The sequence below is a fragment of the Caballeronia zhejiangensis genome, from assembly GCF_000698575.1.
In the GTDB taxonomy this organism is placed as follows: domain Bacteria; phylum Pseudomonadota; class Gammaproteobacteria; order Burkholderiales; family Burkholderiaceae; genus Caballeronia; species Caballeronia zhejiangensis.
In genome coordinates this window covers 54,312-98,048 of the sequence record NZ_JFHD01000026.1, presented here as the reverse complement: position 1 = coordinate 98,048, position 43,737 = coordinate 54,312, and the positions used below count along the sequence as shown (strand labels likewise).

At 64.4% G+C, this 43,737-nt stretch carries 44 protein-coding genes, 1 pseudogene and 1 riboswitch (1 of these 46 cut by a window edge); of the genes and pseudogenes, 22 read left to right on the top strand and 23 right to left on the bottom strand.

The window, feature by feature from the left end; genetic code table 11:
- Window positions 1–500 precede the first annotated feature (500 nt).
- Window positions 501–758 (bottom strand): hypothetical protein, encoded by a 258-nt coding sequence (locus tag BG60_RS38335; protein WP_034473279.1) that lies wholly within the window; start codon window positions 756–758, stop codon window positions 501–503.
- Between the two features lie 42 nt (window positions 759–800).
- Here BG60_RS38335 and flgK point away from each other — a divergent pair, with 42 nt between their 5' ends.
- The 3 genes and pseudogenes from flgK to BG60_RS40275 all read left to right on the top strand — a co-directional run.
- The gene (gene flgK, locus BG60_RS26165) at window positions 801–2,744 is read left to right on the top strand and encodes a flagellar hook-associated protein FlgK (protein ID WP_008352554.1); all 1,944 of its coding nucleotides are present in this window, start codon (window positions 801–803) and stop codon (window positions 2,742–2,744) included.
- Between the two features lie 11 nt (window positions 2,745–2,755).
- Window positions 2,756–3,991, top strand: coding sequence for a flagellar hook-associated protein FlgL (flgL, locus tag BG60_RS26160; protein WP_034473278.1), 1,236 nt, complete (start codon window positions 2,756–2,758; stop codon window positions 3,989–3,991).
- 357 nt (window positions 3,992–4,348) lie between these two features.
- Window positions 4,349–4,567 (top strand): annotated as a pseudogene (locus BG60_RS40275) (LAPAL motif-containing putative phage structural protein); the annotation flags it as partial.
- 3 nt (window positions 4,568–4,570) lie between these two features.
- Here BG60_RS40275 and fliR read toward each other — a convergent pair.
- From fliR to BG60_RS26110, 9 genes are all read right to left on the bottom strand, one after another.
- Complete coding sequence (gene fliR / locus BG60_RS26155) at window positions 4,571–5,362, bottom strand: flagellar biosynthetic protein FliR (RefSeq protein ID WP_008352560.1); 792 nt, start codon at window positions 5,360–5,362, stop codon at window positions 4,571–4,573.
- Between the two features lie 10 nt (window positions 5,363–5,372).
- Window positions 5,373–5,642, bottom strand: a complete 270-nt coding sequence (gene fliQ, locus BG60_RS26150) for a flagellar biosynthesis protein FliQ (protein ID WP_008352562.1) — start codon at window positions 5,640–5,642, stop codon at window positions 5,373–5,375.
- 17 nt (window positions 5,643–5,659) lie between these two features.
- A complete protein-coding gene (gene fliP / locus BG60_RS26145; protein WP_034473277.1) occupies window positions 5,660–6,430 on the bottom strand; it encodes a flagellar type III secretion system pore protein FliP in 771 nt (256 codons plus the stop codon).
- 245 nt (window positions 6,431–6,675) lie between these two features.
- A complete protein-coding gene (gene fliO, locus BG60_RS26140; protein ID WP_008352567.1) occupies window positions 6,676–7,185 on the bottom strand; it encodes a flagellar biosynthetic protein FliO in 510 nt (169 codons plus the stop codon).
- Window positions 7,182–7,613 (bottom strand): flagellar motor switch protein FliN, encoded by a 432-nt coding sequence (fliN, locus tag BG60_RS26135; RefSeq protein ID WP_008352569.1) that lies wholly within the window; start codon window positions 7,611–7,613, stop codon window positions 7,182–7,184. The genes fliO and fliN overlap by 4 nt, the downstream gene beginning before the upstream one ends.
- On the bottom strand, window positions 7,606–8,604 hold the full coding sequence (gene fliM / locus BG60_RS26130; RefSeq protein WP_008352571.1) for a flagellar motor switch protein FliM: 999 nt from the start codon (window positions 8,602–8,604) through the stop codon (window positions 7,606–7,608). The genes fliN and fliM overlap by 8 nt, the downstream gene beginning before the upstream one ends.
- A gap of 24 nt (window positions 8,605–8,628) precedes the next feature.
- Window positions 8,629–9,117 (bottom strand): flagellar basal body-associated protein FliL, encoded by a 489-nt coding sequence (fliL, locus tag BG60_RS26125; RefSeq protein WP_034473275.1) that lies wholly within the window; start codon window positions 9,115–9,117, stop codon window positions 8,629–8,631.
- Between the two features lie 439 nt (window positions 9,118–9,556).
- On the bottom strand, window positions 9,557–11,437 hold the full coding sequence (locus BG60_RS40080; protein WP_338152089.1) for an AMP-binding protein: 1,881 nt from the start codon (window positions 11,435–11,437) through the stop codon (window positions 9,557–9,559).
- Window positions 11,434–11,775, bottom strand: coding sequence for a patatin-like phospholipase family protein (locus BG60_RS26110; protein WP_034473270.1), 342 nt, complete (start codon window positions 11,773–11,775; stop codon window positions 11,434–11,436). The genes BG60_RS40080 and BG60_RS26110 overlap by 4 nt, the downstream gene beginning before the upstream one ends.
- A 191-nt stretch (window positions 11,776–11,966) precedes the next feature.
- Here BG60_RS26110 and BG60_RS26105 point away from each other — a divergent pair, with 191 nt between their 5' ends.
- Complete coding sequence (locus BG60_RS26105; RefSeq protein WP_034473268.1) at window positions 11,967–12,527, top strand: hypothetical protein; 561 nt, start codon at window positions 11,967–11,969, stop codon at window positions 12,525–12,527.
- Here the strand turns inward: BG60_RS26105 and BG60_RS26100 are convergent.
- The 6 genes from BG60_RS26100 to fliF all read right to left on the bottom strand — a co-directional run bounded on the left by BG60_RS26100 (window position 12,478) and on the right by fliF (window position 19,356).
- On the bottom strand, window positions 12,478–13,839 hold the full coding sequence (locus BG60_RS26100; RefSeq protein WP_034473265.1) for a flagellar hook-length control protein FliK: 1,362 nt from the start codon (window positions 13,837–13,839) through the stop codon (window positions 12,478–12,480). The genes BG60_RS26105 and BG60_RS26100 overlap by 50 nt on opposite strands.
- Window positions 13,840–13,869: 30 nt before the next feature.
- Window positions 13,870–14,325, bottom strand: a complete 456-nt coding sequence (fliJ, locus tag BG60_RS26095) for a flagellar export protein FliJ (protein ID WP_034473263.1) — start codon at window positions 14,323–14,325, stop codon at window positions 13,870–13,872.
- A 65-nt stretch (window positions 14,326–14,390) separates the two neighbouring features.
- Window positions 14,391–15,914, bottom strand: a complete 1,524-nt coding sequence (gene fliI, locus BG60_RS26090; RefSeq protein ID WP_008352580.1) for a flagellar protein export ATPase FliI — start codon at window positions 15,912–15,914, stop codon at window positions 14,391–14,393.
- Window positions 15,908–16,582: a flagellar assembly protein FliH gene (gene fliH, locus BG60_RS26085; RefSeq protein ID WP_008352582.1), complete on the bottom strand. Its 675-nt coding sequence runs from the start codon at window positions 16,580–16,582 to the stop codon at window positions 15,908–15,910. The genes fliI and fliH overlap by 7 nt, the downstream gene beginning before the upstream one ends.
- Window positions 16,575–17,570 (bottom strand): flagellar motor switch protein FliG, encoded by a 996-nt coding sequence (gene fliG, locus BG60_RS26080; RefSeq protein ID WP_008352584.1) that lies wholly within the window; start codon window positions 17,568–17,570, stop codon window positions 16,575–16,577. Before fliG ends, fliH begins: the two co-directional genes overlap by 8 nt.
- Complete coding sequence (gene fliF / locus BG60_RS26075; protein WP_008352586.1) at window positions 17,560–19,356, bottom strand: flagellar basal-body MS-ring/collar protein FliF; 1,797 nt, start codon at window positions 19,354–19,356, stop codon at window positions 17,560–17,562. The genes fliG and fliF overlap by 11 nt, the downstream gene beginning before the upstream one ends.
- Before the next feature lie 271 nt (window positions 19,357–19,627).
- Between fliF and fliE the strand changes: the two genes are divergently transcribed.
- The 5 genes from fliE (at window position 19,628) to BG60_RS26050 (ending at window position 22,704) form a co-directional block, all read left to right on the top strand.
- Window positions 19,628–20,002, top strand: coding sequence for a flagellar hook-basal body complex protein FliE (fliE, locus tag BG60_RS26070; RefSeq protein WP_008352588.1), 375 nt, complete (start codon window positions 19,628–19,630; stop codon window positions 20,000–20,002).
- Between the two features lie 242 nt (window positions 20,003–20,244).
- Complete coding sequence (fliS, locus tag BG60_RS26065; protein WP_033536660.1) at window positions 20,245–20,664, top strand: flagellar export chaperone FliS; 420 nt, start codon at window positions 20,245–20,247, stop codon at window positions 20,662–20,664.
- Between the two features lie 29 nt (window positions 20,665–20,693).
- Window positions 20,694–21,023 carry a flagellar protein FliT gene (locus BG60_RS26060; RefSeq protein ID WP_033536661.1) on the top strand — a complete coding sequence of 110 codons (330 nt, stop codon included), beginning with the start codon at window positions 20,694–20,696 and terminating at the stop codon, window positions 21,021–21,023.
- 53 nt (window positions 21,024–21,076) lie between these two features.
- The gene (gene fliK / locus BG60_RS26055; protein ID WP_008352594.1) at window positions 21,077–22,393 is read left to right on the top strand and encodes a flagellar hook-length control protein FliK; all 1,317 of its coding nucleotides are present in this window, start codon (window positions 21,077–21,079) and stop codon (window positions 22,391–22,393) included.
- Entirely contained in the window at window positions 22,390–22,704 is a 315-nt protein-coding gene (locus tag BG60_RS26050) for an EscU/YscU/HrcU family type III secretion system export apparatus switch protein (RefSeq protein ID WP_008352596.1), read from the top strand. The genes fliK and BG60_RS26050 overlap by 4 nt, the downstream gene beginning before the upstream one ends.
- 7 nt (window positions 22,705–22,711) lie before the next feature.
- On the opposite strand, the gene BG60_RS26045 is transcribed toward BG60_RS26050, so the two are convergent.
- The gene (locus BG60_RS26045) at window positions 22,712–24,418 is read right to left on the bottom strand and encodes an isovaleryl-CoA dehydrogenase (RefSeq protein ID WP_008352599.1); all 1,707 of its coding nucleotides are present in this window, start codon (window positions 24,416–24,418) and stop codon (window positions 22,712–22,714) included.
- A 300-nt stretch (window positions 24,419–24,718) separates the two neighbouring features.
- On the opposite strand from BG60_RS26045, the gene BG60_RS26040 reads away from it, so the two are divergent.
- A complete protein-coding gene (locus BG60_RS26040) occupies window positions 24,719–26,377 on the top strand; it encodes an OmpA family protein (protein WP_034473261.1) in 1,659 nt (552 codons plus the stop codon).
- Window positions 26,378–26,456: 79 nt separating this feature from the next.
- On the opposite strand, the gene BG60_RS26035 is transcribed toward BG60_RS26040, so the two are convergent.
- Complete coding sequence (locus BG60_RS26035; RefSeq protein WP_008352602.1) at window positions 26,457–27,383, bottom strand: LysR family transcriptional regulator; 927 nt, start codon at window positions 27,381–27,383, stop codon at window positions 26,457–26,459.
- A gap of 128 nt (window positions 27,384–27,511) precedes the next feature.
- On the opposite strand from BG60_RS26035, the gene BG60_RS26030 reads away from it, so the two are divergent.
- From BG60_RS26030 to BG60_RS25980, 11 genes are all read left to right on the top strand, one after another.
- Entirely contained in the window at window positions 27,512–27,955 is a 444-nt protein-coding gene (locus tag BG60_RS26030; protein WP_034473259.1) for a CidA/LrgA family protein, read from the top strand.
- A gap of 10 nt (window positions 27,956–27,965) precedes the next feature.
- Entirely contained in the window at window positions 27,966–28,688 is a 723-nt protein-coding gene (locus tag BG60_RS26025; RefSeq protein WP_008352604.1) for an LrgB family protein, read from the top strand.
- Between the two features lie 82 nt (window positions 28,689–28,770).
- Window positions 28,771–28,906, top strand: a riboswitch (S-adenosyl-L-homocysteine riboswitch).
- 32 nt (window positions 28,907–28,938) lie between these two features.
- Window positions 28,939–30,360, top strand: coding sequence for an adenosylhomocysteinase (ahcY, locus tag BG60_RS26020; protein ID WP_008352605.1), 1,422 nt, complete (start codon window positions 28,939–28,941; stop codon window positions 30,358–30,360).
- Window positions 30,361–30,438: 78 nt separating this feature from the next.
- On the top strand, window positions 30,439–30,792 hold the full coding sequence (locus tag BG60_RS26015; RefSeq protein ID WP_008352606.1) for a phage holin family protein: 354 nt from the start codon (window positions 30,439–30,441) through the stop codon (window positions 30,790–30,792).
- A 36-nt stretch (window positions 30,793–30,828) separates the two neighbouring features.
- Window positions 30,829–31,668, top strand: a complete 840-nt coding sequence (gene metF, locus BG60_RS26010) for a methylenetetrahydrofolate reductase [NAD(P)H] (RefSeq protein ID WP_008352607.1) — start codon at window positions 30,829–30,831, stop codon at window positions 31,666–31,668.
- Between the two features lie 324 nt (window positions 31,669–31,992).
- Window positions 31,993–33,627 (top strand): ABC transporter substrate-binding protein, encoded by a 1,635-nt coding sequence (locus BG60_RS26005; protein ID WP_008352609.1) that lies wholly within the window; start codon window positions 31,993–31,995, stop codon window positions 33,625–33,627.
- Between the two features lie 125 nt (window positions 33,628–33,752).
- Window positions 33,753–34,763, top strand: coding sequence for an ABC transporter permease subunit (locus BG60_RS26000; protein WP_008352611.1), 1,011 nt, complete (start codon window positions 33,753–33,755; stop codon window positions 34,761–34,763).
- Between the two features lie 91 nt (window positions 34,764–34,854).
- Window positions 34,855–35,772 carry an ABC transporter permease subunit gene (locus BG60_RS25995; RefSeq protein WP_034473256.1) on the top strand — a complete coding sequence of 306 codons (918 nt, stop codon included), beginning with the start codon at window positions 34,855–34,857 and terminating at the stop codon, window positions 35,770–35,772.
- Window position 35,773: 1 nt separating this feature from the next.
- On the top strand, window positions 35,774–36,766 hold the full coding sequence (locus tag BG60_RS25990) for an ABC transporter ATP-binding protein (protein ID WP_008352615.1): 993 nt from the start codon (window positions 35,774–35,776) through the stop codon (window positions 36,764–36,766).
- A complete protein-coding gene (locus BG60_RS25985) occupies window positions 36,763–37,767 on the top strand; it encodes a peptide ABC transporter ATP-binding protein (RefSeq protein WP_008352617.1) in 1,005 nt (334 codons plus the stop codon). The genes BG60_RS25990 and BG60_RS25985 overlap by 4 nt, the downstream gene beginning before the upstream one ends.
- 44 nt (window positions 37,768–37,811) lie before the next feature.
- Window positions 37,812–38,903 carry a TraB/GumN family protein gene (locus tag BG60_RS25980; protein ID WP_008352620.1) on the top strand — a complete coding sequence of 364 codons (1,092 nt, stop codon included), beginning with the start codon at window positions 37,812–37,814 and terminating at the stop codon, window positions 38,901–38,903.
- Window positions 38,904–38,935: 32 nt separating this feature from the next.
- Here the strand turns inward: BG60_RS25980 and BG60_RS25975 are convergent, their stop codons facing one another.
- From BG60_RS25975 to pxpB, 5 genes are all read right to left on the bottom strand, one after another.
- On the bottom strand, window positions 38,936–39,892 hold the full coding sequence (locus tag BG60_RS25975) for a DUF979 domain-containing protein (RefSeq protein WP_008352621.1): 957 nt from the start codon (window positions 39,890–39,892) through the stop codon (window positions 38,936–38,938).
- Complete coding sequence (locus BG60_RS25970) at window positions 39,889–40,608, bottom strand: DUF969 domain-containing protein (protein WP_008352624.1); 720 nt, start codon at window positions 40,606–40,608, stop codon at window positions 39,889–39,891. Before BG60_RS25970 ends, BG60_RS25975 begins: the two co-directional genes overlap by 4 nt.
- A gap of 110 nt (window positions 40,609–40,718) precedes the next feature.
- A complete protein-coding gene (gene pxpA, locus BG60_RS25965) occupies window positions 40,719–41,468 on the bottom strand; it encodes a 5-oxoprolinase subunit PxpA (RefSeq protein ID WP_008352625.1) in 750 nt (249 codons plus the stop codon).
- Between the two features lie 72 nt (window positions 41,469–41,540).
- Window positions 41,541–42,581 carry a 5-oxoprolinase subunit C family protein gene (locus BG60_RS25960; protein WP_008352628.1) on the bottom strand — a complete coding sequence of 347 codons (1,041 nt, stop codon included), beginning with the start codon at window positions 42,579–42,581 and terminating at the stop codon, window positions 41,541–41,543.
- The gene (gene pxpB / locus BG60_RS25955; protein ID WP_008352630.1) at window positions 42,578–43,231 is read right to left on the bottom strand and encodes a 5-oxoprolinase subunit PxpB; all 654 of its coding nucleotides are present in this window, start codon (window positions 43,229–43,231) and stop codon (window positions 42,578–42,580) included. Before pxpB ends, BG60_RS25960 begins: the two co-directional genes overlap by 4 nt.
- Window positions 43,232–43,413: 182 nt before the next feature.
- On the opposite strand from pxpB, the gene BG60_RS25950 reads away from it, so the two are divergent.
- A protein-coding gene (locus tag BG60_RS25950; RefSeq protein ID WP_008352632.1) for a winged helix DNA-binding protein crosses the window boundary here: on the top strand, window positions 43,414–43,737 show its 5' portion. It continues 189 nt past the right edge of the window; 324 of the gene's 513 nt are visible here — the first part of the coding sequence; the start codon lies at window positions 43,414–43,416; its stop codon lies off the right edge, out of view.

The following is a 43,737-nucleotide window of genomic DNA, read 5'->3' as shown; positions in this document are numbered from 1 at the left end:
CCGATACGCCCGCGGTCACACGCAATTTGGGTAGTCCTCTCGTCCATCGTGGGCTGCCTAACGAGTGCCCTCATAGGCCCCATCGGGCTTGGCTCGCGCACGGTCCGCCATCACTCGCCACACAACAAACCGGTTCAGCACGAAATGGCTCCGGCCCGCTTCGCGGCCGACCGGCCAATCGGGGAAGCATGCGCTTCTTCACTAACGCCTCCATCTCACTGCAACCGCCGCACGTTGGTTTCCCTCGCATACCCGGCGGCAGCGCGTAGCGCTGTGCCGAAGCTCTTTCGTGCTGAACCAGCGCGCTCAACGTATTCGGGCGGCGGACCGTGCGCGATCCAAGTCCCGTTATTGTGATGAGGGCACTCTTTAGGCGAGTGCCATCTGCGACGAGAGAACTACCCAAATTGCGTGTGACCGCGGGCCTGAAAAGCTGCTTTCTTTGCTTACTTTCTTTGCAGCAGCAAAGAAAGTGAGTGCCGCCCCGCACAGGGGCAACGCTAATAGACCGACACGAACACGGGATCCGGCGAAACCGGAAGCAAAAGCAAAAGCAAAAGCAAAAGCGAAAAACCAAGGCCAACGAAACAAAATCGAAGAATTAGCCCCAAAAAGGCATGCTCTTCGCGCAATAGCCATTGCGCCACCTCTCCGATAATGGCCCCATCGCAAAAACCGCCCGGGCTTCGGTAAAAGCCAAAACCCAACCCGCAAACGCTCAACTTCCCCGGCAATCGGCCGATATACAAATCAGCCATGCGGCAGCGCTCGATCCAACGCCGCTTCACCAGGATTCACGCATGTCCAATAACATCTTCAGCATTGGTCTTTCCGGTTTGAACGCGGCCCAATGGGGCCTCACGACGACGGGACAGAACATCAGCAACGCCGCGACGCCGGGCTATACGCTCGAGAAAGTCCAGTACCAGGAGTCGCCCGGTCAGTTCACGGGCTCGGGCTATCTCGGCAGCGGCGTTCAGGCCGTCACCGTCACGCGCCAGTACAGCCAGTACCTGACGACGCAAGTCAACAACACGCAAGCGTCCAGCAGCGCCGCCAGCACGTATTACTCGCTGATCTCGCAGCTGAACAACCTCGTCGGCGATCCGACTTCCGGCATCTCGAAAGGCATCTCGAATTACTTCTCCGGCCTGCAGTCGGTGGCGAATTCGGCGAACAGTTCCTCCGCGCGCCAGTCGCTGATGAGCAGCGCGCAAACGCTCGCCGATCAGATCAACACGGCAGGCCAGCAATACGACCAACTGCGTCAGAGCGTCAACACGCAACTGACGAGCGCGGTCTCGCAGATCAACAGCTACTCGCAACAGATCGCCGATCTCAACAAGCAGATCAACATCGCCAGCGCGGGCGGCCAGCAGCCGAACCAGTTGCTCGATCAGCGCGATCAGCTCGTCACGAACCTGTCGTCGATGATCGGCGTGCAGGTCGTGCAGTCCGACGGCAACTACAACGTGTTCATCGGCAACGGGCAGCCGCTCGTCGTCGGAGGTACGCAGTACGGGCTGCAAGCCGTGCCGTCGCCGTCCGATCCGAGCGAGCTCACGATCGCCTACCAGAGCAGCAACGGCGCGACGCAGACGGCCGCGAACATGCAGTATCTCGACAACTCGGCGCTGACAGGCGGCACGGTCGGCGGTCTCATCGACTTCCGCACGCAGACGCTCGATCCGGCGCAGGCGCAACTCGGCGCGATCGCGACGAGCTTCGCCAATCAGTTGAACGATCAGAACGCGCTCGGTCTCGACCTCAACGGCCAGGCCGGCGGCAAGCTGTTTTCGACGAGCGATCCGACCGTCATCTCGAACGCGCGCAACAAGGGCACCGGCGTGCCGACGGCGACGATCGCCGATGGCGCACAGCCGCCGACGAACGACTTCACGGTCACGTACGACGGCAGCAAGTACACGGTGACGGACCCGGCAAGCGGCAATACACTCGGCACGATCGATCCGGCGACGGAGACGAACAAGACGATCAACGGCCTGAACATCGACGTGTCGACGCTCAGCGGCGTGCAGAAGGGCGACTCGTTCACGATCCAGCCGACGCGCGGCGCGCTCGACAACTTCAAGCTCACGACGAGCAACGGCGCGGCGATCGCGGCGGCGTCGCCCGCGGTGACGTCGGCGGCGACCACGAACACCGGCACGGCATCGATTTCGTCGGCAACGGTGACGAGCAACACGATGACGTCGGGCATCAACCTGACGTACAGCGCGTCGGCGAACGGCTTTACATCGGATGTCGATGTCACCGTCGGCACGACGACGTACACCGCGGGCACGACGATTCCGTACGACGCGAACAACGGTCTCACGGTCTCGGCGATGGGCGTTTCGGCGACCATCAGCGGCACGCCGAAGGACGGCGACGCGTTCGCGATCGCGCAGAACAAGGGCGGCACGAGCGACGGCAGCAATGCGCTCGCGATGTCGAACCTGGTGTCGGCGAAGTCGCTCAACGGCGGCACGGACACGCTGACGAGTTCGTACTCGAGCTATATCAACAACATCGGCAACCAGACGAATCAGCTCAAGGCGACGAGCACGGCGCAGACCTCGCTCCTCAACCAGGCGACGTCGGCGCAGCAATCGGTGCAGGGCGTGAACCTGAACGAAGAGGCGGCCAACCTGATTCAGTACCAGCAGCTTTATCAAGCGAACAGCAAGGTGATTCAGACCGCCGCGACGCTGTTCCAGTCGCTGCTCGGCATGTTCAACTGAGGCTAAACGCGATGCGTATTTCCAGTTCCCAGTACTTCAACCTGAACGTCGCTTCGATGAGCGACCAGCAAAGTACGCTTTCGTCGATGTATCAGCAGATCTCGTCGGGCAAGCGCCTTCTCACCGCGTCGGACGATCCGCTCGGCGCGGCGCAGGCGGTGCAGCTCACGATGAAAAGCGGCGCGCTCACGCAGTACGGCACGAATCAGACGACGGCGTTGTCCGCGCTGCAGCAGGAAGACGCGACGCTGAGCAGCGTGAGCAGCGCGCTGACGAGCGTGCAGACGCAGATCGTGCATGCGGGCGACGGTTCGCTCACCGATTCGGACCGCACGGCCATCGCGAACACGATTCAGGGTTTGCGCGATCAGCTCTTCAGCCTCGCGAACACCACGGACAGCAACGGCAACTATATTTTCTCGGGACTCAAGGGCGGCACGCAGCCGTACACGAACGACCCGTCGGGCGTCGGCGCGCAGTATTCGGGCGATTACGGCCAGCGCACGGTGCAGATCAGCGAAGGACGGACGATCCCGGTGGGTGACACGGGCGCGTCGATCTTCGGCAGCGTATTGCCGACGGAAAGCGATCCGGTGTCGAGCGCGGCCAGCACGAACACGGGCACCGGGACGATCAGCGGCGTGAGCGTCAACGATACGAGCAACGCGGCCAATGCGAGCACGTACACGATCAAGTTCTCGGTCTCGGCGACGGATGGCTCGACGACCTACTCGGTCACGTCGAACCCGGCGGATTCATCGTTGCCGACGAACGTGGCCTACACGGGCAGCACGGACATCGCGCTTGGCGGCCAGAAGGTGACGATCGACGGCACGCCCGCCGATGGCGACACGTTCTCCGTGGAGCCGGCGGCGTCGGGCAACAACGACATCTTCGCGACGCTCGACAGCCTCGTGAACGCGCTCAAGCAGCCGACGGGATCGCCGGGCGCGCAGGCGGCGCTGACCAACACGCTGACGACGATCGGCACGAAGGTGAGCAACACGTTCAACAACGTGCTGGCGGCGCAGACGGTGGTGGGCGGACGCGAGCAGCAAGTGCAGTCGACGCAGAGCGCAATGCAGACGAGTCAGACGCAGACGGCGAGTGACATCGCGAATCTGACGAGCATCGACCTCGTTTCGTCGATCAGTCAGTACGAGTTGACGCAGAGTTCGCTGCAGGCCGCGCAGATGGCGTTTTCGCAGATTCAGAAGATGTCGTTGTTTGATTACATTCAGGGTTGAAGGCGGCTTTTTTTGCTTTCTGCGTTCTCCCTTCTGCTTTCGCCGGATCCCGTATTCGCGTCGGTCTATTAACGTTGCCCCTGTGCGGGGCGGCACCTACTTTCTTTGCTGCTGCAAAGAAAGTAGGAAAAGAAGGCAGCTTTTCAAGCCCGCGGTCACACGCAATTTGGGTAGTCCTCTCGTCCTCGGTGGCACTCGCCTAAAGAGTGCCCTCATAGAACCAATCGGGCTTGGCTCGCGCACGATCCGACAAACCATTCCCTTTAACGCGCTGGTTCAGCACGAAACAGCTTCGGCACAGCGCTACGCGCTGCCGTTGGGTATGCACAGGAAGCCAACTCAGACAAGGACGGAAACAAATGGCGCGTTCACGACGGCCAATATCCTTTTTTCGCCGCATTGGACGACGAAGTATTTCTGAGCAAAGTGAATAGCGGCGAACGCTTTGGAAAAGGCGACGTCCTCGTCGTCGATCTACGCCAAATTCAATCGATCGAAGCTGGCGCGTTGAAAAACGAGTATCGAATCATCAAAGTGCATGAGCATCGGGCGCCCTTGCAGCAGGCGCTTCTTTAGCGACTAAAGCGCCCCCGCAACCCGCCCAATCTGCGCAATCCCCACATCGAAAACCCGCTGAAAAAACGGCATCAGATTCGGCACCATGAGCTGCAACAAAAGCAGCCCGACGAGCATCGTCACCGGAAACCCGACCTGAAATATCCCGATCTGCGGCGCAGCGCGATTCAAAACGCCGAGCGCCAGATTGGCGATAAGCAGCGCCGCCACGATCGGCAACGCCAGCAGCAAGCCCGTCGAAAACACGCTCGCGCCATACCCGACCAACACGCGCCATCCCTGCGCATGCGAGGCCGACGCCACCACATTCGCCTCGATCGGCACGCTCTGAAAAGTCGCCACGAGCGCGCTCATCAACTGCAGATGGCCATCGAAGACGAGAAACGCGAGCATCGCCAGCGTGTTCAGATAGCGCGACACGACCACCGCATTGCCACCCGCGCGCGGATCGTAAAGCGTCGCGAAACCGAGGCCCATCTGCTGCCCGATGAACTCGCCGGCTGCATCCACGGTCGCGAACGCGATCTGCATCACCATGCCGATCGCCGCGCCGATCAGAAACTGATTCACGATGATCCACACGCCCGCCGCCGAAAACACCGTCGCCTGCGGCATCGCGGGCAGCGTCGGCGCGACGATCAGCGAGATGAAGGCCGCAAGCGCGATCTTCACGCGCATCGGAATCGCCATGTGGCTCAGCACGGGCGCGGTGGCGATCAGCGCGAGAATTCGCACGAACGGCCACAGAAACGCCGTGAGCCAGCCGTTCAGCTGCGCATAGGTGACGGAGAACATCGAACGAAACTCAGCCCGTGATCGCAGGCGTGATCGTGAAAACGTGGCGCATGTAGTCGAGCAGCGTCGAGAGCATCCACGGACCGGCGATCACGAGCGTCACCGCCACCGCGATCAGCTTCGGAATGAACGAGAGCGTCGATTCGTTGATCTGGGTGGCCGCCTGGAACAGGCTCACCACGAGACCGACGACGAGCGCGACCAGCAACAAGGGCGCGGCGAGCAACAAGGCGACGTACATCGCCTGATGCGCCATCGTCATGACGGATTCTGGCGTCATTTCAAAGTCTCACGAAATCAGGAAACGAAGCTCTGCGCGAGCGAGCCGATCAGCAACTGCCAGCCATCGACGAGCACGAACAGCATCAGCTTGAACGGCAGCGCGATCGTCGAAGGCGAAACCATCATCATGCCCATCGACATCAGCACGCTCGCCACCACCATGTCGATGATGAGAAACGGAATGAAGATCGTGAAGCCGATCTGGAAACCCGTCTTCAATTCGCTCGTGACGAACGACGGCACGAGCAGCGAAAGCGGCACGTCTTCCGGTCCGTTCATCGGCGCGGCGTGCGAGATGCGCGCAAACAGCGCGAGATCCGATTCGCGCGTCTGCTTCAGCATGAACTGCTTGAAGGGCGCGACGCCGCGCGTCATCGCCTGATCCATCGCGATCTGGCCTTCGGAGAAGGGCTTGTACGCGTCGGTGTAAGCCTTGTCGAGAACCGGCGACATCACGAAGAACGACAGAAACAGCGCGAGGCCGACGAGCACCTGGTTCGGCGGCGTGCTCGTGGTGCCGAGCGCCTGCCGCAACAGCGACAGCACGATGATGATGCGCGTGAAGCTCGTCATCATCAGGACCATCGCGGGCAGGAACGAGAGCATCGTCAGCAGCAGCATCGTCTGCACGCTGAGCGAGTACGTCGTGCCGCCGTTCGGGCCGGGACTCGTGTTGAAGGCGGGCAGCCCCGCCGTGCTTTGCGCGAACGCCAGATACGGCGCGAGGCCGATTGCGAAGGGCAGCGCGAGCTTCACGCCGCGCACGATGTTACGACTCACCTGCATTACTTGCTCCCGCCGACGATGCTTGCGAGGGCATCGAGAATGCGCTGACCTTGATGAACGACGAACGTGATGACCATGGAATCCTGCCTCTTTCGATAGCGTGAATTCTCGGCTATCGCGGCATGGGACGATGGGGCGAAAAGAGGGGGAAACCCGCGCCAACTCGTTCTATTGCGAACGTGCGCCGTAAACGCACATCGGGCGCGGTCCTCGCGAACCGCGCCCGATGCATCGGCAAGACTGACTTATTTGCCGGGAGAAACGAACTTCTGGAGCCGCTTGTTCGCTTCGCCGGCGAGGGCGTCGCGAAAGCGCTGCCCGAAGTTGCCCGCCGGCGGCGACGATTGCGCGGGAACGCCGACGCCTTCCACTTCCGCCGAGCCTGCGGGCATCGTGTGCAACAGACGCACGTTGCCAGGACCGGCGCCGAGCACGAGCCACGTATCGCCCACTTCGACGACCGCGACGCGTTCCTTGTTGCCGAGCGATGCGCCGCCCACGACCTTCACGAGACCGCTGCGCTTGCCGCCCTGATAGCCGAACTTGCGCGCGAGCCATGCGCAGCCGAACACGAAGCCGATCACGATCACGAGTCCGAGCAGCGTCTGCAACACCGCGCCGAAACCGAGCGATGGCACCGCGGTGCCCGCGCCGACGCCCGAGGCGATCTGCGCGGCGTGGTTCACCGCGTTCATGTCGGCGGCATGGGCGAAAAGAGGCGCGGCGAAGAGCAGCGCAACGGCCAGGCGTTTCATCGATTCAACTTCCGGATGCGTTCGGACGGCGTGATGATGTCGGTCAGGCGAATGCCGAACTTGTCGTTGACGACGACCACTTCGCCCTGCGCGATGAGGCAGCCGTTCACGAGCACGTCCATCGGTTCGCCGGCGAGGCCGTCCAGTTCCACGACCGAGCCTTGCGCGAGTTGCAGCAGGTTGCGGATCGCGATCTTCGTGCGCCCGAGTTCCACCGTCATCTGCACGGGGATGTCGAGAATCATGTCGATGTCGTTGCGCGTCGACGGCGCCGCCGCCTTCGACAGCGGCTGGAACACGCCCGCGCTCGCGGCCACCGGCGCTTCGTTGCCGTTCTGCTCGGCGAGCGCGCTCGCCCAGTCGTCCAGCATCAGCTCTTCACCTTTTTCCGGCGCGCCGGGCGCGTCGTTCTGCATCAGGTCACTCATATCCACCTTCCTTCATCGTATCGCTCGCGCTGATCATCTTTTGCACGCGCAGCGCGTATTGACCATTAAACATTCCGTAGCCGCATTCCATCACCGGCACGCCGTCCACCTTCGCGACGACCTGCTCCGGAATGTCGATCGGCAGCACATCGCCTACGCGCATGTTCAGAATCTGCTCGAACGACGAGCGGATCTCGGCGAGATCCACCGTCAGTTCCACTTCCGCCGACTGCACTTGCTGCGACAGCACGCGCACCCAGCGGCGGTCCACTTCGAGCGCTTCGCCCTGAATCGGCGAGGAAAGCACGTCGCGGATCGGCTCGATCATCGAGTACGGCATGCAGATGTGCAGCGTGCCGCCCGTCGAGCCGAACTCGATCGTGAACTGCGTCACGATGACGATTTCGTTCGGCGTCGCCACGTTGGCGAACTGCGTGTGCATTTCCGAGCGCATGTATTCGAACTGCAGCGGCTTCACGCTGCGCCACGACGTCGCGTAATGCTCGAACACGAGATTCAGCAGTTTCGCGATGATGCGCTGCTCGGTTTGCGTGAACTCGCGGCCTTCGACGCGCGTATGAAAACGCCCGTCCCCGCCGAAAAGGTTATCGACCACGAAGAACACGAGATTCGGGTCGAACACGAACAGCGACGTGCCGCGCAAGGGCTTCACATGGACCAGGTTCAGATTGGTCGGGATCGGCAGATTGCGCGTGAATTCGCTGTATTTCTGCACCTTCACCGGACCGACGGAAATTTCCGCCGAGCGCCGCATGAAGTTGAAGATGCCCACGCGCATGAGACGCGCGAAGCGGTCGTTGATGATTTCGAGGCCGGGCATCCGGCCGCGGACGATGCGTTCCTGCGTCGCAATGTTGTACGGACGTACGCCGGCGGGCTTTTTCTCGTCAGCTTCCTGATCGATCTCGCCGGTGACGCCCTTGAGGAGGGCATCGACCTCCTCCTGCGACATGAACTCTTCGTGGCCCATGACTCTTTACTCGCTGATGCGGCGTTACTGAACGACGAATTCGGTGAACAGCACTTCCTCGACGCGCACCGGTTTCTCCGCCGTGCTCGCCGCGGTTTCGACCGACGCGCGCAGTTCGTTGGCAAGCTGCTTCTTGCCGTCGACGGTCGCGAGATCGTCCGGGCGCTTGCCGGAAAGCAGAAGCAGCACATGGCTGCGGACTTCCGGCATGTGCTCGGTGACGAGCAACTGGACCTTTTCGTCCTTCAGCTTGAGCGTGAGGCCGGCGCGGAGATAGTGCATGGCGCCGTCGTCCGACTGGAGATTCACCGTCAGCGATTCGAGCGGGAAAAACACGGGCGGCGGCTCCGGCGCCGGCTTGGCCGGACCATGATTCTTCCCGACGAAGAAGTACGCGCCACCGGCGCCCGCGCCGAGCAGCACGATCGCGCCGACGGCGATGATCAGGATCTTTTTGAGCTTCCCGCCTTTCGCGGGAACGATGGGTTGCTGGTTTGCGGTCGTGGTAGCCATGAAAATGCGTGCCTCTTTCGATAGGGTGAATTGTTGGCTATCGCGGTGTAAAGCGATGGGTCGAACAGAGGGGGGTTTTCTGGCTATTCCGTTCGATTGCTCCGGGCCTGCGCGGACCCGCTCTTCGATACCTATCTCGGCTTTTCGGACGGAAAACTTGAGGCCGGCGCGGGCATTGCGCCCGCGCGGGGAAAGAAAAGGGAAGGGAGAGCCCGGCGCAGTGGCGCGCCGGGGAACCGCTCAGAAGCGGAAATTCAGCGCGGCGAAAGCCGATCGAAGCCTTCCACGGCGATTCGGCCGGCGCGCTCGCGCTTCCTGCGTTTGCGGCGTTAGCGGCGGCGCGTCGTCGGCGCGGACATGGCGTGCGAGCGCCAGCATGGCCACCGCCGCAACCTCTTTCATCGAAACGAATTGCTTCACGTCTTTCTTCCTTCCGCGCTCACGCGGTTCCATCGCGCAGTTCCCTGCGCAAAACCTTTCCGATATTGCTCTTGGGCAGACTCTCGCGGAACTCGACTGCCTTGGGCCGCTTGTAGCCCGTCAGGCGCTCCTTGCAATGCGCGATCAGATCGGCCTCGGTGAGGGCCGGGTCGCGCCGCACGACGAAAATCTTCACGGACTCGCCGGAATGACGGTCGGGCACGCCGACCGCCGCCGCCTCGAACACGCCGGGATGCGCGGCGACCACGTCCTCGATCTCGTTCGGATAGACGTTGAAGCCCGAGACCAGGATCATGTCTTTCTTGCGATCGACGATCTTCAGGAAGCCGTGTTCATCCATCACGGCGATATCGCCCGACTTGAAGAAGCCGTCGGCCGTCATGACGTGCGCCGTCTCGTCCGGACGATTCCAGTAGCCCGCCATGACCTGTGGCCCGCGAATGCACAACTCGCCGGGTTCGCCGGGCGCGGCTTCGTTGCCTGCGTCATCGCGGATCGAAACTTCCGTCGACGGCAGCGGCAAGCCGATCGTGCCGCCACGCTGCGTCGAGTCCGCCGGGTTGCAAGTCACGCACGCGGTCGTCTCGGTCAGGCCGTAGCCTTCGATGATCGGCACGCCCGTCTTTTCGAGCCAGCGCTGCGCCACGGCCTGCTGCACCGGCGCACCGCCGCCGACAGCCGCGAAGAGCCGCGAGCAATCGAGCTGCGCGAAATCCGGGTGATCGAGCATCGCGTTGTAGAGCGTGTTCACCGCCGGGAACATCGTGATGCGATAGCGCCGCAGCGTCCGGATCATGCCGCCGATGTCGCGCGGATTCGGGATCAGCACGCCCAATGCGCCGGTCTGGATCGTCAGCAGTCCGCACGCCGTCAGCGCGAAGACGTGATAGAGCGGCAACGCGATGGCCGTCGTGAGTTGTCCGGACGTGGGCCGCTGCGCGCGGGCCGGTTCGAGCCACGCCTGCGTCTGCAGCATGGTTGTTGTTGTAAGAAATGCGCGCGCGGGCCACGTCGGCCTCAGAACTTCGCGCCGAACTGGAGATAGACGCTTTGAATGCCGCCCGGCGCGATCGCGTAGCCGAGATACGCCGGGCCGAGCGGTCGTCGCGCCGACGAACACGCTGAGGCTCTTCTTCAGATCGCCCATGCGAAGTGCGCTGCGCTCGAACGTTGCGTTGCCGGCTTCGGCCATCGTGCCGAGATACACGTCGTTCACCGCCGTTCCTTTCGGCGACGCCACGCGAAACTGGTACGTCTGCTGGCTGTAGAACAGGTAGTTCCCGGAGAACTGATTGACGCCATACGCCGCCAGATGTCGGAGGCCGCCGAGCGAGAACAGCAGGAAGTTGGATCCCCAGCTCTTTTCCGCCGGGTTCACGCGCGGGCGGTTCACGCCGTCTTCGTGGACGAATTCGTGCGAGACGCTCTTGAAGTAGCCGCTCGTTTCGAGGCGCGCGAGGCGTTCGTTGATTTCGTGCGCGTCGTAGGCATCGCCTTCGTTGAGATCCAGCGCCCGCCGGACATAGTCGGTCGGAATGCGCGGCGACGTCACGATGTCGATCGTGTCGATGCGCGCGGCGGTGGGCCGCGATGCGGTGCGATGCGCGGCCTGATACGCCGCGTAGTCTTCGACCGATAGCGACAGCGCGCCGGCCGCGGCCTTTTCGCCGTCATCGATCGCCTCGTGCGCGCGCGCGAAGTCGGTGAACTTGATGTCGCCGAGATCCGGGCTGATCAGGATGTCCCTCGGGCCGAGCGAGTCTTTCGCCGCCGTCACGTTCTGGCCGATCAGGATGCCGATCATCTGCTGGGCGACGTCGGCGGGCAACTTGATGTTCTCGCGCTTCCTGAGCGGCGTGCCGGTTTGCACCGCGATCACGTATCGGCGCCGAGTTCGCGCGCGACATCGACAGGCAGGTTGTCGACGATACCGCCGTCGATCCGCACGCGGCCGTCGACTTCGATCGGCGAGAAGAGGCCGGGCGCGGCCATGCTCGCGCCGACGATGAAATCGACCGGAACGCGCATGCGTTCCAGCACTTTCAGCACGCCGATATGCGAATAACCGCGCGCGCCGCCGCCGGACAAAACCAGCGCGATCCGCGGCCGGGACTTGGGCGCGGCGTCAATTACGGGCGATGACGAACCTTGGGCGAAGGCGTCGGAAAAAGGGACGTGCAGGCAGAAAGCCAGCAGCAGTGAAACGAATGCGCGCATGACAAAGCGTCGCGCATGTTGCTGCGCGGCGGCAAAGGAGACGAGTCGCGCAGATTCTAGGAGCGCCCTTCAGACCGCCATCAGAGGAATACTAAATGTTGCATTCATGCTGTGTTCTGTCTCAGGACGATGCCGAGACTTTGAGAAAAGTCCGCCAATTGGGAGAACGCTGATCGTCGTTTGAGTCGCGATTGACTGGCCTCGGCCGGTTTCCATCTGGCGAGCGCCGCGTCGATCTGGCCGCCTTCGGGCGTCGCGATGGCGGCTCTCATGCTGACGCGCCGTGCGGCTGGCCTGCGGTCATCGGCGGACTCGCCGGCGCGCAGACGCTCGTCGGCGTGCTGCATCGGAGGAGCGTGCTGCACGCGCTTTTCGCCGCGCTTCTGCTCATCGCCGCACCCGCGATCGCGCTCGGCATCGTCGTGCGTTTCACGCACGTCCCGCTGCGCGGCCTCTATCTCCTGCGCGCGCTGCTTTTTGCGGCGCTCGTCTCCAGCGTGCTCGCGTGCGGCATCGACATCACGTCGGCGTCGTCGCATGTGCTCGACTTCCCGATGAACGCGCCGCTGCGCGGCGTCGCGCATTTCGTCGGCATGTTCGTCACCACGCCGGTGGGCTTTCAACGGACGATGCCCCCCGGCATTACATCGTCGTCGCCGAGCGCCTGCGCGCCGAATGTGCGGCGTGAGGCGCTGAGAAGGATCAGGCGAACGTATCGACGAGTCCGACCGTGCGTCGCACGGGCACGTTGATACTCGCCGCAACGGAATCGTCGGCGCTCACGCCGCCCAGACCACCGATTCCGCCCGACGCACGGCCGCCGCCGCCCGATCCCGAGCGGCCGTCACCGCTTTGTTGCTGCGACTGGCGCGTGAAGCCATCGGCGACGGACGCGCTTCCGAGACTGATGCCGTTCGCTTCCATCGCTTCGCGCAGCTTCGGCATCGCGGCTTCGATCGCTTCGCGCACCTGCGCATGCTGCGACACGAACAGCGCGTGCGCGTGGTTATCGGAGACCTGCAGCGTCACCTGCAACGGCCCGAGATCTTTCGGATTCAGCGTCAATTCCGCGCTTTGCTGATCCGCCTTCGACAGAAACACGACCTTCTGACTGAACGCGTCGTCCCAGCCGGAGCCGCCAACGTGCGGTGCGATCGCGGCGCTGGTCGCCGATGCCATCGCGCCCTGCGGACTCGACACCGCCGAACCCGCCGATGCCGTCTGCATCGCGACCGCGTGCGCGGCCGCGTCGGCGGCTTGCTTGTAGGCGGCGGTCGCGGCGTCGGCGGATATCGCCGGCGCGGTTTGCGCGGATGCGAGCGCGGCTGCGTCGACAGCCTTGTCGCCGGCCTTCGCATTCGCCGTCAGCCCGGGCAGGCTCGCGCCCTTTCCGCCTTTCGCGAAGAGGCCGCCCTGATCGTCGCCTTTCTCGCCCTCGCGCGCCGTTCCGACCGAACCGTTCGCCGCGGCATTCGCGGGCTGCGTGTTGTTCATCGAGGCGAGCGCGGCGGCCAGCGCGTCCTGCGCCGACTTCGCATCGCTGCTCTTGTGCGTCGTGTCCGTCGCTTTGTTGTCGCCGGTCGATGCGGTCGTCGTGACGAGCGATGCAGCGTCGGCCGCATCGGCGAGCGCGGACTCGGTATCGTCCGAGTCGGCGTCGGCTTCGTTCGCGGCGTCCGCGCGGGCTTTCGCTTGCGCAGCGGCGGCCGCATCCGATGACGATCCCGACGCCGGCTTCGACGCGTCGGCCGTATTCGCCTTGTCCGCAGGCTTCGATGCCTCTTTCGGCGCGTCCGTCTCGTCGGGCTTCGCGGCGGCCTGAGCATCGGATGCGTCGTCGCTCTTCGATGCGTCGTCGGAAGGCTTCGGCGCGTCGTGCACGCTCGATGTGTCGGCGGACGAATCCGCGAACGCCTGAGCCGCTTGTGCGTCGGCGTTGGCGCGGTCGGTGATGCCCTGGAGCGTCTTGCCGAACGACGCGCCGGCGCTCGCCGCGCGCTGCGCCGCGGAGTTGCCCGATGACGTGGCGCCGGAAAGCGCGCCGAGAAGAGAAACGGAGGACATGCTGAGCCTCTGGAAATATCGATGAATGGGTTACGACGAAGCCCGCTCGGCGCGCATGCGCAGCACCTTGGCGGCGTGTTCGTCGGATTCGCGCTGCTCGACGCGCGCGGCCTTCTTCGCGAGGATCGCCTCGCCGCGTGCGGCCAGCACTTCATAGCTGCCGAGCTTCTGTTTCTTGAGACGCCAGTCGGGTTTCGCCGCCTCGATGCGCTGATCGGCCATCAGGAGCAGCGTGCGCTGCTGCGCGATGGCGCTGTCGAGCGTATCGACGAAAGCCTGGAAATTGCGCAGCGTCTGCGCCGTCGTGCCTTGCTGCGCCGACGCCGTGAAACGCGCGTGATACTCGTCGCGATACGTCACGAGCGCGTTCAGTTGCGTTTCGATCTCGTTGTGTTCCTGCTGAAGCTTGCCGAGCTTCTTCGTGGCGTTATCGAGTTCCTCTTCGGCGAGTTCGATGAGGGTGTTGATCGGCAGATTCTTCGACATGGCGTGGCGGTCCCGTAAGGTCTTTGTGCTTTCTTGTGACGAATGCTTCGGATACTAGTCGAAAACTATTCGAACAGTTGATTCAACATCGCGATGCTCGGCTCGAACGGCGCCTCTTCGCGAAAGCCTTGCTGCAAAAACGACTCCATGCGCGGATACAGCGCGATGGCGCGGTCGAGCAACTGGTCGCGTCCGCTCGAATACGCGCCCACGTTGATGAGATCCTTGTTGCGCTGATAGCGCGACAGCATCTGCTTGAAGAGACGCACGCGTTCGAGGTGCTTGTCGTCGATGATCGACGTCATCACGCGGCTGATCGACTGCTCGATGTCGATCGCCGGATAGTGCCCGGCTTCCGCGAGCGAGCGGTTCAGCACGATATGGCCGTCCAGAATCGCGCGCGCCGAGTCGGCGATCGGATCCTGCTGATCGTCGCCTTCGGTGAGCACGGTGTAGAACGCCGTGATCGAGCCGCCGCCTTCGGGACCATTGCCGGTGCGCTCGACGAGCGCCGGCAGCTTCGCGAACACCGACGGCGGATAGCCTTTGGTCGCGGGCGGCTCGCCGATGGCGAGCGCGATCTCGCGCTGGGCCATCGCGTAACGCGTGAGCGAATCCATCAGCATCAGGACGTGCTTGCCCTGATCGCGGAAATATTCGGCGAGCGAGGTCGTGTACGCGGCGGCCTGCATCCGCAGCACCGGCGACACGTCCGCAGGCGCGGCCACGACGACCGAGCGCGCGAGACCGTCCTCGCCCAGAATCTGCTCGATGAATTCCTTCACTTCGCGGCCACGTTCGCCGATCAGCCCGATCACGATGACTTCCGCGCTCGTGTAGCGCGCCATCGTGCCGAGCAGAACCGACTTGCCGACGCCCGAACCCGCGAACAGGCCCATGCGCTGGCCGCGTCCGACCGTCAGCAGCGAGTTGATCGCGCGCACGCCGACGTCGAGCACCTTGTGGATCGGCTCGCGATTCAGCGGATTGATGACCGGACCCGCCAGCGGCGCATCGACCTTGGCGCCGAGCGGGCCGAGCCCGTCGAGCGGACGGCCGGACGCGTCGACCACGCGGCCGAGCATTTCCCAGCCGACCGGCAGACGCTTCGCGCCCGCCATCGGATCGTTGATCGGCGCGCTTTCCAACGGATAGACGCGCGCGCCCGGCAACAGGCCGGCGACTTCGGTCGTCGGCATGAGAAAGAGCTTGTCGCCCGCGAAACCGACGACTTCGGCTTCGGCGGTCGGAATCGCGCTGCCCGGCGGCAGCTCGATGATGCATTCGGAGCCGACGCCCATCTTCAGGCCGACCGCTTCGAGCACGAGACCGGCGGCCCGCGTGAGACGTCCGCACGGACGCAGCGGCTTCGCGATCGCATTGCGCGAGCGCAGCGCGTCGAGCTTGTCGCGCCACGTGTCGATGTGCGGATTGCCCGCGATACCGGCCAGTTCGGCGATGGTGCGCGCGGCGAGTTCGTCGGGCGATTCGTCTTCCGCGCGCTCTTCGGCGAGCGGGCCGAACGACGCGCGCGCGAGTTCCTGTTCGAGTTCGCTCAGACCATCCTGCGTGATCCGTTGATTTACCACGGCTTGCTTCTCCCCAACGCGGCCACCACGCGCTCCCAGCGCGACACGTTGGTCGCATCGATTTCACCGGTTGCGGCGTGCGCCTTGCAGCCGCCGCGCTCGACTTCCGGATCGGGCCGCACGGTCCAGCCGGCGGCTTCGAGTTCGTCCTTGAGATACGCATCGACGATAGCCATGTCGGCCGGATTGACGATGAGCGTCGGCGCGCCGCACAGCTCCGGCTCGGACGCGATGACTTCGCGCGCCACGGCGACGAGCGCCGTCGGATCGAGTGCGAGATGCTGGCGCACGACCTGCTGCGCGATATCGACCGCGAGTTCCGCGAGCGATTCCGCGATGGCCGCATCGGCGGCTTGCAGGGCGGTCTTGAACGCATCGGCGATCTCGGCGAGACGCGCGGCCTGCGCGAGCGCTTCCTTGCGGCCGTCCTCGAAACCCTTCGCCTGACCTTGCTCGTAACCCGCCTGATACCCAAGCGCCTGCCCCGCGACGTGCCCCTTCGCGAGACCTTGCTGATACGCGTCGTCCTCGACGCGGCGCAGGTGCGCTTCGAGCGCGGCCTGTTCCGCCGCGCTGTTGTCGACCTTGATCTCGACGGGATCGAACGACGCCATTTCCCAGCGCTGATACGCCGAGACCGGAGCCTTTTGCGCGCGGGTGTTAGACATATGCGTCCTCGGCCTTGCCGCCTAACTGGATCTGACCGTTTTCCGCGAGATTGCGGACGATCTGCAGAATCTTGCGCTGCTGCTGCTCGACTTCCGACACGCGCACCGGACCGCGCGAATCGAGGTCTTCGGCGAGCAGTTCGGCCGCGCGCTGCGACATGTTCGACAGGAACTTCTGGCGCAGCGCCGGCTGCGCGCCCTTGAGCGACACGATCAGCGTTTCCGATTCCACTTCCTTCAGCAGAAGCTGGATCGCGCGGTCTTCCAGATCGAGCAGGTTCTCGAACACGAACATCTGGTCGATGATCTTCTGCGCGAGCTCGGCGTCGTATTCGCGCACGTTCGCGATGACGCCTTCTTCGTGATTGCTCGACATGAAGTTGAGAATCTCGGCCGCCGTGCGGATGCCGCCCATCGGCGCGCGCTTCAGGTTGTCGCTGCCGGAGAGCAGCGTCGTCAGCACGTCGTCGAGTTCGCGCAGCGCGGCGGGCTGGATGCCGTCGAGCGTCGCGATGCGCAGGAGCACGTCGTTGCGCAGGCGGTCGGACAACAGCGACACGATTTCCGACGCCTGATCGCGGTCCAGGTGAACGAGGATCGTCGCGATGATCTGCGGATGCTCGTTCTTGATGAGTTCCGCGACCGCGCCCGAGTCCATCCACTTCAGGCCTTCGATGCCGCTCGTATCGCTGCCCTGCAGGATACGGTCGATCAGCGCGCCGGCCTTGGTTTCGCCGAGCGCCTTCGTCAGCACGGAGCGGATGTACTCGCTCGAATCCAGCGAAAGCGCCGTGTGCTGCTCGGCTTCGCTCACGAATTCGGTCAGCACGTTGTCGAGCTGCTCGCGCGTCACGTTTTTCAGGGCCGCCATCGTCGCGCCGATCTTCTGCACCTCGCGCGGGGCGAGATACTTGAAAACTTCGGCGGCTTCTTCCTCGCCGATCGACATCAGGAGGAGAGCGGCTTTATTCAGGCCTTCAGCGTTCATCGGACACCCAGTTCTTTACGACCGTCGCAACGATTCTCGGATCCTGACGCGCGACCATGCGCGCGTAGTCGAGATTGCGGTCGAATTTGGCTTTCTTGCTTTCATGACCGAGGAGACTCACCTCGGCATCCTTGTCTTCGTCTTCCAGCTTCGCCGTGCCGCCGCCGTCGAGCGACGGGCCGTCGAGCAGCGAGAGTTCGTCCGGTACGGCGAGCGTCGGCGCGGCTTCGGGCGGCGGCGGGAAGGCGCGCTTCATCGCCGGCTTCACCATGCTGAAGTACAGGAACAGACCGACGATGCCGATGCCCAGATACTTCGCCGCCTGAATGCCCATGCCGATCGATTCCGGCGTCTTCCACCACGGCACGTCGGGCGTCGCGTTCAGATCGGCGGAGAACGCGCTGTTCACGACGTTCACCGAGTCGCCGCGCTTGTCGTCGAAGCCCATCGCGTCCTTCACGAGCTGCTGGACCTGCGCGAGCTTGTCGGCGGCAAGCGGCGTCATCGTGACGTTGCCCTTCGCATCGACCTTCTTCTCGTAGTTCACGACCACCGCCACCGACAGACGCTTGATGCCGCCCGTCGCCTGCTCGTAGTGACGCACGGTGCGATCGACTTCGTAGTTCGTCGTCGTGTCCTTGCGCTGATTCTGCGGACCCGTTTTCGCCGATGCGCCCGCCGCGCCCGATGCCGCTGCGTCGACCGGCGCGGATGCCGGCTGCGGCGGCTGGTTCGACAGCGCGCCCGGCACGCCGCCGATGCTGCTGCCGCCGGATTCGCTCGACTCGCTCGACTGCTGGCTGCGGATCGCCGTGTTCTGCGGGTTGCCGTTCGGGCCGTAGCTTTCGGCGGTTTGCTCGAGCTTCGAGAAGTCGATGTCGGCGCTGACCTGCGAACGCGCGTTACCGGCGCCGAAGAGCGGCGCGAGGATCGCGTCGATGCGCTTTTGCGTGTTGTGCTCGATCTGCTGCACGTACTTCAGTTGCGATGCGTCGAGGCCGTTCGCGGCGTTCTGGCTCGTCAGCAGGTTGCCGTCCTGATCGACGATGTTCACGTTCTTGACCGGCATGTCCGCGACGCCGGACGCCACCATGTGCGTGATCGCCACCACCTGGCCTTCGTCGAGCACGCGGCCGGGGTACAGATTGACCATCACGGAGGCGGTCGGCAGTTCCTTGTCGCGCACGAAGACGGAAGGCTTCGGAATCGCCAGATGCACGCGCGCCGACTTCACCGACGAAATCGAGCCGATCGTGCGCTCCAGCTCGCCTTCCAGCGCGCGCTGATAGTTGACCTGCTCGGCGAACTGGCTGATGCCGAACTTCTGGTTGTCCATCAGCTCGAAGCCGACCGAGCCGGCCTTCGGCAAGCCCTGGCTCGCGAGACGCAGACGCGTTTCGTGCACCTGCTCGGCCGGCACGAGAATGGCGCCGCCGCCGTCGGAGAGCTTGTACGGAATGTTGCCCTGCTGGAGCGCGGCAACGATTGCGCCGCCGTCCCGGTCGGACAGATTGGAAAAGAGCACGCGATAGTCCGGCTGGCGCGACCACATGACGAGGCCCGCGACCACCATCACCAGAATCGCGACGGCCACGATGAGCGGCACGCGCGGATTCGAGCGGAACTGGTTGAGCATCGGCATGCGCTGCGCGAAGCCGCCGAAGTCGGCTCCCGCGCCGCCCGCGAGGCTCGCGCCGGCGGTGGCCGTTCCGGCTGCGCCCGGCTGTGCGCCCGCCAGGCCCATTCTGGCGTCGGGCGTGATGAGTGAGTTGTTGGGCGTTTCCATTTAGCGTCGAAGCTCCGAATCCTGAGGTTCCCCTCCGCCGCTTCCCGCTTCCATGTAAGCGGCGGTGGAGGACTTTTCACGATGGGGATTATCCGCAGAAGATTGCAAGTCGATTCGGCGAATAGAGCGGGGTTTTCCCCGTTCTTCCCGCGCTTTGAAAAACCGCCGGCTGCTAATCTTTTTCGTACTCGGCGAACCTCCGCAAATGCGGGCCGGGCATCGGGTCTCCGCCACGAACGGCACCCGTTATTTCCTGTCATCCGGAGTCAACATGAACTTTCCGATCAATCCGCTTTCCTCGGCTATGTCGGCCATTCAGTCGATGGCGTCGCAAGCCGCCGGCGGCACCGGCGCCGCAAACGCCGCGTCCGTCGCGTCGGGCGCCGTCATGGGGCAGAGCGGGACATCGGGCGCGGCGAGCGCCGGCAGCTTCGCCGACGCGCTGAAATCGTCCATCGACAAGATCAGCGACAACCAGAACAAGGCACTCGGCGAGGCGCACGCATTCGAAATCGGCGCGCCGAACGTGTCGCTCAACGACGTGATGGTCGACATGCAGAAGGCGAACGTCGGCCTGCAGTTCGGCCTGCAGGTGCGCAACAAGCTCGTGTCGGCCTACAACGACATCATGCAGATCTCCGTCTGACGGTCTTCACACGATCCGTCCCTCGATCCTCGCGATTGCTCTAGAGCCTTGAGTCCTAAAGCTTTGCCGCGTTTTTCCGATAACCCCGGTAACGGCACGGCGAACGATGGTTCGCCCGCTTGAGGCGGGCGGCACGCTCGTCTCTCACCGGTTTTACCGGACCCACACGGATCAGGACGAGCGGCACGGCGTCCGCTTGAAGCCCGCGCACGCTGCGGCATCGCATAAGGAGAACCCGAGAGATGTATTCCCCAGGACACGCAGGAGCCAGCGCCTACGCACGCGTGGGCGTTCAGACAGGGGTGATCGGAGCGAGCCCGCACAGGCTGATCGTGATGCTGTATCAAGGCGCACGTCAGGCGATCGCGCAGGCGCGCATGCATCTGCAGCAGAACAACGTCGGCGCGCGCGGCGCGGCGATCGGCAAGGCCATCAGCATCATCGAGAGCGGATTGCAGCAGGCGCTCAACAAGGATGCGGGCGGCGAGATCGCGCAACGGCTGGACGCGCTGTACACGTATATGACGCGCCGGCTGCTCGAGGCGAACATCAAGCAGAACGAGTCGATGCTCGTCGAAGTCGACGGCCTGCTCGCGACGCTGGAAGAAGCCTGGGTCGGAATTGGACAGGAAGTGGCGCAAATGACCGCCGTGCCCGCATGACGGGTATGAGCGTCGACTGCCTCGAAAGAATGAAGACGACACAAGAATATTTCGCCCACTACGAGGCCATTGCGGCGGTTTCCGGTCAGATGCTGGTGGCCGCGCGCGGTGGCGAATGGAGCGAGCTGAAGGCGTTGCAGGGCACCTATCGCGAGCTGGTCGACCGCCTGAAGGAAGTCGATACCGGTTCGGATCTCGACGAAACCGCCCGCGCACGCAAGCTGGACCTCGTGAAGAAGATTCTCGCCGACGACGCCGCGATCCGCGATCTGACCTCGCCGAGTCTCGCGCGCCTGTCCGCGCTCTTCACGGTCAACAGCCCGGCCCGCGTACTGAAGAAAATGATCGGACTGCGCTAGCCGCGGTTCCGCGCCAGCCGGACGATCCGGCCGGCGCTTACGAGGATGGGGGCATGACTGGACTCGATTCTGCGATCGCATCGTTGCTCGCCAGCCGCACCGAGCTCCTGATGTCCGCGATTCGCGCGCCGGGCGGCGTGAGCGGCAGCGGCGTGACGGGCACGAGCGTCGGGCAGACGACGCAGCCGGACATGCCGCAGACCGTCGGCGCGCCCGCCGTGGCGGCGGGACCGGCGGCGTCGGCGCAAACCGAGCTTTCCAGCGTCGCGCGCACGCTCGACGTGATTTCGCGCTTCGGCGGGGCGACGCCCGCGCTGACTGGCGACGCCCCGCTCTGGCCGACGCCGCCGCGCCCCGCGAGCGCCTTCGCCGCGCTCACGACCGGCCTCTTCGATACCGCTTTCTCCTCCAATGCCGCCGCCGTGGCGGCCGCGCGCGCCGCGACGCAGAATCTGCCGCCGCTGCCCGCCGCCGCGCTGGCGACGGCGCTCGCAAGGACCGTCGGCGAAAGCGGGCTTTTCTACGAATCGCATCTGGTGCAATGGCTCGCGGGCCAGCGCAGCGCGGCGTCGCTCGGCAACGAACCGCAGGCGCGCGTCGATGCCCGTTCGATGTCCCTGCCGTTCGAGCTCGCCAACGCCGTCACGCCGGCCGACACCGGCCTCGACGATGCCCGCGCGCCGCAGCTCGCGCCCGATCTGCCCGATTTCCACGGCCGCCCGATCGCGACGCCGCAGACGCCGCAGCAGGCGGCCGCGCTCGCGGCGTCGGTGCGCGATGCGTCGCCGTCCGAGCTCTCGAATTCGCAGAACGGAACCGCGAACGGCGCCAACGCGCAGACGGCGCAACCGAGCCGGCACGAATCGGCGCTGCAGGCGTCGCTCGCGGCGGGCATCCATCCGGCGACGCTCAATGTCGTGCGTCAGCAACTCGACGTGCTCGCGAACGAGCAATTCCGCTGGCAGGGCGAGGCGTGGCCCGGCACGCGCTTCGAGTGGGAAGTCGCCCGCGAACCGCGCGATCAGCGCGCTTCCGACGACGCGGCCGACGAACGCGCCTGGCGCACGCGCATCACGCTGTCGCTGCCCGCGCTCGGCACCGTCGACGCCGAACTGGTGCTGTCGGGCGACAAGCTCGTCACGCGCATCAAGGCGGGCGACGCGGGCGCGCGCCGTCTCGCCGCCGACGGCGCCGCGTTCGCGCGTCAGCTTGAAGCGGCGGGCATTGCGCTCGCGTCGCTGTCCGTGCGTTCGATGGACGGCACGACCGATCTCGCGCTTTCCGGCGACAAGACCGCCGCGAAAAAGCCGGTGCGCTCGCCGCTCGAACATCTGTTCCACCCGCCGCACGGCGATGGGAGTGAAACGTGAGCGGCCAGGATCATCCGCCGTACACGCGCAGGCAGGCGACGGCGCTCGCCTACGACGCGGGCAATCGCGAGGCGACGCCGCGCGTCGTCGCGAAGGGCTACGGCATCGTCGCGGACATGATCGTGCAGCGCGCGAAGGAAGCGGGGCTGTACGTGCACGAATCGCCGGAAATGGTGTCGCTGCTGATGCAGGTCGATCTCGACGCGCACATTCCGCCCGCCTTGTATCAGGCGGTCGCGGAATTGCTGTCGTGGGTGTATCGGCTGGAGAACGAGGAGCCGTTGAGGGAAGCGGGGCGGGCGATCCGCTGACGCTTTCTCAGGCGGCGAACGCCCGCGTGACGATCGCCGCGTGATCGAAGCGTCCGGGCAGCGTGCCGTACACGCGCCCGTTTTCGCCGCGCGCGTCGCCAAGACGCGATTCGACGAACGCATCGGCGACATCCTGCGGCGCGTGCCGCGCGAGCAGCACGCCCTGCGCGCACAACGTCAATTGCTGCGCGATGCGCCGGGCCGACGCTTCCCGGATCGACGGATCGTCCGTCAGCATCGCAATCAGCGACGACAGCGCGCCCGCCAGCGCCGGATGCGCGCCCGCCGTCGTCTTCCAGTCGTCGATGAGCGCGTGCGCGGCGTCCTGCTCGCGCTCGAACGCGCGCAGGACGTCGAGGCACATCACGTTGCCCGAGCCTTCCCAGATCGAATTGACCGGCGCCTCGCGATAGAAACGCGCCATCGGCCCGGTTTCGACATAGCCGTTGCCGCCCCAGACTTCCATCGCTTCGCCGGTGAATTCGAGCGCACGCTTGCAGACCCAGAATTTCGCGGCGGGCGTGACGATGCGCCGCCACGCGCGTTCGGCGAGCGCTCCGCCTGGCGCGGCGCTCTGCTCGAACGCGCCCGCGAGCCGCATGAACAGCACCGTCGCGGCTTCGGATTCGAGCGCGAGATCGGCGAGCACGTTGCGCATCAGCGGCTGATCGACGAGATGCGCGCCGAACGCGCTGCGCTGCCGCGCGTGATGAATCGCCTGGACGAGCGCCGCGCGCATCAGCGCCGCACTGCCGATCACGCAATCGAGCCGCGTGAAATTCGCCATCTCGATGATGGTCGGCACGCCGCGTCCCTCGTCGCCGATCATCACGCCGTAAGCATCGAGAAACTCCACTTCGCTGCTCGCGTTCGAGCGGTTGCCGAGCTTGTCCTTCAGGCGCTGGATCTGGACCGCGTTCTTGCGGCCGTCCGGCGCGAAACGCGGCACGTAGAAGCACGACAGGCCGCCTTCGTCGGCGGTGCGCGCGAGCACGAGATGCGCGTCGCATTGCGGCGCGGAGAAGAACCACTTGTGACCGACCAGCCGATAAGCGCCTCCGCGTCCCATCGCGCCGTTTCTGTCGATGGCGTGCGCGCGCGTGCGGTTGCTGCGCACGTCGGAGCCGCCCTGTTTCTCGGTCATGCCCATGCCGATCATCATCGAATGCTTGCCCGCTTCGAGCGGAATGTCGCGCGGATCGTGTTCGCGCGAAAGCAGCGCATGCGAAACGCGCGCGAACAGGTCGGGTTCGTTGCGCAGAACGGGGATGCTCGCGAAGGTCATCGTGATCGGGCACAGCGAGCCCGATTCGAGCTGGCCGTGCAGATAGTAGCCGGCGCAGCGCGCGGCCATCGATCCGGCGCGCGCGGACGGCTCGAACGGCATCGCGTGCAATCCCTCATGGCGCAGTCGCCGCAGCAGTTCATGCCACGCCGGATGAAACTCGATGGCGTCGATGCGCTCGCCGCGCGGACTGTGCGTCGCGAGTTCGGGCTCGTGGCGGTTGGCGAGCTCGGCCAGCGCGACGACGTCCGGCTGCGTCAGCGCCATCCCGTCGCGCGAAAGCGTCTGCACATGCCAATGCGCGCCTTCGCGTCCGACGGCGGCGACGAGCGCCGGATCGAAGGCGAACGCGTCATAGCCGACGAGCGGCGACGCCTGATTCGTGACGTCGTGGGTTTGCCCGAACGGGCGATCGGCGGGATCGGACATCGTCGCTCTCCTTCTGCGGTGATTCGTCGCTGTCGGACGCGCGCAACAGCGCTTTCGGCGGATCGGCCGTCCGGGCGTCATCTCGAATTCAGGAATCATAGGCCGCGCACGGATCGGCCGTGTAGAGGCACCGTTCTTTTCGGGATCGATCGGGAACTTTTGATGCGCGCTCCTAAAGCGCCGCTCACTGAGATAAATCCGATTGTTAATCCCGCCCCGATGACGCGCCGGAACCCGAACCTATAATCGGCACGCCTGATTCCGGCGATTGCAGTAACGCCTTTCACGGAAGCATTCTCAATGAGCATCAACCTCAATCAACTTGTCCAGGGCGCTTTGACCGAAAGCGTGTTGCAGCATGTCGCCGGGCGCATCGGCTGCGCGCCGGAATCCGCGCGGCGCGTCGTGTCGCTGTGCGGGCCGGCGCTGATCGGCGCGATGATGAACAAGGCGTCGTCGCTCGAAGGCGCGCGTCATCTGTTCGCGGCGATCATGTCGCCGGCGACCAACGCGCTGATCGCCGAAGAACTGCCGCACTTCGTCGTGCAGGACGAGGGTTTCAAGACGCTCGTCGACAGCAGCGAAAAAGCCGATGCCGAAATCGCCTCGCGCGACAATCTCAATCTGCTCGCCGAGCGCATCGCCGAATACACGGGCGTCGCGGCGAGCGCCACGCGCACGCTGACCGGCGTGGTCGGCGCGACGCTCTTCGGCGTGCTCAAGCGCTATCTCACGCAGCACAACGGCAATCCCAGCCAGCTTCCGACGCTGCTCGGCCATCAGTTGCCGGTCGTGCGCGCGAACATGACCGACGCGTTTGCCAACGCGCTCGGTCTCGGTTCGGTCGGCGCGTTTCTCGCGGGTGTCGCATCGCGGCTGAAGGCGGTGTCGGCGCATCTGGAACATCCGGCGACGCAGGAAGCCGCCGTGTTCGCGCAGCCGCAGGAAGCGCCCGCCGCCGCCGATCACGCCGTGAAGGAAGACGCGGGCCGGAAGAAATGGTGGTGGATCGCATCCGCTGCCGCGCTCGCGATGTTCGCGGTTCTGGCCGGTCGCGGCTGCTCGACGGACAACAAGCCGGAAGACGCCGCGCCCGTCGCGAAGCCGGACGCCGCTTCCGACGCGAGCGCCGAGACGGCAACGGGCGCGACGGCCGCCGCGGCCGATCAAGCGTCTGCGCCGGCCGCGCTGCCTTCCAAGGACGCAACGATGTCCTTCGTCGTCGACGCATCCGGCGTTCCGACGCTGACCGCTACCGTCCACGACGAGCACGAACGCCGCGAACTGCTCGACACGCTCGCCGCGAAGCTCGGCGCGGACAAGTTCAAGGCGGACATCGCGGTCGATCCGGACACGAAGCCCGCCGCGTGGATCGCGAAACTCGACGGCCTGCTCCCGGTCATGACGCTGCCGGGCGCGCAAGTGCGCGTGGTTGGCGACAAGATCGACCTGAGCGGCCGCGCGGGCGATTCGAAGCTCGGCTGGCTGGACAAGCTGAAGGCGTTCTTCGGCGACGGCTGGACGATCGGCGCAACCGACACGACCGCCGCCGCAAAAACGCTCGCCGCGTCGGACGCTGCCGCGAATTGCAGTGCCGCCGACGTCGCGAAGAATCTGAATCTGCGTCCGATCAAGTTCGGCTTCGCGTCAAACGAGTTGCCGCGCGCGGCGCTGAACGAACTCGCCGAATCCGCGAAGGGGCTGAAGGATTGCGACGCGAACGGCAAGCCGATCAAGCTGCAGATCGGCGGCTACACGGACAGTTCGGGCAATCCGGCGGTGAATCTCCACTTGTCGGAAAAGCGCGCGCGGTCCGTGCGTTCGTATCTGATCCAGCGTGGCGTGCCGGCCGACACGCTGACGGCGGAAGGTTTCGGCGACGCGCATCCGATCGGCGACAACGCCACGCGCGAAGGCCGCGCGGCGAATCGGCGAATCGAATTCAAGGAACTGAACTGATTCGGGAATCGCGCGAGCCGCTGTAAATGACGCGCCGGTCCGCTCATGGCGGGCCGGCGCGTTTTTTTTTGCGTGGATGTCACCGGTTTCGCGGAAAGCCATCGGCCATGAAATCCTGATCCAGATTCGCGGGCAGCATTTCCCGCGCGACCTCGATCCACGCGCGCGCCGCGTGCGACAGATAACCGTTGCGCCGCCAGCCGAGCGCCATGTCCCAGTGAATCTCGGGCGCGACGACCGGACGGCAGGTGAACGCGTTCGCGTCTAGACGCCGGCAGTACGGCGCGGGCAGCAGCGCGATGCCGATGCCTGCCTGCACGAGCGCCGCCATGAAATCCCAATGCCCGCTGCGGCCGACGATCGTCGGCGCGAAACCCGCCTCACGGCACGCGTTGAGCACGACGTCGTTGAGCGCGAGGCTCTCGCCGTAGAACACGAACGGTTCGGCGGCGAGATCGGTGAGCGCGACTTCGCGGGCGTCGTCCCAGCGCGAACCCTTCGGCGCGACGAGCCAGAGAATCTGCCGGCTCACGGGTAGGACGTCGAACATCGCGGTGTCGACCGGCTGCAAGACGCCGCCCAGTTCGAGCTCTCCGTCGATGAGCGCCGCCTCGATCGCCTTCGAGCCGCGCTCGAACAGCTTCAGCTCAACTTTCGGATAACGGCGACGGAACGCGGCGATGGCCGGCGTGAAGAGCGATCCGCCCATCGGCGGAATACCGATCGTCAGCGTGCCGCGCCCGAACGTGCCGAGATCGTTCAACTCCGCTTCCAGACGCGCGTGCGCCGCCAGCACCTCGACGCCGCGCTGATAGACGATCTGGCCGGCGTCGGTCAGCACCATCTGACGCCCCTCGCGCAGAAGCAGCGGCGAGCCGACCTCGTCCTCCAGCGCCTTCACCATCTTGCTGATGGTCGGCTGCGTCACGAACATGTGTTCGGCGGCAGCGGTGAAACTCTTCTGCTTCACCACTTCGATGAAGTACCGCAAGGCGCGCAATTCCATCGTCGGCTCCGAATTCCAGTTTGGAATGATTCGAATAAGGTTAAGTCATTTTTATTATGCAAGGTGCGCCCATATACTCAGCCTACGGGATAACCCTAATCAGTCGCCTTCAGCCCACGAGAGCCGCCATGTCCACCGCCCTGCCGATCAAAACGCCGTCCGCCTTCGCCCGCTTCCTGCGCGTCGCGGTGCAGTCCGCCGCGCTCGCGGGGATCTGGGTCGTAGCGGATTTCGTCGCGCGCAAGCTGTCGCTGCCCGTGCCGGGCGGCGTGATCGGCCTCGTCGCGCTGCTCGCGCTGCTGTTCTGCGGCGGCGTCGCGCCGCGCTGGGTCAAGGCGGGCGCGGACTGGCTGCTGTCCGACATGCTGCTCTTCTTCATCCCGGCGGCGGTCGCGGCGGTCCAGTACGGCGGCCTGTTCATGGAAGACGGCTGGCGGCTCGCGCTCGTGGTCGTCGGCGGAACGTTGATGGTGATGGTGGCCGTGGCGTTCGCCGTCGACCGTGCGGCGCGCCTGGAACGCCGTCTCGCCCTGCGCCGTGTGCTCGTCGCGCGACACGCGGCCCGCGCCTGAGCGAGCGGACATGAACCACTTCTTTGCCTCGCTTCTCGAAGACGACGCCGCGCGCCTCATCGCGGCCGGCTGCTTCGTGCTGACCGTCGCGCTGTACTTCGCGGCCAAGCATCTGTACGCGCGCTTCCGGCGGCCGTGGCTCACGCCGCTTCTGGCCGTGCCGGCGGTGCTCGCGGTCATCGTCGTGATTGCGCGCATTCCGTACTCGGTCTATTACACCGACACGCGCTGGCTCATGTGGCTGCTCGGACCGGCGACGGTCGCGTTCGCGGTGCCGATCTATGAGTACCGCGAACTCATCAAGCGGCACTGGATTTCGCTGACCGTCGGCGTGACGGTCGGCATTCTGGTGGCGGTCGGCGGTTCGCTCGCGCTCGCGAAGCTGCTGCATCTGTCGCCGGAATTGCAGCGCAGCCTCGCGACGCGTTCCGTGTCGACGCCGTTCGCGCTCGCCGTCTCCGACAAGATCCACGCGCCCAAAGACCTCACCGCGCTCTTCGTGATCGCGACGGGCGTCTGCGGCATGCTCTTCGGCGAAATCGTGCTCGCGCTCGTGCCGCTGCGCACGCGGCTCGCGCGCGGCGCGTTGTTCGGCGCGGCGGCGCATGGCGTCGGCACGGCGAAGGCGCGCGAACTGGGGAGCGAAGAGGGCGTCGTCGCGAGTCTCACGATGATGATCGCCGGTGTCGTGATGGTGCTGCTCGCGCCAGTGCTTTCCGTACTGCCTTTCTGAGCGCTTGCGCGCGCCGCGAAAGTCCCTCTTCGGCGTCTCGAAAACGCATTCGCCACACGAGACTTTGCTACAATCGACGCTCGTTTCCGAGGAGCGTTGCGACGGGCGATTCATCGAATCCGCCCGCCAGGCTCGGAAGCATTCAATCCGGACGGTTCGAAAGCGCCAGGCAGTCAAGGCGCCCGCTGAGCCACCGCATCGAACGGCGCTCACGTCAACATTTCTAGTCTTTTTAGAAAAGGAGGGCGTGATGAACGCCGCAGTTCTCGATTCCAACGGTTCCAAGGATTACATCGTTGCCGACATGTCGCTTGCCGCATGGGGCCGCAAAGAGCTCGACATCGCCGAAACGGAAATGCCGGGTCTCATCCAGACGCGCGAAGAGTACAAGGCGCAGCAACCGCTGAAGGGCGCGCGCATCGCCGGCTCGCTGCACATGACGATTCAAACGGGCGTGCTGATCGAAACGCTCACGGCGCTGGGCGCGGACGTGCGCTGGGCATCGTGCAACATCTTCTCGACGCAGGATCACGCAGCTGCAGCGATCGCCGCGGGCGGCACGCCGGTGTTCGCGTTCAAAGGCGAATCGCTCGACGAATACTGGGAATTCTCGCATCGCATTTTCGAATGGCCGAACGGCGAATTCGCCAACATGATTCTCGATGACGGCGGCGATGCAACGCTGCTGCTCATCCTCGGCGCGAAGGCGGAAAAGGACCGTTCGGTCATCGCCAAGCCGACGAACGAGGAAGAAATCGCGCTCTACAAGTCGATCGCGAAGCACCTCGACGCCGATCCGACGTGGTACTCCACGCGCCTTTCGCACATTCAGGGCGTGACGGAAGAAACCACGACGGGCGTGCATCGCCTGTATCAGATGGAAAAGGAAGGACGCCTGCCGTTCCCCGCCATCAACGTGAACGATTCGGTCACGAAGTCGAAGTTCGACAATCTGTACGGCTGCCGCGAATCGCTCGTCGACGGCATCAAGCGCGCGACCGACGTGATGATCGCCGGCAAGATCGCGGTCGTCGCGGGTTACGGCGACGTGGGCAAGGGCTGCGCGCAATCGCTGCGCGGTCTGGGCGCGACGGTGTGGGTCACGGAAATCGATCCGATCTGCGCGCTGCAAGCCGCAATGGAAGGCTACCGCGTCGTGACGATGGAATACGCCGCGAGCCGCGCCGACATCTTCGTCACCGCGACGGGCAACTATCACGTCATCAACCACGATCACATGAAGGCGATGCGCAACAACGCGATCGTCTGCAACATCGGCCACTTCGATTCGGAAATCGATATCGCGTCGACGCGTCAATACACTTGGGACAACATCAAGCCGCAGGTGGATCACATCGTCTTCCCGGACGGCAAGAAGATCATCATTCTGGCTGAAGGGCGTCTCGTGAACCTCGGCTGCGCGACGGGCCATCCGTCCTTCGTGATGTCGAACTCGTTCACGAACCAGACGCTCGCGCAGATCGAACTGTTCACGCAGGGCAAGAAGTACGAGAACAAAGTCTACGTGCTGCCGAAGCATCTCGACGAAAAGGTCGCGCGCCTGCACCTCGGCCGTATCGGCGCGGAACTGACCGTGCTGTCGGACGAGCAGGCCGGCTACATCGGCGTCGACAAGAACGGCCCGTTCAAGCCGAACCACTACCGCTATTAAACGCTGACGGCAGCCGTAACAGGCGCGGGCGTGACGACCACGCCCGCGCGATTCAACGCATCAACCGGAGATTTCTCGATGACCGTGCTGCTGACATGGCTGATCAACGCGCTCGCGCTGCTGATCATCACCTACCTCGTGCCTTCGATTCATATCCGCAGTTTCGGCACGGCGCTCATCATCGCGGTGGTGCTGGGTCTCATCAACGCGATCATCCGGCCTGTTCTCATCATCCTCACGTTGCCGGTGACCATCGTCACGCTCGGGTTCTTCATACTCGTCGTGAATGCGCTGTGCTTCTGGCTGTGCTCGTCGCTGTTGAAGGGCTTCGAAGTATCGGGCTTCTGGTCCGCGTTCTTCGGCTCGATTCTCTACAGCATCGTGTCGTGGCTGCTGTCGGCGCTGATCTTCGGGAATCGCAACTTCGGTTGACGTTGGACCGCGCGCTGCCGTGCGTCAAAAAACATCATGAAACCGATCGAACTCTCATTCGAGTTTTTCCCGCCGAAGACGCAGGAAGGCGTGGACAAGCTGCGCGCGTCCCGCGCCGAGTTGAAGAAGCTCTCGCCCAAGTTCGTCTCCGTGACGTTCGGCGCGGGCGGCTCCACGCAGCAAGGCACGCTCGACACCGTGCTCGAAATGGCCGCGGAAGGCTTCGAGGCCGCGCCGCATCTCTCGTGCATCGGCTCGTCGAAGGACAGTCTGCGCGCCATTCTCTTGCAGTACCGCGAGCACGGTATTCGCCACATCGTCGCGCTGCGCGGCGATCTGCCTTCGGGCATGGGCGAAGTCGGCGAGTTGCGCTATGCGTCGGAACTGGTGGCGTTCATCCGTCAGGAGCACGGCGACTGGTTCAACATCGAAGTGGCCGCGTATCCGGAGTTTCATCCGCAATCGAGGTCGCCGAAAGCCGATCTCGAAAACTTCGCGCGCAAGGTGAAGGCGGGTGCGAACTCGGCGATCACGCAGTACTTCTTCAACGCCGATTCCTACTTCAAGTTCGTCGAGGAAGCGCGCAAGCTCGGCGTCGACGTGCCGATCGTGCCGGGCATCATGCCGATCACGAACTTCTCGCAACTGATGCGCTTCTCCGACATGTGCGGCGCCGAAGTGCCGAAGTGGATCGCGCGCCGGCTTGAAAGCTTCGGCGACGATCGCGAGTCGATCCGCGCGTTCGGCGTCGACGTGGTGACGGGCCTGTGCCGCCGTCTCATCGATGATGGCGCGCCGGGTCTGCACTTCTACACGCTTAACGGCGCGTGGGCGTCGAAGACGGTTTGCGAACGTCTCGGCTTCAAGAGCGTCTGATCAGCATCAATGTTTCACCCGCGCGGCGCTCGCCGCGCGGTTCTTTCTCTGAATCCCCTTACCGTCGTCTTTTTTGCGTTAGCGCGCGCCTGTTCGAGCAATATTTCGTCGCCCGATGTATCAGGTGCGGACATGCCCGATAACCTACCCTTATCGGAGCGCCACCGACGACAAACTCTAGTGGGGAAAACCAAGTACACGTGTCACTTTTGTTCGTGCTAGGGTAGCGCCCACTTTGCGCGTGTGCTTCGAAAAAAGCGGGGCGGCGCGATCAAGTACACTCGCGCTACGTCGGCCAGAAGCCGGCATCGACTTGGAGGAAACATGAACAAAAACAGCCTGTTGCGAGCCATCCGCGGATCGGCGCTCGCAGGCGCCGTCGCCACCGCGACGCTCTTTGCAGCAACCGCGGCACACGCCGCGGGAATCCCGAACAAGACGCTCGTGTATTGCTCGGAAGGCAGCCCGGCCGGCTTCGATCCGGCGCAATACACCACCGGCACGGATTTCACCGCGAATACCTTCACCGTCTATAACCGTCTTGTCGAATTCGAGCGCGGCGGTACGAAGGTCGAGCCGGGTCTCGCCGAAAAGTGGGACGTGTCGTCCGATGGCCTCAGCTACACGTTCCATCTGCGTCACGGCGTGAAGTTCCAGACGACGTCGTTCTTCAAGCCGACGCGCGAATTCAACGCGGATGACGTGATCTTCACGTTCAACCGCATGCTCGATCCGAACAATCCGTTCCGCAAGGCGTACAACGTCCAGTTTCCGTACTTCACGGACCTCGGCATGGACAAGCTGATCTCGAAGATCGAGAAGGTCGATCCGTACACCGTGAAGTTCACGCTGAAGGAAGTGAGCGCGCCGTTCATCCAGAACATGGCGATGGAATACGCGTCGATCCTGTCCGCCGAGTACACGGACAAGCTGCTGAAAGACGGCAAGGCCGCCGACATCAACCAGCAGCCGGTCGGCACGGGTCCGTTCATCTTCCGCAGCTACACGAAGGACGCGACCATCCGCTTCGACGGCAATCCTGATTACTGGAAGCCGAACGCCGTGCAGATCAGCAAGCTGATCTTCTCGATCACGCCGGACGCGGCCGTGCGCGTGCAGAAGCTGAAGAACAACGAATGCCAGGTGATGAGCTATCCGCGTCCGGGCGATATCGCCGCGCTGAAGTCGGCATCGAATGTCGATACGCCGTCACAGGCGGGCTTCAACGAAGGCTATGTCGCGTACAACGTGACGAAGAAGGGCCTCGACAACACCGACGTGCGCCGCGCGCTCGACATGGCGATCAACAAGAAGGCGATCATCGATTCCGTGTATCAGGGCGCGGGCCAGCCGGCCACCGCACCGATGCCGCCGACGCAGTGGTCCTACGACAAGAATCTGAAGGGCCAGACATACGACACCGCGAAGGCGAAGGAACTGCTCTCGAAGGCGGGCTTCCCGAACGGCTTCGAAATCACGCTCTGGGCGATGCCGGTTCAACGCGCGTACAACCCTAACGCGCGGCTGATGGCGGAAATGATCCAGGCCGACTGGGCGAAGATCGGCGTGAAGGCGAACATCGTTTCGTACGAGTGGGGCGAGTATCTGAAGCGCGCGCACGCGGGCGAACACGATGCGCTCCTGATCGGCTGGACCGGCGACAACGGCGACCCCGACAACTGGCTCGGCACGCTGCTCGGCTGCGACGCCGTGAAGGGCAGCAACTTCTCGAAGTGGTGCTACAAGCCGTTCGACGAACTCGTCGTGAAGGGCCGTTCGACGACCGATGTCGCCGCGCGCACGAAGGCTTACACCGATGCGCAGCAGATCTTCGCGCAGCAACTGCCGTTCTCGCCGATCGCGCACTCGACGGTGTATCAGCCGGTGAGCAAGAAGGTGACGAACATGAAGATCGAGCCGCTCGGCTACGTTCGCTTCGATGGCGTCGGCATGCAATAAAGTTTGTCTACGGAACGCTTTTTGCACTAAACCATAGTTAATCGAACAGGTCCGGCGGCGCGGGTCCACAAGATCCAAGCCGCCGGTCACGTTTTGAGTCCTCCCAATACCGAAAAGGACGATCCATGTTCCGATTCGTTTTGCGACGCATAGGAATGGTGATACCGACGTTCATCGGCATTACGATTCTCGCGTTCGCGCTCATCCACCTGATTCCCGGCGACCCCATCGAAGTGATGATGGGCGAGCGTGGCGTCGATCCCGCGATGCACGCCGAAGCCATGAAGCGCCTCGGTCTCGACCAGCCGCTGCCGGTCCAATACCTCACCTACGTCGGGCACGCGCTGAAAGGCGATCTCGGCACGTCGATCATCACGAATACCAGCGTGATGGGCGAGTTCCTCGCGCGCTTTCCGGCGACCGTCGAACTCTCCATCTGCGCGATGATCTTCGCGCTCGTCGTCGGCTTGCCGGCGGGCGTCGCGGCGGCGCTCAGGCGCGGCACGGTCGTCGATCACGGCGTGATGGGCACCGCGCTCACGGGCTATTCGATGCCGATTTTCTGGTGGGGCTTGATCCTCATCATGTTCTTCTCGGCGAAGCTCGGTTGGACGCCGGTGTCGGGCCGCATCGCGGTCGAATACGACATTCCGCACGTCACCGGCTTCATGTTGATCGACGCGCTCTTCTCCAGCGACGAAGGCGCGTTCACGTCGGCGGTGTCGCATCTGATTCTGCCGACCATCGTGCTCGGCACGATTCCGCTGGCGGTCGTCGCGCGCATGACGCGCTCGTCGATGCTCGAAGTGCTGCGCGAGGACTACATCCGCACGGCGCGCGCGAAGGGTTTGTCGCCGCTGCGCGTGGTCGTCGTGCATGCGCTGCGCAACGCGCTGATTCCTGTCGTGACCGTGATCGGCCTGCAGGTCGGCACGCTGCTCGCGGGCGCGGTGCTGACCGAGACGCTGTTCTCGTGGCCGGGTGTCGGCAAGTGGCTCATCGACGCCATTTCGCGCCGCGATTATCCGGTCGTGCAAGGCGGCATTCTGATGATCGCGACGCTCGTGATCGTCGTGAACCTGGTCGTCGATTTGTTGTACGGCGTGTTGAATCCGCGCATTCGCCATACTCGCTGAGGAAAACATGTACCCCCACGCTCACACTTGTTCGCTGCCCCCCAAGGGGGCGCATGCCTCGCTTGAGGCCGCTCGGCGCGAGGCATAACGAATGGCTGACGTTCAAAACAATCTCCCGCCGGGCGCGCTCACGCCGCCGTCCGGGCGCATGGTCGCGGCGCGCGAATTCTGGGCGAATTTCTCGCGCAATCGCGGCGCCGTCGTCGCGGGCGTGATCGTGCTCGCGCTGATTCTCGTCGCGCTGCTCGCGCCGCTGATCGCACCGCATAGCCCGATCGAGCAATATCGCGATTACGTGAAAATTCCGCCCGCGTGGCTCGAAGGCGGCAACCGCATGTTCCTGCTCGGCACCGATGAAGCCGGCCGCGACATTCTCTCGCGTCTCATGTACGGCGCGCGGCTGTCGTTCTGGATCGGCTTCGTGTCGGTCGTGCTCGCGCTGATTCCGGGCGTCGTGCTCGGTCTGATGGCCGCGTTCTTCCACTGGCTCGATACGCCGATCATGCGCGTGATGGACGTGCTGCTCGCGTTGCCTTCGCTGCTGCTCGCGGTCGCGGTCGTCGCGATCATCGGGCCGGGGCTCGTCAACACGATGCTCGCCATCGCCATCGTCGCGCTGCCCGGTTACGTGCGTCTCACGCGCGCGTCGGCGCTCGGCGAATTGCAGAAGGAATACGTGACGGCATCGCGCGTCGCGGGCGCGGGCACCGTGCGCCTGATGTTCTCGCAAGTGCTGCCGAACTGCGCCGCGCCGCTGATCGTGCAGGCGACGCTCGGTTTCTCGTCCGCGATTCTCGATGCTGCCGCGCTCGGCTTTCTCGGCCTCGGCGTGCAGCCGCCGGCGGCGGAGTGGGGCGCGATGCTCGCATCGGCGCGCGATTACATCGAAAGCGCATGGTGGATCGTGACGATGCCAGGCCTGTCGATCCTGATCTCGGTGCTCGTCATCAATCTGCTCGGCGACGGTCTGCGCGATGCGCTCGATCCGAAACTCAAACGGATGGGCTGACATGAACGATCTTCTGACTATCCGCAATTTGCAGGTGACGTTCGGGGGCACGCAGGCCGTCGATCGCATCGATCTGTCCGTGAAGCCGGGCGAAGTCGTCGGCGTCGTCGGCGAATCCGGCTCGGGCAAGAGCGTCACGATGATGGCGCTGATGGGCCTCATCGACGCACCGGGCAAAGTAACCGCCGATCAGGTCACGTTCGACGGGAAGGACTTGCTGAAGGCGTCGGCGCGCGCGCGTCGCAGGATCATCGGCAAGGACATCGCGATGGTGTTTCAGGACGCGCTGACGAGCCTGAACCCGAGCTACACCGTCGGCTATCAGATCAAGGAAGTACTGAAGCTGCACGAAGGTCTGCGCGGCGATGCGCTCGACAAACGCGCGCTCGAACTGCTCGATCAGGTCGGCATTCCGGACGCGAAGAACCGCATCAATTCGTTTCCGCATCAGTTGTCGGGCGGCATGAATCAGCGCGTGATGATCGCGATGGCGGTCGCATGCAATCCGAAGCTTCTGATCGCCGACGAGCCCACCACCGCGCTCGACGTGACGATCCAGGCGCAGATCATGGAACTGCTCGTGAAGCTGCAGAAGGAACGCGGCATGGCGCTTGTGCTGATTTCGCACGATCTCGCGGTCGTGTCCGAAGTGGCGCAGCGCGTCGCGGTGATGTACGCGGGCGAGATCATCGAAACGAATCATGTGCCGACGATCTTCAGCGAGCCGCATCATCCGTACACGGAAGCGCTGCTCGCGGCGATTCCCGAGCATTCGCGCGGCGCGGAACGTCTCGCGGCGCTGCCGGGCATGGTGCCGGGCAAGGACGATCGCCCGAGCGGATGTCTCTTCGCGCCGCGCTGCAAATATGTCGTCGACGATTGCCGGAAGGCGCGGCCGAATCTGTATCAACTCGACAAGAACGATCCGGCCGTGCGGGCGCGCTGCATCAAGCCGTTGAACATCGATGTGGTCGTGGAAGGAGGCGCGCGATGAACGCCGTACCGAAGGAATCGAATCAGGACATCGTGCTCGCCGCCGACAAGCTCACGAAGCATTACGACGTGAAGCGCAGCGCGTTCAAGCACGGCACGGTGAAGGCGTTGAACGGCGTGTCGTTCGAATTGAAGCGCGGGCGCACGCTTGCGGTCGTCGGCGAATCGGGATGCGGCAAGTCCACGCTCGCGCGTCAATTGACGATGATCGAAGCGCCCACGTCGGGCCGTCTGCTGATCGAAGGCGACGATGTCGCGGGCGCGAACCGTGCGAAGATCGCCGAGTTGCGTCAGCGCGTGCAGATGGTGTTCCAGAATCCGTTCGCGTCGCTGAATCCGCGCAAGACCGTCGAGCAGACGCTCGGCGAACCGCTCGCGATCAACACGAAGCTCTCGTCGACGGAGCGCGCCGAGCGCATCGCGAAGATGATGCGTACCGTGGGCTTGCGGCCGGAGCATGCGTCGCGTTATCCACACATGTTTTCGGGCGGGCAGCGTCAGCGCGTGGCGATCGCGCGGGCGATGATTCTCGATCCGCAGATCGTCGTCGCCGACGAGCCGGTGTCCGCGCTCGACGTGTCGATTCAGGCGCAGATCCTGAATCTGTTCATGGATCTCCAGGCGCAGTTCGGCACGAGCTACGTGTTCATCTCGCACAATTTGTCGGTGGTGGAGCATATCGCCGACGACGTGATGGTGATGTACTTCGGCGGCGTCGCGGAAGTCGGCGACAAGAAGACGATCTTCGCGAAGCCGCGCCATCCGTACACGCGCGCGCTCATGTCCGCGACGCCCGCGATCTTCGAGGAAGACCGGCGCATCAAGATCAAGCTGCAGGGCGAGATGCCGTCGCCGCTCAATCCGCCATCGGGCTGCACGTTCCATCAGCGCTGCCCGTATGCGATCGAGCGATGCCGCGTCGAAGAGCCGAAACTGCGCGTGGTCGATGGACGTCAGGTGTCGTGCCATCGCGCCGAAGAGGTCGGCGAAGCCGAAGTCTGAGTCTCGCCGGAAGGCTGCACGACGCGTCACGCGAATGTTTTAAGATGTCGATCGTGCAGGATTCAACCGTCAAGCCGCGCTTTTCGCGCGCGGCGTTCGCCAAAACGACAGCCCTCGTGCTGTCGTTCTTGCTATTTACGGCGGGTGTCTCGGTGTCGCCTTCGGGCTTCGCGGTGGTCGGATCGCGCACGTCGCAGGCCGCGGGCGATGCGGCGTCCGCCGCCGCGCCCGCCAATCCCGCTCCGCCGCCGCGCACGGACCGCTCGACCGGCACGACCGCGAGCGGCCCGGTGCGCGCGCAGCCGCCGCGCATGCCGTTCTACGTCGCGACCAAGGGCACGACGACCATCTATCTGCTCGGCACGCTCCATGTGGGTTTCGCGAGCGACTATCCGCCCGAGCAACCGTTTCGCAAATCGATACTCGCGGCGCTCGATGCATCGCCTACGCTCGCGCTCGAGATTTCCCCCGACGATCTCCTGCTCTCTCAAGACGATGTGAATCGTTATGGCATGTGCCGCAGCGCGTGTCTGATCGACTATTTGCCTGACTCGATGTGGAAGAAGGTCGAGGCGCGCATGCGCAGCAATCCGGCGGCGCTGAAGGAGATCCGGCATACGCGGCCATGGCTCGCATCGATGCTGATCGAAACCTACGACACGTTGAAGGCCGGGTTTCAAAGCGAGTACGGAACCGAGGCGCAGTTGCAGAACGTGTATCTTCGTGCGCGCGGGAAGATCGTCGGACTGGAAACGCTGAACGAGCAGATTTCGACATTCACGCGGCTTTCGTCGGCGCAGCAACGCGAAATGCTCGCGCAGGATCTCGTGCAGACGCCGGCGGAGAACGTCGCCGATGTGAAGGAATTGCACCGGCTGTGGCGCATCGGCGACGCGGATGCGCTCAAGGCCTGGGACGACGCCAAGTCGAGCAAGCTGGCGCGGAACAAGGCGCTCGCGGCGCAGGTCGACAATCGCGTGGTGTATCAGCGGAATCAGCGGTTCGTGCAGCGGATCGTCGCCATCGCCGCGCCGGATAAACCGGTGTTCGTGGCGATCGGCGCGTTGCATCTCGGCGGGCCGCGGGGCGTGCTCGAGCTTCTGAGAAAGCGAGGGTTCGTGGTGGAAGCGGGGTAGGCGCGGAACTGACGCCACCCGCGCGTTAAATATCAAATAAACATCAGCCAGTTCAACAAGAATATATTCGCGACCAGCAACGTCACCGCCGTCGGCACCTGCACCTTGATGACCGCGTTCTTGTCGGGCAACTCCAGCAGCGCCGCAGGCACGATGTTGAAGTTCGCGGCCATCGGCGTCATTAGCGTGCCGCAGTAGCCGGAGAACATGCCGATCGCGGCCATCGTCGCGGGATTGCCGTGGAATACGCCGACGAGAATCGGTACGCCGACGCCGCCCGTCATGACCGGAAACGCGGCGAAGCCGTTGCCCATGACCATCGTGAAAAGCGCCATGCCGAGGACATACACCGCCACCGCGACGAGCCGGTAATCCATGTTGACGTAAGCCGTCGTCACATGCGCGACCGCCTTGCCTACGCCCGCATCCGAGAACACGAGGCCGAGCATGCCGAGCATCTGCGGCAGCACGGCAGCCCACGACAGCGCATCGATGAGACGGCGCGTTTCGCGCATCGACTGGCCGACCGTGTCGCGCGTCATCACGCAGGCAATGGCCAGCGCGATCACGCAGCCGATGCCGAAGCCGATCAGCGTCACGTTCTTCAGCTCGATCAGCGGCACGCCGCCGAACACGAGGTATTTCGCGCCGAGCGTGAGGATCACGGTGACGACGGGAATCGTCAGCGCGGGCACGAAGAGCTTGTTGCCGAGCCGCGCGGCGCTCCGGCGGCGCGTGTCTTCGGAAAGCATCTTCGGCTTCGCGCCGGTGACGCCGCCGAAACCCGCGATCAGCGCCATCGCCACGACGAGCACGCCGACGACCGTCACCGGAAGCCAGTCGCCGACGAGAAAGATCAGCGCGTAGATCAGCCAGAATCCGCCAGCGGTCAGACGCCGCGGATGCGATCTGTCCGTGAGGATCATCCCGCCGACGACCAGCAGAATGATGCCGACGAGATAGAACAGATAGTTGATCGTGAGCGTCATGCTTTTTCTCCCGCGACGTTGCGCGTGAGCGCGTCGAGTTCGCGCGCGAGCCTGCGGTCCAGCAGCCACAGACGGAAACCGTGAATCAGGAACGCGCAGATTGCCGTCGGAATGCCCCACACGGCGACGTGCATCGGCTCCACGACGATGCCCGCTTCCTTCAGGAACGTGACCATCAGCACGATCGCGCCGAACGCCACGAAAATGTCCTCGCCGAAGAACAGGCCGACGTTGTCGGTCGCCGCCGAGTACGCGCGCAGCTTGAAGCGCGTCGCATCCGAGAGCTTGCCGTAGCGCGCTTCGGTGGCGCCTTCGGCCATCGGCGCGAGCAGCGGGCGCACCATCTGCGGATGGCCGCCGAGCCCCGTCAGGCCGACCGCCGCCGTGAGTTCACGCACGAACAGATAGACGATCAGCAGACGCCCGGCTGTCGCGGCCTTGATGCTCGAAATCCACATTTGCGCGCGCTCGCGCAGGCCGTGCCGTTCGAGCAGACCGATCACCGCCAGCGGCAACAGGATGATGAGCGGAATGTTGCGCGTCTTGAGAAAGCCGGTGCCGATCGCGGTCAGGATTTTCTCGATGGGAAAATGCGCCGCGAAGCCGGTGATGATCGCCGCGGCCGCGACGATCAGCATCGGATTGAAGCGCAGCACGAAGCCCGCGATGATGACGGCCACACCGATGAGCGGCCATAGATTGACAGGGGTTGCCATGAGTTCTCCAAACAATATTGACGTCACGCCTCGTACCGGGCGCGTGGATTCACTACTTCCTTGCTAAAACGCCCCGGCGTTGCGGGGCGTTCGAACCTTCGTTGACCGCGTCAGGCGTCGGCGTGCGCGGCGCGGACTTCGATGCCCGCATCCGCCAGCGCGCCACGAATGCGCCGCGCGAATTCGAGCGCGTGCGCGCCGTCGCCGTGCAGGCAGATCGTCTGCGCGTTGAGCGGCACCCATTCGCCGGACACGGCCTGCACCCGCTGATCGCGCACCATCGCGAGCGTGCGGTCGAGCACGACGTTTTCGTCATCGAGCAGCGCGCCCGGCTCCTTGCGCGGCACGAGCGAGCCGTCCGCGCGATAACCGCGATCGGCGAACACTTCTTCGATGGCGATCAAGCCCGCGCGCCGCGCCGCTTCGATGAACCCGCTGTTCGCGAGACCGAAGACGAGCAGCGACGGATCGAAATCGTGCACGGCGGAGACGATGGCATCGGCGATTTCCGCGCTTCTCGCCGCCTGGTTGTACAGCGCGCCGTGCGGCTTGACGTGCGCGATGCGTCCGCCTTCGGCCTGCGCGATCGCCGAAAGCGCGCCGAGCTGATACAGCACGCCCGCGTAGATTTCCTCCGGCGGCAGGTCCATTTCCTTGCGGCCGAAGTTCTCGGGATCGTTGAAGCTCGGGTGCGCGCCGATGGCGACGCCTTTCTCGACGGCCCAGCGCACGCAATCGCGCATCGCCGTGGCGCCGCCCGCATGCCAGCCGCACGCGATGTTCGCGGAACTCACGAGATCGAGCAGCGCCTCATCGGTGCCGCAACCTTCGCCGAGATCGGCATTGAGATCGATTTCCATGATGTTTTCGCACTCGTTCCGTTGGATGTTGGATGTATGCGCCGCGTCGTTCGCGCGGCTTTCGCCCCGCTGCTAAGAGCCGGCGCGCGCGATGCGTTCCTCGTGCATCGCGATCGCCGTTTCCACCTGGCTTACGTATTGCCGTTCGTCGGCGAGCGCGTGACGCGCCTCTTCCGCCGACGTCTCGATAAAGCGCACGCCGCCGTTCAACCTCACCTGCGCGAGCTTCCACAAATCAGCCTTGATGACCGCGCCGATCTTCGGATAGCCGCCCGTGGTCTGCGCGTCGCCCATCAGGATGATCGGCTGGCCGTTCGGCGGCACCTGGATCGTGCCGGGCAACACCGCGTGCGACAGCAGCTCGATCTTTTCGCGCCGCTCCAGCGCCGTGCCCGCGAGGCGAAAGCCCATGCGATTGCTGTTCGGCGTGATCGTCCATTCCTCGTTCCAGAAAACCTGTTGCGCGGCGTCGCTGAAACTCGCGTATTCCGGGCCGCGCAGCACGCGAATCGGGGCGGCCCACGCGAGGCTCGGCGAATGGCGTCCGCGGCGCACGGGTTCGTCGACGAGCACGAACTTGCACCACGCGGGCGCTTTCACGCCGAACGCGGGTTCTTCCGGCGAAAACGCGATGCCCTTGTGCGGCTGCGGCACGCCGACCGGCAGGCGATCGCCGTCGCGCAGCGCGCGTCCGCCGAGGCCGCCGAAGCACGCGCCGAGATCGGTCGAGCGCGAGCCGAGCATCGGCAGAACGTCGATGCCGCCTGCGATCGCCACATAACAACGCATGCCGCGCTTCGCCGCGCGCAGCGTCAGCTCCTGGCCCGCGCGCACCGGCAGGCTCCACCACGAATACACCGGTTCGTCGTCGAGCGTCGCGCCGAAATCGGTTCCAGTGATGGCAATGCGCGTCGCATGCTTGAAGCGCAGCACGGTCGGCCCGAACGTGATCTCGATGCCCGCCGCATCCGCCTTGTTACCGACGATGCGATTGCCGATTTCCAGCGACAGCGCGTCGAGCGCGCCACCGGAACTCACGCCGAGATGCCGGTAGCCGCGCCGGCCGAGATCCTGGACGGAAGTGAGCACGCCCGCGCGAATCACGTCGATCATGCGCGTACCTCCAGCGCCTTGAAGCGCACGCGGTCGCCGGGCTGCATGAGCGTCGGCGGATTTCTGGCCGGATCGAAGAGCTTCAGCTCGGTGCGCCCGAGCAATTGCCAGCCGCCCGGCGACGCCGCCGGATAGATGCCCGTCTGCGCCCCGCCGATGCCGACCGATCCCGCCGGCACTTCGAGACGCGGTTCGGCGCGGCGCGGCATCGCGAGCGCGGGATCGAGCCCGCCGAGATACGCGAAGCCCGGCTGGAAGCCGAGGAAGAACACGACGTACTCGGTTTGCGTATGACGCTTCACCACGTCATCGACGGACAAGCCCGTGTGCTGCGCGAGCGCGGCGAGATCGGGGCCGTCGGCGCCGCCGTAGCGCACCGGAATCTCGATTTCGGCGCTGTCCATGTCGGGCGTCTCGGCCGCGTCCCAGCCGCTTTCGAGTTGCGCGGCGAGCGTTTCGTAGTCCGCTTCGAGCGGATCGAACACGATCGTCAGATTGTTCATGCCCGGCACCACTTCGACGACGTGCGGCATCAGGCGCGCGTGCTCCGCCAGCGCCCAGATGCGGCGCTGGCAGTCGAGCGTGGCGGGCGGCGCGGCTTCGCACACGAGCGCGGAGTCGCCCAGCGAATGAATACGTGGTCTTGTCATGCCTCAATTTGCCTTTGCGATGCGCGAAATTCGTCGATTCGATGAACGCCGCACCGTCGCAGAATGTTACATTGTCAATAAATTATCAAGAAATTATCAATACAGGTTTTCGCCGAGGCGCGCCGTCGCTCGCAAAATCGACGTTGCGCTACACTCCAACGCACTTCAATTCGGTCACCGCCATGCCGCGCCATCCCACCAAGATCGTTTCGTCCGAGCATCTCGTCTCCGAAGCCAGCGCGGAATTGTCGGAGTTCGAGTACGGCCTCATCATGGCGGGCAACGCGTTCAATCGCTGGATGGTGCGCTGCATGTCCGCGGCGGGCGCGAAGGACATGACGGCGGTGGAAGTGTCGCTGCTGCACCACGTGAGCCATCGCGACCGCAAGAAGAAGCTCGCCGACATCTGCTTCGTGCTGAACATCGAGGACACGCACGTTGCCACGTATGCGCTGAAAAAACTCGTCGCTCGCGGCTATGTGCAGAGCGAGAAATCCGGTAAGGAA

Coding starts and splice junctions, on each gene's coding strand:
- fliE (WP_008352588.1), top strand. CDS start 19,628: ATGAACTTTCCGATCAATCCGCTTTCCTCGGCTATGTCGGCCATTCAG.
- BG60_RS26005 (WP_008352609.1), top strand. CDS start 31,993: ATGAACAAAAACAGCCTGTTGCGAGCCATCCGCGGATCGGCGCTCGCA.
- BG60_RS26015 (WP_008352606.1), top strand. CDS start 30,439: ATGACCGTGCTGCTGACATGGCTGATCAACGCGCTCGCGCTGCTGATC.
- fliJ (WP_034473263.1), bottom strand. CDS start 14,325: ATGTCGAAGAATCTGCCGATCAACACCCTCATCGAACTCGCCGAAGAG.
- fliH (WP_008352582.1), bottom strand. CDS start 16,582: ATGTCTAACACCCGCGCGCAAAAGGCTCCGGTCTCGGCGTATCAGCGC.
- metF (WP_008352607.1), top strand. CDS start 30,829: ATGAAACCGATCGAACTCTCATTCGAGTTTTTCCCGCCGAAGACGCAG.
- BG60_RS25995 (WP_034473256.1), top strand. CDS start 34,855: ATGGCTGACGTTCAAAACAATCTCCCGCCGGGCGCGCTCACGCCGCCG.
- flgL (WP_034473278.1), top strand. CDS start 2,756: ATGCGTATTTCCAGTTCCCAGTACTTCAACCTGAACGTCGCTTCGATG.
- BG60_RS26110 (WP_034473270.1), bottom strand. CDS start 11,775: ATGCGCGCATTCGTTTCACTGCTGCTGGCTTTCTGCCTGCACGTCCCT.
- BG60_RS26000 (WP_008352611.1), top strand. CDS start 33,753: ATGTTCCGATTCGTTTTGCGACGCATAGGAATGGTGATACCGACGTTC.
- pxpA (WP_008352625.1), bottom strand. CDS start 41,468: ATGGAAATCGATCTCAATGCCGATCTCGGCGAAGGTTGCGGCACCGAT.
- BG60_RS25975 (WP_008352621.1), bottom strand. CDS start 39,892: ATGACGCTCACGATCAACTATCTGTTCTATCTCGTCGGCATCATTCTG.
- BG60_RS26030 (WP_034473259.1), top strand. CDS start 27,512: ATGTCCACCGCCCTGCCGATCAAAACGCCGTCCGCCTTCGCCCGCTTC.
- fliN (WP_008352569.1), bottom strand. CDS start 7,613: ATGAGTGACCTGATGCAGAACGACGCGCCCGGCGCGCCGGAAAAAGGT.
- BG60_RS25960 (WP_008352628.1), bottom strand. CDS start 42,581: ATGATCGACGTGATTCGCGCGGGCGTGCTCACTTCCGTCCAGGATCTC.
- BG60_RS26040 (WP_034473261.1), top strand. CDS start 24,719: ATGAGCATCAACCTCAATCAACTTGTCCAGGGCGCTTTGACCGAAAGC.
- fliQ (WP_008352562.1), bottom strand. CDS start 5,642: ATGACGCCAGAATCCGTCATGACGATGGCGCATCAGGCGATGTACGTC.
- BG60_RS25990 (WP_008352615.1), top strand. CDS start 35,774: ATGAACGATCTTCTGACTATCCGCAATTTGCAGGTGACGTTCGGGGGC.
- BG60_RS25980 (WP_008352620.1), top strand. CDS start 37,812: ATGTCGATCGTGCAGGATTCAACCGTCAAGCCGCGCTTTTCGCGCGCG.
- ahcY (WP_008352605.1), top strand. CDS start 28,939: ATGAACGCCGCAGTTCTCGATTCCAACGGTTCCAAGGATTACATCGTT.
- BG60_RS26035 (WP_008352602.1), bottom strand. CDS start 27,383: ATGGAATTGCGCGCCTTGCGGTACTTCATCGAAGTGGTGAAGCAGAAG.
- fliG (WP_008352584.1), bottom strand. CDS start 17,570: ATGAACGCTGAAGGCCTGAATAAAGCCGCTCTCCTCCTGATGTCGATC.
- BG60_RS38335 (WP_034473279.1), bottom strand. CDS start 758: ATGGCTGATTTGTATATCGGCCGATTGCCGGGGAAGTTGAGCGTTTGC.
- BG60_RS25985 (WP_008352617.1), top strand. CDS start 36,763: ATGAACGCCGTACCGAAGGAATCGAATCAGGACATCGTGCTCGCCGCC.
- fliF (WP_008352586.1), bottom strand. CDS start 19,356: ATGGAAACGCCCAACAACTCACTCATCACGCCCGACGCCAGAATGGGC.
- fliL (WP_034473275.1), bottom strand. CDS start 9,117: ATGGCTACCACGACCGCAAACCAGCAACCCATCGTTCCCGCGAAAGGC.
- BG60_RS26100 (WP_034473265.1), bottom strand. CDS start 13,839: ATGTCCTCCGTTTCTCTTCTCGGCGCGCTTTCCGGCGCCACGTCATCG.
- fliS (WP_033536660.1), top strand. CDS start 20,245: ATGTATTCCCCAGGACACGCAGGAGCCAGCGCCTACGCACGCGTGGGC.
- pxpB (WP_008352630.1), bottom strand. CDS start 43,231: ATGACAAGACCACGTATTCATTCGCTGGGCGACTCCGCGCTCGTGTGC.
- flgK (WP_008352554.1), top strand. CDS start 801: ATGTCCAATAACATCTTCAGCATTGGTCTTTCCGGTTTGAACGCGGCC.
- fliO (WP_008352567.1), bottom strand. CDS start 7,185: ATGAAACGCCTGGCCGTTGCGCTGCTCTTCGCCGCGCCTCTTTTCGCC.
- BG60_RS26060 (WP_033536661.1), top strand. CDS start 20,694: ATGAAGACGACACAAGAATATTTCGCCCACTACGAGGCCATTGCGGCG.
- BG60_RS26045 (WP_008352599.1), bottom strand. CDS start 24,418: ATGTCCGATCCCGCCGATCGCCCGTTCGGGCAAACCCACGACGTCACG.
- fliR (WP_008352560.1), bottom strand. CDS start 5,362: ATGTTCTCCGTCACCTATGCGCAGCTGAACGGCTGGCTCACGGCGTTT.
- fliM (WP_008352571.1), bottom strand. CDS start 8,604: ATGGGCCACGAAGAGTTCATGTCGCAGGAGGAGGTCGATGCCCTCCTC.
- fliK (WP_008352594.1), top strand. CDS start 21,077: ATGACTGGACTCGATTCTGCGATCGCATCGTTGCTCGCCAGCCGCACC.
- BG60_RS26025 (WP_008352604.1), top strand. CDS start 27,966: ATGAACCACTTCTTTGCCTCGCTTCTCGAAGACGACGCCGCGCGCCTC.
- BG60_RS25970 (WP_008352624.1), bottom strand. CDS start 40,608: ATGGCAACCCCTGTCAATCTATGGCCGCTCATCGGTGTGGCCGTCATC.
- fliP (WP_034473277.1), bottom strand. CDS start 6,430: ATGCAGGTGAGTCGTAACATCGTGCGCGGCGTGAAGCTCGCGCTGCCC.